Source organism: Massilia sp. P1_C10 (assembly GCF_056406475.1).
Genome location: NZ_JBFUAC010000001.1, coordinates 681,045 through 737,823, shown reverse-complemented (window position 1 = coordinate 737,823; position 56,779 = coordinate 681,045). Strand labels below are relative to the sequence as shown.

General features: G+C 65.5%; 50 protein-coding genes (2 of these 50 only partly in view). 27 read left to right on the top strand and 23 right to left on the bottom strand.

The features are described 5' to 3' along the window. From AC1D02_RS03445 to AC1D02_RS03410, 8 genes are all read left to right on the top strand, one after another. On the top strand, window positions 1-1,037 hold the 3' portion of the coding sequence (locus tag AC1D02_RS03445; protein ID WP_477313704.1) for an argininosuccinate synthase. It extends 196 nt beyond the left edge of the window; only the last 1,037 of its 1,233 coding nucleotides appear in the window; its start codon lies off the left edge, out of view; the stop codon is at window positions 1,035-1,037. Between the two features lie 125 nt (window positions 1,038-1,162). After that, on the top strand, window positions 1,163-2,977 hold the full coding sequence (locus tag AC1D02_RS03440; protein WP_477313702.1) for a methyl-accepting chemotaxis protein: 1,815 nt from the start codon (window positions 1,163-1,165) through the stop codon (window positions 2,975-2,977). 7 nt (window positions 2,978-2,984) lie between these two features. Next, entirely contained in the window at window positions 2,985-3,425 is a 441-nt protein-coding gene (locus AC1D02_RS03435) for a chemotaxis protein CheW (RefSeq protein WP_477313700.1), read from the top strand. Then, a complete protein-coding gene (locus AC1D02_RS03430; RefSeq protein WP_477313698.1) occupies window positions 3,422-4,648 on the top strand; it encodes a CheR family methyltransferase in 1,227 nt (408 codons plus the stop codon). Before AC1D02_RS03435 ends, AC1D02_RS03430 begins: the two co-directional genes overlap by 4 nt. Beyond that, a complete protein-coding gene (locus tag AC1D02_RS03425; RefSeq protein ID WP_477313696.1) occupies window positions 4,645-5,310 on the top strand; it encodes a chemotaxis protein CheW in 666 nt (221 codons plus the stop codon). Before AC1D02_RS03430 ends, AC1D02_RS03425 begins: the two co-directional genes overlap by 4 nt. After that, window positions 5,307-7,520 (top strand): hybrid sensor histidine kinase/response regulator, encoded by a 2,214-nt coding sequence (locus AC1D02_RS03420; protein ID WP_477313694.1) that lies wholly within the window; start codon window positions 5,307-5,309, stop codon window positions 7,518-7,520. The genes AC1D02_RS03425 and AC1D02_RS03420 overlap by 4 nt, the downstream gene beginning before the upstream one ends. Then, on the top strand, window positions 7,517-8,524 hold the full coding sequence (gene cheB, locus AC1D02_RS03415) for a chemotaxis-specific protein-glutamate methyltransferase CheB (RefSeq protein WP_477313692.1): 1,008 nt from the start codon (window positions 7,517-7,519) through the stop codon (window positions 8,522-8,524). Before AC1D02_RS03420 ends, cheB begins: the two co-directional genes overlap by 4 nt. 29 nt (window positions 8,525-8,553) lie before the next feature. After that, window positions 8,554-9,570, top strand: coding sequence for a diguanylate cyclase (locus AC1D02_RS03410; protein WP_477313690.1), 1,017 nt, complete (start codon window positions 8,554-8,556; stop codon window positions 9,568-9,570). Here AC1D02_RS03410 and murB read toward each other — a convergent pair. Next, window positions 9,567-10,595 carry a UDP-N-acetylmuramate dehydrogenase gene (gene murB, locus AC1D02_RS03405; RefSeq protein WP_477313688.1) on the bottom strand — a complete coding sequence of 343 codons (1,029 nt, stop codon included), beginning with the start codon at window positions 10,593-10,595 and terminating at the stop codon, window positions 9,567-9,569. The genes AC1D02_RS03410 and murB overlap by 4 nt on opposite strands. 108 nt (window positions 10,596-10,703) lie before the next feature. Between murB and AC1D02_RS03400 the strand changes: the two genes are divergently transcribed. From AC1D02_RS03400 to AC1D02_RS03365, 8 genes are all read left to right on the top strand, one after another. Beyond that, a complete protein-coding gene (locus tag AC1D02_RS03400) occupies window positions 10,704-11,189 on the top strand; it encodes a YajQ family cyclic di-GMP-binding protein (RefSeq protein WP_477313686.1) in 486 nt (161 codons plus the stop codon). 142 nt (window positions 11,190-11,331) lie between these two features. Continuing rightward, window positions 11,332-12,597 (top strand): nitronate monooxygenase, encoded by a 1,266-nt coding sequence (locus tag AC1D02_RS03395; RefSeq protein ID WP_477313684.1) that lies wholly within the window; start codon window positions 11,332-11,334, stop codon window positions 12,595-12,597. Window positions 12,598-12,749: 152 nt separating this feature from the next. Next, on the top strand, window positions 12,750-15,143 hold the full coding sequence (locus AC1D02_RS03390; protein ID WP_477313682.1) for a sensor domain-containing protein: 2,394 nt from the start codon (window positions 12,750-12,752) through the stop codon (window positions 15,141-15,143). A gap of 279 nt (window positions 15,144-15,422) precedes the next feature. Continuing rightward, complete coding sequence (locus AC1D02_RS03385; protein WP_477313680.1) at window positions 15,423-16,661, top strand: sensor histidine kinase; 1,239 nt, start codon at window positions 15,423-15,425, stop codon at window positions 16,659-16,661. Between the two features lie 74 nt (window positions 16,662-16,735). Beyond that, on the top strand, window positions 16,736-17,497 hold the full coding sequence (locus AC1D02_RS03380; protein WP_477313678.1) for a LytR/AlgR family response regulator transcription factor: 762 nt from the start codon (window positions 16,736-16,738) through the stop codon (window positions 17,495-17,497). Window positions 17,498-17,646: 149 nt separating this feature from the next. Next, window positions 17,647-18,297, top strand: a complete 651-nt coding sequence (locus AC1D02_RS03375) for a hypothetical protein (RefSeq protein WP_477313676.1) — start codon at window positions 17,647-17,649, stop codon at window positions 18,295-18,297. A 31-nt stretch (window positions 18,298-18,328) separates the two neighbouring features. Next, window positions 18,329-18,559 (top strand): RES domain-containing protein, encoded by a 231-nt coding sequence (locus tag AC1D02_RS03370; RefSeq protein ID WP_477314001.1) that lies wholly within the window; start codon window positions 18,329-18,331, stop codon window positions 18,557-18,559. A 110-nt stretch (window positions 18,560-18,669) separates the two neighbouring features. After that, complete coding sequence (locus AC1D02_RS03365; RefSeq protein WP_477313674.1) at window positions 18,670-19,824, top strand: PAS domain-containing sensor histidine kinase; 1,155 nt, start codon at window positions 18,670-18,672, stop codon at window positions 19,822-19,824. A gap of 3 nt (window positions 19,825-19,827) precedes the next feature. Here the strand turns inward: AC1D02_RS03365 and AC1D02_RS03360 are convergent, their stop codons facing one another. From AC1D02_RS03360 to AC1D02_RS03350, 3 genes are all read right to left on the bottom strand, one after another. Next, entirely contained in the window at window positions 19,828-20,853 is a 1,026-nt protein-coding gene (locus AC1D02_RS03360; RefSeq protein WP_477313672.1) for a porin, read from the bottom strand. Window positions 20,854-20,956: 103 nt separating this feature from the next. Then, window positions 20,957-21,607 carry a class I SAM-dependent methyltransferase gene (locus AC1D02_RS03355; RefSeq protein WP_477313670.1) on the bottom strand — a complete coding sequence of 217 codons (651 nt, stop codon included), beginning with the start codon at window positions 21,605-21,607 and terminating at the stop codon, window positions 20,957-20,959. Window positions 21,608-21,623: 16 nt separating this feature from the next. Beyond that, window positions 21,624-22,565 carry a CysB family HTH-type transcriptional regulator gene (locus tag AC1D02_RS03350; protein WP_477313668.1) on the bottom strand — a complete coding sequence of 314 codons (942 nt, stop codon included), beginning with the start codon at window positions 22,563-22,565 and terminating at the stop codon, window positions 21,624-21,626. Window positions 22,566-22,739: 174 nt separating this feature from the next. On the opposite strand from AC1D02_RS03350, the gene AC1D02_RS03345 reads away from it, so the two are divergent. From AC1D02_RS03345 to cobA, 6 genes are read left to right on the top strand one after another with little or no spacing between them, the layout of a single operon-like run. Beyond that, window positions 22,740-24,428, top strand: coding sequence for a nitrite/sulfite reductase (locus tag AC1D02_RS03345; protein WP_477313666.1), 1,689 nt, complete (start codon window positions 22,740-22,742; stop codon window positions 24,426-24,428). Then, a complete protein-coding gene (locus tag AC1D02_RS03340) occupies window positions 24,421-24,978 on the top strand; it encodes a DUF934 domain-containing protein (RefSeq protein ID WP_477313664.1) in 558 nt (185 codons plus the stop codon). The genes AC1D02_RS03345 and AC1D02_RS03340 overlap by 8 nt, the downstream gene beginning before the upstream one ends. 9 nt (window positions 24,979-24,987) lie before the next feature. Then, complete coding sequence (locus tag AC1D02_RS03335; protein ID WP_477313662.1) at window positions 24,988-25,704, top strand: phosphoadenylyl-sulfate reductase; 717 nt, start codon at window positions 24,988-24,990, stop codon at window positions 25,702-25,704. Window positions 25,705-25,726: 22 nt separating this feature from the next. After that, window positions 25,727-26,665, top strand: coding sequence for a sulfate adenylyltransferase subunit CysD (gene cysD / locus AC1D02_RS03330; RefSeq protein WP_477313660.1), 939 nt, complete (start codon window positions 25,727-25,729; stop codon window positions 26,663-26,665). Continuing rightward, window positions 26,665-27,972, top strand: a complete 1,308-nt coding sequence (locus tag AC1D02_RS03325) for a sulfate adenylyltransferase subunit 1 (protein WP_477313658.1) — start codon at window positions 26,665-26,667, stop codon at window positions 27,970-27,972. The genes cysD and AC1D02_RS03325 overlap by 1 nt, the downstream gene beginning before the upstream one ends. Before the next feature lie 12 nt (window positions 27,973-27,984). Then, window positions 27,985-28,743, top strand: a complete 759-nt coding sequence (gene cobA / locus AC1D02_RS03320; RefSeq protein WP_477313656.1) for a uroporphyrinogen-III C-methyltransferase — start codon at window positions 27,985-27,987, stop codon at window positions 28,741-28,743. Here cobA and AC1D02_RS03315 read toward each other — a convergent pair. Then, on the bottom strand, window positions 28,740-29,210 hold the full coding sequence (locus tag AC1D02_RS03315; protein ID WP_477313654.1) for a hypothetical protein: 471 nt from the start codon (window positions 29,208-29,210) through the stop codon (window positions 28,740-28,742). The genes cobA and AC1D02_RS03315 overlap by 4 nt on opposite strands. Before the next feature lie 109 nt (window positions 29,211-29,319). Then, on the bottom strand, window positions 29,320-29,676 hold the full coding sequence (locus AC1D02_RS03310) for a winged helix-turn-helix domain-containing protein (protein WP_477313652.1): 357 nt from the start codon (window positions 29,674-29,676) through the stop codon (window positions 29,320-29,322). Window positions 29,677-29,737: 61 nt separating this feature from the next. On the opposite strand from AC1D02_RS03310, the gene AC1D02_RS03305 reads away from it, so the two are divergent. Continuing rightward, window positions 29,738-30,301 carry a hypothetical protein gene (locus AC1D02_RS03305; RefSeq protein ID WP_477313999.1) on the top strand — a complete coding sequence of 188 codons (564 nt, stop codon included), beginning with the start codon at window positions 29,738-29,740 and terminating at the stop codon, window positions 30,299-30,301. Here the strand turns inward: AC1D02_RS03305 and AC1D02_RS03300 are convergent. Genes AC1D02_RS03300 through lptF form a run of 3 tightly spaced genes read right to left on the bottom strand, consistent with a single transcriptional unit; the run spans window position 30,277 to window position 32,962 of the window. Then, window positions 30,277-30,648, bottom strand: coding sequence for a sirohydrochlorin chelatase (locus tag AC1D02_RS03300; protein ID WP_477313650.1), 372 nt, complete (start codon window positions 30,646-30,648; stop codon window positions 30,277-30,279). The genes AC1D02_RS03305 and AC1D02_RS03300 overlap by 25 nt on opposite strands. Next, window positions 30,648-31,832 carry an LPS export ABC transporter permease LptG gene (gene lptG / locus AC1D02_RS03295; RefSeq protein ID WP_477313648.1) on the bottom strand — a complete coding sequence of 395 codons (1,185 nt, stop codon included), beginning with the start codon at window positions 31,830-31,832 and terminating at the stop codon, window positions 30,648-30,650. The genes AC1D02_RS03300 and lptG overlap by 1 nt, the downstream gene beginning before the upstream one ends. Further along, window positions 31,829-32,962 (bottom strand): LPS export ABC transporter permease LptF, encoded by a 1,134-nt coding sequence (gene lptF, locus AC1D02_RS03290; RefSeq protein WP_477313646.1) that lies wholly within the window; start codon window positions 32,960-32,962, stop codon window positions 31,829-31,831. The genes lptG and lptF overlap by 4 nt, the downstream gene beginning before the upstream one ends. Before the next feature lie 56 nt (window positions 32,963-33,018). Between lptF and AC1D02_RS03285 the strand changes: the two genes are divergently transcribed. Continuing rightward, complete coding sequence (locus AC1D02_RS03285; RefSeq protein WP_477313644.1) at window positions 33,019-34,515, top strand: leucyl aminopeptidase; 1,497 nt, start codon at window positions 33,019-33,021, stop codon at window positions 34,513-34,515. A gap of 55 nt (window positions 34,516-34,570) precedes the next feature. Here AC1D02_RS03285 and AC1D02_RS03280 read toward each other — a convergent pair whose 3' ends face one another. The 7 genes from AC1D02_RS03280 to ftsH all read right to left on the bottom strand — a co-directional run bounded on the left by AC1D02_RS03280 (window position 34,571) and on the right by ftsH (window position 40,394). Further along, window positions 34,571-35,023 (bottom strand): hypothetical protein, encoded by a 453-nt coding sequence (locus AC1D02_RS03280; protein WP_477313642.1) that lies wholly within the window; start codon window positions 35,021-35,023, stop codon window positions 34,571-34,573. Between the two features lie 67 nt (window positions 35,024-35,090). Continuing rightward, on the bottom strand, window positions 35,091-35,564 hold the full coding sequence (locus tag AC1D02_RS03275; RefSeq protein WP_477313640.1) for a CreA family protein: 474 nt from the start codon (window positions 35,562-35,564) through the stop codon (window positions 35,091-35,093). 26 nt (window positions 35,565-35,590) lie between these two features. Further along, window positions 35,591-35,779: a DUF1653 domain-containing protein gene (locus AC1D02_RS03270; protein ID WP_477313638.1), complete on the bottom strand. Its 189-nt coding sequence runs from the start codon at window positions 35,777-35,779 to the stop codon at window positions 35,591-35,593. Next, window positions 35,779-36,165, bottom strand: coding sequence for a phiTE_015 family protein (locus tag AC1D02_RS03265; protein WP_477313636.1), 387 nt, complete (start codon window positions 36,163-36,165; stop codon window positions 35,779-35,781). The genes AC1D02_RS03270 and AC1D02_RS03265 overlap by 1 nt, the downstream gene beginning before the upstream one ends. A 339-nt stretch (window positions 36,166-36,504) precedes the next feature. Next, entirely contained in the window at window positions 36,505-37,503 is a 999-nt protein-coding gene (locus AC1D02_RS03260) for a CapA family protein (protein WP_477313634.1), read from the bottom strand. A gap of 9 nt (window positions 37,504-37,512) precedes the next feature. Then, window positions 37,513-38,511: a ribose-phosphate diphosphokinase gene (locus AC1D02_RS03255; RefSeq protein ID WP_477313632.1), complete on the bottom strand. Its 999-nt coding sequence runs from the start codon at window positions 38,509-38,511 to the stop codon at window positions 37,513-37,515. After that, on the bottom strand, window positions 38,508-40,394 hold the full coding sequence (gene ftsH, locus AC1D02_RS03250) for an ATP-dependent zinc metalloprotease FtsH (RefSeq protein ID WP_477313630.1): 1,887 nt from the start codon (window positions 40,392-40,394) through the stop codon (window positions 38,508-38,510). Before ftsH ends, AC1D02_RS03255 begins: the two co-directional genes overlap by 4 nt. Before the next feature lie 156 nt (window positions 40,395-40,550). Between ftsH and xth the strand changes: the two genes are divergently transcribed. Continuing rightward, window positions 40,551-41,315: an exodeoxyribonuclease III gene (xth, locus tag AC1D02_RS03245; RefSeq protein WP_477313628.1), complete on the top strand. Its 765-nt coding sequence runs from the start codon at window positions 40,551-40,553 to the stop codon at window positions 41,313-41,315. Here xth and AC1D02_RS03240 read toward each other — a convergent pair. From AC1D02_RS03240 to AC1D02_RS03210, 7 genes are all read right to left on the bottom strand, one after another. Further along, the gene (locus AC1D02_RS03240; protein ID WP_477313626.1) at window positions 41,307-44,198 is read right to left on the bottom strand and encodes a sensor domain-containing protein; all 2,892 of its coding nucleotides are present in this window, start codon (window positions 44,196-44,198) and stop codon (window positions 41,307-41,309) included. The genes xth and AC1D02_RS03240 overlap by 9 nt on opposite strands. Before the next feature lie 120 nt (window positions 44,199-44,318). After that, window positions 44,319-45,761, bottom strand: coding sequence for a bifunctional 2-methylcitrate dehydratase/aconitate hydratase (locus tag AC1D02_RS03235; protein ID WP_477313624.1), 1,443 nt, complete (start codon window positions 45,759-45,761; stop codon window positions 44,319-44,321). A gap of 80 nt (window positions 45,762-45,841) precedes the next feature. Continuing rightward, on the bottom strand, window positions 45,842-47,032 hold the full coding sequence (gene prpF, locus AC1D02_RS03230) for a 2-methylaconitate cis-trans isomerase PrpF (protein WP_477313997.1): 1,191 nt from the start codon (window positions 47,030-47,032) through the stop codon (window positions 45,842-45,844). 2 nt (window positions 47,033-47,034) lie between these two features. Then, window positions 47,035-49,629 carry a Fe/S-dependent 2-methylisocitrate dehydratase AcnD gene (acnD, locus tag AC1D02_RS03225; protein ID WP_477313995.1) on the bottom strand — a complete coding sequence of 865 codons (2,595 nt, stop codon included), beginning with the start codon at window positions 49,627-49,629 and terminating at the stop codon, window positions 47,035-47,037. Between the two features lie 17 nt (window positions 49,630-49,646). Beyond that, window positions 49,647-50,810 carry a bifunctional 2-methylcitrate synthase/citrate synthase gene (prpC, locus tag AC1D02_RS03220; protein WP_477313622.1) on the bottom strand — a complete coding sequence of 388 codons (1,164 nt, stop codon included), beginning with the start codon at window positions 50,808-50,810 and terminating at the stop codon, window positions 49,647-49,649. A gap of 20 nt (window positions 50,811-50,830) precedes the next feature. Further along, on the bottom strand, window positions 50,831-51,715 hold the full coding sequence (gene prpB, locus AC1D02_RS03215; RefSeq protein WP_477313620.1) for a methylisocitrate lyase: 885 nt from the start codon (window positions 51,713-51,715) through the stop codon (window positions 50,831-50,833). Between the two features lie 221 nt (window positions 51,716-51,936). After that, complete coding sequence (locus tag AC1D02_RS03210; RefSeq protein WP_477313618.1) at window positions 51,937-53,700, bottom strand: patatin-like phospholipase family protein; 1,764 nt, start codon at window positions 53,698-53,700, stop codon at window positions 51,937-51,939. 153 nt (window positions 53,701-53,853) lie between these two features. Between AC1D02_RS03210 and prpR the strand changes: the two genes are divergently transcribed. Beyond that, a complete protein-coding gene (gene prpR / locus AC1D02_RS03205) occupies window positions 53,854-55,449 on the top strand; it encodes a propionate catabolism operon regulatory protein PrpR (protein WP_477313616.1) in 1,596 nt (531 codons plus the stop codon). Window positions 55,450-55,615: 166 nt separating this feature from the next. Then, window positions 55,616-56,779, top strand: partial view of a pyridoxal-phosphate dependent enzyme gene (locus AC1D02_RS03200; protein ID WP_477313614.1) — the 5' portion only. Its footprint extends 213 nt past the window's final position; the window shows 1,164 of its 1,377 coding nt (coding positions 1-1,164); it begins with the start codon at window positions 55,616-55,618; its stop codon lies off the right edge, out of view.

Here is a 56,779-nt window from a genome sequence, read left to right as displayed (position 1 = left end):
ACGTGCGCGAAGAGTTCGTGCGCGACTTCGTGTTCCCGATGTTCCGCGCGAATACCGTCTATGAAGGCGAGTACCTGCTCGGCACCTCGATCGCCCGTCCGCTGATCGCCAAGCGCCTGATCGAGATCGCCAACCTGACCGGCGCCGACGCCATCTCGCACGGCGCCACCGGCAAGGGCAACGACCAGGTGCGCTTCGAGCTGGGCGCCTACGCCCTCAAACCGGACGTCAAGATCATCGCGCCGTGGCGCGAGTGGGACCTGCTGTCGCGCGAGAAGCTGCTGAAGTACGCGGAAGACGCCGGCATCGACATCGACATGAAGCACAAGCAAGGCGGCGCGCCGTACTCGATGGACGCCAACCTGCTGCACATCTCGTTCGAAGGCCGCCACCTCGAAAACCCGAGCGCCGAAGCCGAAGAGAGCATGTGGCGCTGGTCGGTCAGCCCGGAGAACGCGCCGGACCAGGCCGAATACCTCGACCTCGAATACGAGCGCGGCGACATCGTCGCCGTCAACGGCGTGCGCATGTCGCCGGCCACGGTGCTGGCCGAACTCAATCGCCTCGGCGGCAAGCACGGCATCGGCCGGCTCGACCTGGTCGAGAACCGCTACGTCGGCATGAAGTCGCGCGGCTGCTACGAAACCCCGGGCGGCACCATCATGCTCAAGGGCCACCGCGCGATCGAGTCGATCACGCTGGACCGCGAAGTGGCGCACCTGAAGGACGACCTGATGCCGCGCTACGCGTCGATGATCTACAACGGCTACTGGTGGGCGCCCGAGCGCGTCGCGCTGCAGACCCTGATCGACCACACCCAGGCCACCGTCAACGGCTGGGTGCGCATCAAGCTGTACAAGGGGAACGTGATTGTCGTGTCGCGCGATTCGAAGACCGACTCGCTGTTCGACATGAACATCGCCACCTTCGACGAAGACGGCGGCGCCTACAACCAGGCCGACGCCGGCGGCTTCATCAAGCTCAACGCCCTGCGCATGCGCATCGCCGCCAAGGCGCGCGCCAAGCGCGGCCAGTAAGCCCGCCTGCCGTCGCCAAGGCCGCCTCCGGGCGGCCTTTTTTGCATCCGCCGCCGTTAATCGCGCCGCGCCCTTCGGCAAAATGGTACATTGTCGGCGATCAATATATGTACCCCGGAGAAACCATGTTTAAAGACCTGAGCATCAAGAACAAGCTGATTATCGGCCTGGGCGCGATCGTGGCCATCATGCTGTTGCTGCTTGCCCTCGCCTACAACAACTTCTCCCGCCTGTCCGACGCGAACCGCTGGGACCGCCACACCCTGGAAGTGCTGCTCGAGACCAATCACATCACCACCTCGCTGCTGCAGGTGCAGACCGCCACGCGCGGCTTCATGTTGACCGGGAACGAGTCGCTGGTGACGCCGATCGAAAAGGAAGAGGCCGAGGCGCGCGCCCACCTGGCCAAGTCGCGCGCCCTGACCGTGGACAATCCGAATCAGCAGGAGCGCCTTCGCCGTCTCGAGCCGATGATCGACAACTGGATCAACAACGTCATCTCGCCGCTGATCGAGAAGCGCCGCGAATTGAACAAGACCGCCGGCGTGTCCCAGCAGGTCGCCAGCGCCGCCGATGTGCTCAATGGCGCCCGCACCATCGCCGATATCCGCAAACTGATCGACGACATCGCCGACGAAGAGAACCGCCTGCTCGCCGCGCGCAGCACGGAGTCGGCCGCGCTGCAGCAAAACCAGTTCCTGCTCCTGAGCGCCGGCGGCGCGTTCTGCCTTGTGCTCGCGGCGAGCATCGCGTGGCTGCTGACCAACGCGCTGCTTAACCCGCTCAACAGCCTGACCGGCGTGGTCGGCCGGATCGCCGCCGGCGACCAGGACGCGCGCGTGGCCATCACCTCGAACGACGAGCTGGGCAAGGTCGCGGTCGAATTCAACCGCATGGCGCAGTCGATCCAGGACAGCCAGGCCAAGGAGCTCGCCGCCACCAACGAACTGCGCGCCAAGGTCGATGCTCTGCTCGACACCGTGTCGAAGGCGGCGTCGGGCGACCTGACCGGCGCCATCACGATCGGCGGCAGCGACGCCATCGGCCGCCTCGGCGAAGGCCTCAAGACCATGTTCGACAACCTGCGCAGCCTGCTCAACAACGTGCAGAAGGCCGGCATCCAGGTCACCACCTCGGCCACCGAAATCGCCGCCTCGGCCAAGCAGCAGGAAGCCACCGGCATCGAGCAGGCCCAGACCAGCGTCGAGATCCTGTCGACCACCAAGGAAATCTCGGCCAACACCACCCAGCTGCTGCGCACCATGGAAGACGCCACCGCGGTGGCCGACTTCACCACCAGCGCCACCGCCGAAGCCCAGGGCAACCTGAAGCGCATGGACCTGACCATGCAGCGCATGGTGGCGGCGACCGATTCGATCAACGCCAAGCTGGCCGCGCTGTCGGAAAAGGCCAGCAACATCAACAGCGTGCTGATCACGATCACCAAGGTGGCCGACCAGACCAACATCCTGTCGCTGAACGCCGCGATCGAAGCGGAGAAGGCGGGCGACGCCGGCCGCGGCTTCTCGGTGGTGGCCACCGAAATCCGCCGCCTCGCCGACCAGACTTCGGTCTCGACCTGGGACATCGACCAGATGCTCAAGGAGATGCAGTCGGCGGTGTCGGCCAGCRTGATGGGCATGGACAAATTCTCGGAAGAGATCCGCCGCAGCGTCGGCGAAGTGCGCCAGGTCGCCGAGCAGCTGTCGTCGGTGATGGACCAGGTGCAGAAACTGGCGCCGCAGTTCGACCTGGTGCTGCAGGGGATGCAGTCGCAGGCCGTCGGCGCCTCGCAGATTTCCGACACCATGATGCAGCTGAACGACGCCACCCAGCAGACGGTGGAATCGCTGAAAGCCACCAGCGAAGCGGTGCACCAGCTGCAGTACGCGGCCAGCGACCTGCAATCGTCGGTCGCCACCTTCGCCGTGAACGCCTGAGACTTCGATGAAAGTGCTGGCGTTCTCGATCGGCCCTGACCGCTATGGCTTGCGGCTGCGGGCGATTGCGCGCGTGCTGCCGGTGGTCGAGCTCAAGCAGGTTCCGCTCGCGCCGCCCTACGTCGCCGGCCTGATGGACCTGCATGGCGCGCCGGTGCCGGTGATCGACCTGTCGCGCCTGGCCGGCTTCACCCCCGACGCGGTGTGGTTCGACACCCGCATCGTGCTGGTCGACTACGGACCGCACCAACTGGGCCTGCTGGCCGAGCACGTGATCGGCATCGAAACCATCGACGATGGCGCGCTGGCCGACAGCGGCGTCGATGGCGCGCCCTTCCTCGGACAGGTGGCGTCGAGCGCCGCCGGCATGCTGCAGCTGGTCGAGGTCGACGACCTGCTGGCGCCGGACGTGCGCGCGCTGCTGTTCCCCGCGGGAGCGCCGGCATGACAGCGCGCGCGATGCTGCAGCGCGCGACCGGGCTCGAAGTGAGCCAGCAGGCGGTCGACCGCGCGCTGCGAGAGCGCATGGCCATTTGCGGCGTCGACGACAGCGCCCGCTATTTGAAGGCGATCACGCCGGAAGAATTGGCGGCGCTGGTCGAACTGGTGGTGGTGCCGGAGTCGTGGATGTTCCGCGATCCCGAAGCGTTCAACACCGCTACCGCTTTCGTGCTGCGCCGCCTGGCCGAGCGGCCTGACCGCATCGTGCGCATCCTGTCGCTACCCTGCGCCGGCGGCGAAGAACCGTACACGATCGCGATGGCGCTGGCCGACGCCGGCGTCGCGCCCTCCTCGTTCCGCATCGACGGCATGGACCTGTCGTCGGTGGCGCTGGCGCGCGCGGTGGCCGGCCGCTACACCCGCAACGCTTTCCGCGGCCGCGACGTGGCGTTCCGCGAGCGCCATTTCACGCGGGTCGGCGACGAATACCAGATCAGCGACGTGCTGCGCGGCCAGGTCAGCTTCGCGCAGGGCAACCTGCTCGCGCTCGACGTCAGCGCCGCCGCCGGCCGCTACGACGTGGTCTTCTGCCGAAACCTGCTGATCTACTTCGACGAGCCCACCACCGCTGCGGCCATCGCAACCCTGAATACCCTGCTGGCCGATGACGGCATTCTGTTCGCCGGCTATGCCGAAGTGCCTTGGTTTGTGCGCCACGGCTTCGCGCCGCTGCGCGTGCCGGGCGCGTTTGCGCTGCAGAAGGCGTCGGCAGTACCGGCGCCTCCGCCAAAACCCGTTGCACGCGCCGCCGCCAAACATGGGGTCAGGTCCGCCGGACCTGACCCCGTCGTTGTCGCGAAGGCCACTTCCAAGAAGGCGCCAGTTCCCGCCCCCGCCGCACCAGTCGACCTGCTGGCCCAGGCAAAAGGCCAGGCCGACCGCGGTGACTACAAAGGCGCCGCCGCCTCCTGCCACGCGCTGCTGGCAAAAGACCCAAACGCCGCCGAGGCCTACTACATCCTCGGCCTGGTCAGCGAAATCGAACGCAAGCCCGGTGCCGCCGACGACTACTGGCGCCGCTGCGTCTACCTGCAGCCCGACCATTACGAAGCGCTGTGCCACTTGGCCCTGCTGGCCGACCAGGCCGGCGACACGCGCCAGGCCGAGACTTTCCGCAAGCGCGCCGCCCGCATCTACGGCCGCCGCCAGCCCGAAGGAGGCGCGGCATGATCCCGATCCGCATCGAAGACTGCTGGAACCACATCGGCGTCAGCGGAGACCAAAGCTGCGAGAAGCTGGAGCAGAACATCCACTGCCGCAATTGCGACGTGTACTCCGATGCCGCCCAGCGCAACCTGCAACGACCGGTCGGCGACGGCTACCGCGCCGAGTGGGCCGAGCATTTCCGCCAGCCCGCCGCGCGCGACGCCGCCAGCGACCAGTCGGCGCTGGTATTCCGCATCGGCCGCGAATGGCTGGCGCTGCCGACCGCCACTATCGGCTCGGTCGCGCCGCTGGCGCCCAGCCACAAGCTGCCGCACCGGCCCAGCCGCGCCCTGCTCGGCATCGTCAGCGTCGGCGGCAAGCTCACGCCGTCGATGTCGCTGGGCGCCCTGCTCGGCCTCGACGAGCATGACGCGCCGTCCACGGTCGGACGCCACGTGTTCGCGCGCCTGCTGGTGATGCAATGGGAGGGACTGTCCTTTGCGCTGCCGGTGGCCGACCTGCGCGGCATCGCGCGCTATCCGCAGGCGAGCCTCGCGGCGCCGGCCGCCACCATCAACAAGGGCCTCGACCGCTTCCTCACCGGCGTGCTGCCGCTGGGCGATCTGCGCGTCGGCGTGCTCGACGCCGCGCTGGTCGGCCACCAACTGACAAGGTTACTGCGATGAGCCAGGAAGACCTGAGCCAGTTTTCGATGCTGGACCTGTTCCGCATGGAGGCGGAGGGCCAGACCCGCACGCTGACCGACGGCCTGCTGGCGCTCGAGCGCGGCGCCGGCGACGCCGGCACGATCGACTCGATGATGCGCGCGGCGCACTCGATCAAGGGCGCCGCCGCCATCGTCGGCCTCGACGTCGTGGTGCAGCTTGCGCACGGCATGGAAGACGCCTTCGTCGCCGCGCAGCAGGGCGCGCTCCAGCTCACGCCCGGCCGCATCGACGTGCTGCTGGTCGGGGTCGACCTGATCGTGCAGGTGTCGGCCCTCGACGAGGACGCCCTGCCGGCCTGGTTCGCGCAGAACGCCGACCGCATCGCGCTCGCCATGCAATCGATCGCACAAGTCGCATACATCGAGGACGCGCCGGCGCCGCCTGCCGCACTCCCCCCGGAGCCGGAACCTGAGCCAGTGGCGCAGCCCGCGCATGCGCCGCGCGCGGTGCAGCAGAACTACGACCAGCTGCTCGCGCTGGCCAGCGAGACGCGCATCAATGCGCACCAGCTGGTGCCGGTGGTCGAGTCGCTGCAGCGCTTCAAGCGCCACCAGGCCAGCCTGTTCAAGGCCATCGAACAGCTGCACGAGGCGCTGGTGCGCACGGCGGACCCGAGCCTGATCGAGCAGTCCGCGCTGGCCCTGCAAAAGACCCATCCGCTCAAGCAGATCCTGCACGATCACATGGCGGACCTCGACAGCTACGAGCGGCGCGTGCTGACGGTGTCGAACAACCTGGTCGACGAAGTGCTGGAACTGCGCATGCGCCCGTTCCGCGACGGCGTGCACGCGTTCGGCCGCATGGTGCGCGACTTGGCCCGCAGCCTCGGCAAGGAAGCCCAGCTGACCATCAGCGGCGAGGACACGCTGGTCGACCGCGACATCCTGGCCAACATCGAAAATCCGCTGAACCACATGCTGCGCAACGCCGTCGACCACGGCATCGAAACGCCGGCGCAGCGCCTCGCCGCGGGCAAGCCGGCGGCCGGCGCGATCCGGCTCGAAGCGAATCACCGCAACGGCATGCTGTCGATCGTCATCAGCGACGACGGCGCCGGCGTCGATCTCGAACGGATCCGCGAGGCGGTGGTCAAGCGCAAGCTGGCCAGCAGCGCGATGGCCGAGGCGATGTCGGCGGCCGAACTGATGGAATTCCTGTTCCTGCCGGCGTTCAGCCTGAAGGAGACCACCAGCGCGATTTCCGGCCGCGGCGTCGGCCTCGACATCGTGCAGCAGGCGATCCGCGCCCAGAACGGCAGCGTGCGCATCGAGTCCGAGCCGGGCCGCGGCACCCGCACCTTCATCACCCTGCCGCTGACCCAGTCGATCGTGCGCGCGCTGGTGGTCGACGTGCAGGGCGAGGCTTACGCGATCCCGATCGTCAAGGTCGAACGGGTGCTCATGCTGCCGCAGTCGGCCCTGCATACGTTGGAGAGCAAGCAGTTCTTCGACATCGGCGGCGAGCACCTCGGGCTGGTGTCGGCGGCCCAGGTGCTCGAACTGGGCCAGATGGAGCCATCCGCCGGCGACTTGCCGGTGGTCGTGATCGGCTCCGGCGCGCGTCGCTACGCGCTGGTGGTTGACGCCATCCGCGGGGAGCAAAGCCTGGCGGTGCAGCCGATCGACGCGACCTTCGGCAAGCTGCGCGACATCGCCTCGGCGGCCCTGCTCGACGATGGCGCGCCTGTGCTGATCCTCGACGTGGCCGACCTGCTGCTGTCGATCGACAAGCTGCTGCACGAAGGCGGCCTGCACCAGCTGGCGCACTCGGGCGAGCACGAACAGAAGAAGGTCAAGCGCGTGCTGGTGGTCGACGATTCGCTGACGGTGCGCGAAATGGAGCGCAAGCTGCTGCAGGGCCGCGGCTACCAGGTCGACATCGCGGTCGACGGCGTGGACGGCTGGAACGTGGTGCGCAGCGCCGATTACGACCTTGTGCTCACCGACGTCGACATGCCGCGCATGGACGGGGTGGAACTGGTCGGCCTGATCCGCAAGGACCTGCGCCTGCACAAGATGCCGGTGATGATCGTGTCGTACAAGGACCGGCCGGAAGACCGCGCGCGCGGCATGGCGGCTGGCGCCGACTACTACCTGACCAAGGGCAGCTTCCACGACGAGACCCTGCTCGAAGCGGTGCTCGACCTGATCGGGGAGCCGGTGGCATGAGGATCGGCATCGTCAACGACGTCGCGATGGCCGCCGAGGCGCTGCGCCGGGTGGTCGCCGCCAGCCGCGAGCACGAGGTGCTGTGGGTCGCCCGCAGCGGCGACGAAGCGGTGCGCATGTGCGCCGCCCAGCGCCCCGACCTGGTGCTGATGGACCTTGTCATGCCGGGCATGGACGGCGTCGAGGCGACGCAGCAGATCATGCAGGCCTCGCCGTGCGCGATCCTGATCGTCACCGCGCAGCCGCAGGACAACGTCGGCCAGGTATTCCGCGCCCTCGGCGCCGGCGCGCTCGACGTCACCGCCACCCCGCTGCTGATGAACGGCAGCGGCGGCGACGCCGCCCACCTGCTGGCCAAGATCAAGACCATCGGCAAGCTGATTCGGGTCAGCCTCGAAAAGCCGGCCGGCGCGCCCCGCCCGGCCGCCGGCCCGGTGAGCCACCTGCTTGCGGTCGGCGCCTCGACCGGCGGCCCCGGCGCGATCGCCAAAATATTCGGCGGCTGGACGCCGGCGCCCACCACCGCGATCGTGGTGGTGCAGCACATCGACGCCAACTTCGCCGGCCATTTCGCAAAATGGCTGAACGACCAGCTGACGATCCCGGTGCGCGTCATCGAGGAAGGCGACTCGCTCCAGCCGGGCGTCATGCACATCGCCCGGACCAACGACCACCTGGTGCTCGACGCCGGCCACCGCATGCACTACGACGCCGATCCGCGCGACTACGCCTACCGGCCGTCGGTCGACGTGTTCTTCCGCTGCGTCGCGGCGCACTGGGAAGGCGACGCCACCGGCGTGCTGCTGACCGGCATGGGGCGCGACGGCGCCGCCGGCCTGCTGGCGATGCGCCAGGCCGGCAAGGACACCATCGCCCAGGACCAGGCCAGCAGCGCGGTCTACGGCATGCCGCGCGCGGCCGCCGAGATCGACGCCGCCCAGCGCATCCTTTCACTGGACAACATCGCCGGCGCTTTACGCAGTAAAATCGGCATTCGCCTGTAAATACGCACCTACCACGAGAACCACGATTCATGTCAGCAGTCACTGCAACTACAGGCGCCGCCGAGCCATCAGTCACACAGTTCAAGGTTCGCGTGCTGCTGGTCGACGACCAGACCATCATCGTCGAAGCGGTGCGCCGCATGCTCGCCGAGCAGGCCGACATCGAGTTCCATTACGTGACCGATGCAGCGACCGCGCTGGCCACCGCGCGCCAGCTCCAGCCGACCGTGATCCTGCAGGACCTGGTGATGCCCGAAGTCGACGGTTTCACGCTGATCCGCGACTACCGCGAGGACGACGCGCTCAAGCACATCCCGGTGATCGTGCTGTCGGCAAAGGAAGATCCGAAGCTGAAGGCGCACAGCTTTGCGGTCGGCGCCAACGACTATGTGGTCAAGCTGCCGGATCGCCTCGAACTGCTGGCGCGCATCCGCTACCACTCGACCGGCTACACCGCGCGCCTGCAGCGCGACGAGGCCTTCGCCTTCCTGCGCGCGAGCCAGCGCAACCTGGCCGACGCCAACATCGAATTGCAGAAGCTCGCCGCGCTCGACAGCCTGACCGGCATCGCCAACCGGCGCCGTTTCGACGAAGTGATCCGGGCCGAATGGCAGCGCGGCCAGCGCGACAAAAAGCCGCTGTCGCTGGTGATGTGCGACATCGACTGCTTCAAGATATACAACGACACCTTCGGCCACCTGGCCGGAGACCTGTGCCTGAAGAAGGCCGCGGCGGTGCTGACCGAACACCTGAAACGCCCGGCCGACGTGGTGGCGCGCTTCGGCGGCGAGGAGTTCGCCATCGTGCTGCCCGATACCGGCGCGGATGGCGCGCTGCTGATCGCCAATGCCTGCCGCGAGCACCTGGAACGGCTCGCGATCGACAATCCGCAGGCCCCAAGCGGCCGTGTCACGATGTCGCTCGGCGTCGCAACCGTCCTGCCGTCGAAATCAAGCTCGCCCGAAGCCCTGATCGAAATGGCCGACAAGGCGCTGTACGTGGCCAAGAACGACGGCCGCAACCGCGTCGTCGCCGCGCCGGACTAGACGAACACCGGCTCCGGCTCCAGCACCACGCCGTAGCGCGCCGCGACGTCGGCCTCGATCGCGCGCGCCAGCGCCAGCACGTCTTCGCCGCGCGCGCCGCCGTTATTCACCAGCACCAGCGCCTGCTTCGGATACACGCCGGCCGCGCCCAGGGTCCTGCCCTTCCAGCCGCACTGGTCGATCAGCCATCCTGCGGCCAGCTTCTCGCTGCCGTCGGCCTGGGCGTGATGCACCAGCGCCGGAAACTGCGCCAGCAATTCGGCGCAGCGCGCGCCCGACACCACCGGATTCTTGAAGAAGCTGCCGGCGTTGCCGATCACCGCGGGGTCGGGCAGCTTGCGGCGGCGGATCGCCACCACCAGGTCGCTGACCTGCTGCGCGCTCGGAGCAATCAGGCCGGCCTGCTGCGCCGCCTGCGCCAGTTCGGCGTAGCGCAGGTTGGCCTGCCACGTAGCGGGCAGCGCGAAGGTCACGTCGACGATCACCAGGCCGGCGCCGGCGGCGTGCTTGAACACGCTGTCGCGGTAGGCGAAGCGGCATTCGTCCGCGCCCATGCGGCGCAATTCGCCGCTCGCGATGTCGTACACCGTCACCGAATCGAACACGTCCTTCAATTCGACGCCGTAGGCGCCGATGTTCTGGATCGGCGCCGCGCCCACGGTGCCGGGAATGAGCGACATGTTCTCCAGCCCTCCCAGGCCCTGCGCCAGCGTCCACTGGACGAATTCGTGCCAGTTTTCGCCGGCCGCCGCGCGCACCAGCGTGTGAGCGCCGCGCTCGCCCAGCACCTCGCGCCCCTTGATCGCCATGTGCAGCACCACCCCGTCAAAGTCGCCGGTCAGCACGATGTTGCTGCCCCCGCCCAGCACCAGGCGCCGCATGCCGGCAAGCGCCGGATCGGCCAGCGCCGCGGCCAGTTCGGCCACCGCGCCGATTTTCACGTAGCAGCGCGCGCGCGCATCGATGCCGAAGGTATTGCAGGACTGGAGGGAGAAATCGTGGGCGATGGCGAGGTCTGGAAGCATGGCGGGCAATTCGTGGTTTCGAAGATTATAAGTGGAAACTATCAGCCAGTCCGGCCGTTGTCCGTTAAAATATCGCCATTCATAATCAGCAATACAAAGGAATTCATCATGCCCTCGTTTGATGTCGTCTGCGAAGCGGACATGGTCGAAGTGAAAAATGCGGTCGAACAGTCCAACAAGGAAATCACGACCCGCTTCGACTTCAAGGGAAGTTCCGCCAAGGTGGAACAGAAGGAAAACGAACTGACCGCCTTCGCCGACGCCGATTTCCAGCTCGACCAGGTGCGCGACGTGCTGACCAACAAACTGGCCAAGCGCAAGGTCGACGTGCGCTTCCTCGACCCGGGCAAGGTCGAGAAAATCGGCGGCGACAAGGTCAAGCAGGTCATCAAGATCAAGAACGGCATCGAATCCGACGACGCCAAGAAAATCGTGCGCGTCATCAAGGACAGCAAGATGAAGGTCCAGGCCAGCATCCAGGGCGACGCCGTGCGCGTTACCGGCGCCAAGCGCGACGACCTGCAGGCCGCCATGGCGATGCTGCGCAAGGACGTGGCCGACCTGCCGCTGGAATTCAACAACTTCCGCGACTAAGCGCCGATTTAACAAAGTTGCTTCGTATAACACCTCGTGAAACCCTATCCTGCTTAGGGTAGAATTGAGGATGTGCAAACACGCCCACGCGAGCCTGTGTTAGCGCGCCAAGAAAAACTCGGTTAGTAGTTTAAGGATTGCAATGAAACGTGTTGATGATTTCCGCCTGCGTCTGGGCAACAAGGATTACGTGCCCATCATGATCGGCGGCATGGGCGTCGACATTTCGACCTCCGAGCTGGCACTCGAAGTGTGCCGGCTGGGCGGTATCGGCCATATCTCCGACGCAATGGTTCAAGACGTTTCAGACCGCAAATTCGACACGAGCTTTGTCAAGGAAAAAACCAGGACCTACAAGTTCAACATCAACAACATGGACAAGGCGGTGGTCCAGTTCGACCTGGCGCGCCTGGCCGAAGCGACCATGCTGCACGTCGGCAAAACCATGGAAGCGAAGCGCGGCGATGGCCTGATCTTCGTGAACTGCATGGAAAAGCTGACGATGAATTCGCCGAAGGAAACGTTGCGCACCCGCCTGTCGGCCGCGCTCGACGCCGGCATCGACGGCATCACCATGTCCGCCGGCCTGCACCTGGGCTCGTTCGCGCTGATCGCCGACCATCCGCGTTTCCGCGACGCCAAGCTGGGCATTATCGTCTCGTCGGTGCGCGCGCTGCAGCTGTTCCTGCGCAAGGTCTCCAAGCTCGACCGCCTGCCCGACTACATCATCGTCGAAGGCCCGCTGGCCGGCGGCCACCTCGGCTTCGGCCTCGACTGGAAAGATTTCGACCTGCACACCATCATGGACGAGGTCCATGCGTTCATGCGCGCCGAGCAGCTGAACATCCCGATCATCGCGGCCGGCGGCGTGTTCACCGGTTCCGATGCGGTCGGCTTCCTCGAAAAGGGCGCCGGCGGCGTCCAGGTAGCGACCCGTTTCACCGTCACCCACGAGTGCGGCCTGCCCGACGACGTCAAGCAGGAGTACTTCAAGGCCACCGAAGACGACATCGAAGTCAACGGCATCTCGCCGACCGGCTATCCGATGCGCATGCTGAAAAACACGCCGGCGATCGGCTCGGGCATCCGCCCGGGCTGCGAGTCCTACGGCTACCTGCTCGACGCGACCGGCAACTGCTCCTACATCAACTCGTACAACCGCGAAGTGCTGGCCAACCCGGACACCAAGAACATCGTGGTCATGGACAAGACCTGCCTGTGCACGCACATGCGCAACTTCAAGTGCTGGACTTGCGGCCATTACACCTACCGCCTGAAAGACACCACGCACAAGCTCGCCAACGGCCAGTACCAGCTGCTGTCGGCCGAACACGTGTTCAAGGACTATCAGTTCAGCACCGACAACCAGATCGCCCTTCCCCCGAAGGAAGAAGTCGCCGCCGCGTAAATCGCGCCGCGCGCCGGGCGCCGCGCGCCGCGCCCCGAACCAGCCACGGCGTGCCGTGGCTTTTTTTCGTCCCGATTTCTGTAATTGTCGGGAACCCCCGGTGGCCAAGTTTGTCCAACTGTTAATACGCACCAATCATCGGCAAGGACACCATGGCTACCAGCGAATCGACGGTCGATGCAGCCTTCATCGTCAACGATTCCTGCGCCATCGTCACCTGGAACGCCGGCTGTGAGCACCTGTTCGGCCTGCGCGGCGGCAGCGCACTGAGCCGGCCGCTGGCGACCTTGCTGGTCGACGCCAGCGCGGCCAAGGTGGCGCGCCAATGGCCCAGGCTGCGGTACCAGCACGAGCCCTTGCGCTTCGACGTGCAGATCGCCAGGCTCGACGGCAGCAACCCGGCCGCGGAACTGGTGCTCACGCCCCAGGCCAACGTCACCGGCACCCCGGCCGGCTGCGTCGCCCAGTTTTGGGCCAAGACCGACAGTTCCGAGCACGCTCTCATCGGCGGCATTCCGCTGCGCAACATCATCGACGTGCTGCCGGGCACCTTCTACGTCTTGCGCCGCGACGGCACCTTCGCGCTGTGGAACAAGACAGTCGAAGCGGCCACCGGGCTGAACAGCGAAGAAATGCGCACCGTGCAGGCGCTCGAGATGTTCGACGTCACCGAGAAAAACAAGATCAACGAAAAGATCCAGCAGGTGTTCGAGCGCGGCGACCAGGTATTCGTCGAAGCGAACCTGCTCGACAGGGATGGCCACGGCACGCCCTACCTGCTGACCGGCGCGCGCATCGAATGCCGCGACAAGTTCTACCTGTGCGGCATGGGGCTCGACATTTCGGTGCGCCACCAGCAGGAAGAACAGCTGCGCCTGCGCGAGCGCGCGCTGCACGCGGCCAGCAACGGGCTGGTCATCACTTGCTGCCGCGGCAAGGACAACCCGATCGAATACGTCAATCCGGCCTTCGAGCGCATCACCGGCTACAGCGCCGACGAAGTGATCGGACGCGATTCCCGCTTCATCGCCGCCCCGGGCCTGGACGCCGACGCGCGCGCGCAATTGCGCCGCGCGATCGACTTGCGCCAGGAGGTCAACGTCACTTTGCGCAACCAGCGCAAGAATGGCGAACTGTTCTGGAACGACCTGACCATTACCCCGGTAGCCGACGAGAAAGGCCATGTCACCCATTTCATCGGCGTCATCAACGACGTCACCGAGCACAAGCAGCGCACTGCCCACCTTGAACACGAAGTCAACCACGATCCGCTCACCGGCCTGGCCAACCGCACCCTGCTGTGGGACCGGCTCGAGCAAGCGATCCACATGGCCCAGCGCAACAAGGCGCTGGTCGCCACCGTGCTGCTGGACCTGGACGGCTTCAAGCAGATCAATGACACGCTTGGCCACGAGGCCGGCGACGAAGTGCTGACCGTGGTGGCCAACCGGCTGGTGGCGGCGGTGCGTGACAGCGATACGGTGGCGCGCCTGTCGGGCGACGAATTCGTGCTGGTGCTGGTCAACCAGCCGTCGCTGCGCTTCACGCTGCGCATGGTCGACCGCCTGCGCCAGGGCATCAACAAGCCCGTCGTCTTCAACGGCGCCGAAATCGACGTGCGCGCCAGCATCGGCGTCAGCGTCTATCCGCATGACGGCGACACCGCCTTCGACCTGGTGCGCGCGGCCGACGTGGCGATGTACCATGCCAAGGGCGCGCGCAAGAACGGCGTTCATTTCTTCTCGGCGGAAATGAAAACCACCAGCGAGGCCAAGCAGCGGCTGGAAGACAGCATGCGCGTCGCGGTCGAGCAGGACCAGTTGTTCGTGCAGTTCCAGCCCAAGGTGTGCATGCACAGCGGGCGCATTCGCGGTTTCGAAGCGCTGCTGCGCTGGAACCATCCCGAACAGGGCCTGCTGCTGCCGGCCGCCTTCCTGGCGGAGGCGGAGGAAAACGGCGCCATCATCGCGTTCGGCGACCTCGTGCTCGAGCGCGCCTGCGCCCTGCTGCAACGGCTCGGCGCTGCCGGCTTCGGCGACATGCCGGTGTCGATCAATGTGTCGCAGCGCGAATACGTGCGGCCCCACTACGTCGAGCACGTGGCCGCGGTGCTCGCGCGTTTCCGGCTGCCGCCCGCCAACCTGGACATCGAAGTGCGCGAAGAGGGCCTGGCGCGCAACCATCACCTGGGCGCCGAGCTGATAACGCAACTGAGCGAGCTGGGCGTGCTGCGCAGCGTCGACGCGTTCGGCGATGGCGTGTCCGACCTGAACTACCTGCAAAAGCTGCCGCTGTCGCACGTCAAGCTGGCCAAGGCGGCGGTGCACCAGATCTCGCCGGAAACCCGGCGCGGACCGATCGCCAAGAGCCTGATCGACATCGGCCACAACATGAACCTGACCGTCATCGCCGAATGCGTCGAAACGCGCGCCCAGGTCGACTTCCTCAAGTCCAACCTGTGCGACCAGATGCAGGGGCTGTATTACAAGGAGCCCTTATCCGCGGAAGCCGCCGAACAACTGCTGGGCGCCACCGTCAGCGCCTGAGTTCAAGCGGCGCTGACCAACATCCGGGTCTGGTCCGGCGGAGCGACGGGGACGCCGAGTCCCCGACCGTGACGCCGCCGCATGCGTATCCGCGCCGAGCGCGCAGCCCACTCCCCGAATCGTGCAGCCTGTCGCAAGCCACTGGCGGCGCCCCGCCCCCGCCGATACAGTTGCATCATCCCAACAGTGCTTGCACCAACGATGCCTTTTATGCAGCACGCCGCGGTGGGAGCAGTTACACTCGCCGCTTGCACAGAATTTTGACTGACACGGAACACCATGGAAGCTCGGCGCAACAATTCGCACCAACTGACCGCCATCCTCGGATGGCTGCACCGCTTTTTCGACGCGGTCGCCACCTGGGTCAGCCAGCTGTCGTGGTGGAAGTTTTTCCTGTTCGCCTCCCTCGCCCTGATCGCCGGCAAGATCCTGCAGGACGAACTGTTCTCCGGCGGCGGCGAGGAAGTCGTCGTCCGCAACGACAAGCGGGCGCACAAGAAGGCGCCCGAGAGCAACATCCTGATCGACGACAGCGGCATCCGCTTCAACCCGCGGCCCAATGCCAAGCGCGGCGCCGCCGTGGTGCCGGAGCCGCCGGTGCCGGGCGAGACGCCCGAGGCGCCGGCCGCGCCGGTCCCGCCCAAAGGCTCGGCCGCCAGCGGCGAGGAAGTCCACATCGCGCTGCCGCCGCAGATCGGCGAGGAGCTGTCGAATGCGATCGAGGCGGCGGTGGACGACGCCGCCGAAGCGAAGGTCTCGCGCTATCACAAGCAGGCCTCGACCTGGTTCAAGAGTTTCGTGTCGCTGCTGGTGATCGCCCTGTTCGCCACCAAGGCGCTGGTCGGCGGCAAGAAACGCGCCGAAGCGCAGACCCAGAGCGCCAACGCCGCGGTCGAGCGCGAATCGATGCAGCGCCAGCTGTCCGAAGCGAAGATGCAGATGATGCAGGCGCAGGTCGAGCCGCACTTCCTGTTCAACACCCTTGCTTCGGTCGAATACCTGATCCAGACCGATCCGCCGCGCGCCTCGGCGATGCAGCGCAGCCTGATCCAGTACCTGCGCGCGGTGCTGCCGCAGATGCGCGACAACGCCGTCGTCACCAACCTCGGGCGCGAAGTCGACATGGTCAAGGCTTACCTGAACCTGCTCAAGATGCGGATGGAAGAACGGCTGACGGTCGACATGCAGATCCCCGAGCAACTGCGCAGCGCGGCCTTCCCGCCGATGATGCTGCAGTCGATGGTGGAAAACGCCATCAAACACGGACTCGAATGCAAGGCCGAAGGCGGCACCCTGAAGATCGTCGCCGAAGTCGCCGGCAACAAGCTGCGCGTGATCGTCACCGATGACGGCGTCGGCTTCGGCGTGGTGCCGAGCGACGGCACCGGCCTGGGCCTGCCGACCATCCGCGAACGCCTGAAGCTGCTGCACGGCGACGCCGGCCAGCTGCACATCGCCGCCAATTCGCCTTCCGGCGTGATCGCCACCGTCGAAGTGCCCTACCAGGTGTCCAGGTAGCCCCCACGCAGCGATTGATTAACGCGCCAATTCATTGAATAATTGGCATTCCATTCCCTTTGCCCGAACCGACTATGCCAACAGCAATCATTGCCGACGACGAAAGACTGATGCGCGACCAACTGAGGATGCGCCTGGGCCAGGTATGGCCCGAACTCGACATCGTCGGCGAAGCAAAGAATGGCGAGGAAGCGGTCGAGCTGGTCCGGCAGCTCAAGCCGGACCTGACCTTCCTCGACATCCGCATGCCGGGCACGACGGGAATGGAAGCGGCGCGCCAGATCGGCGGCCAGAGCAACATCGTGTTCGTCACCGCCTACGACCAATACGCGGTCGAAGCGTTCGAGCGCGGCGCGGTCGATTACGTGCTGAAACCGCCCGAGCCTGAGCGCCTGCAGGTCACGGTCGATCGGCTGAAGGAGCGGCTGAACAAGCCCAAGGAAGCGGTCAACGAGAGCGTCACCCAGATGCTGTCCCAGCTGGCCGAAAAGATGGCGGCGCCGAAGCCAACCTACCTGCAATGGATCCAGGCCAGCATCGGCCAGGACCTGCGCATGATCCCGGTCGAGGACATCCTGTTCTTCCGTTCCGACGAAAAATACACCTGCGTGCAGACCGAGAAATTCGAGGCACTGATCCGCAAGCCGGTGCGCGACCTGGCCGAAGAGCTCGATCCATCGCTGTTCTGGCAGATCCACCGCGCCACGCTGGTCAACGTCAACGCGATCGAAGGCGTCACGCGCGACATCCGCGGACGGCACCTCGTGCTGATCAAGGGCAAGCCGGACAAGCTGGAAGTGAGCCGCAGCTTCCTGCACCTCTTCAAGCAGATGTAATCGCCGGGGCAAGGTTCAATGGACCTGCCCCATTTTCCTTTTTCGTTTGCGCCAGATCACACTCCGGACGTTTGCTTTGGTTGCTCCAGTTGCTCTGGTTGCGTCACGCGCGTAGAATTGGCGCGTACACTTCCTCGAACGAGAACGCCATGAGCAACGCGATCACCGTCCGGCCCCAATCGGCGCAAGATGAGCTCATTTTAGGCCGCGATAGCTCCGAACTGAGCTCATTCATCCTGCAGGTGCACGACGAGATGTCGCCACGCTTGCTCCAACGGCTGCATCAGGCGCTTGACGATCTCGGCATCGCCTCCAATCTGGTCGCGGTCGAACCGCTTGGCGAATTTTTGGCTGCCGACGTTGTTTCCCCCAACGACGCAAACGACGAGGACACGCCGGCCGCGATCCTCGAAGCCAACCAGCAAGCCACGCGCGAAGCGAAATCCCGCGGCGAGGCACGCTTGGTGCAGTGGACCAAGGACGGTACGCTGGTCGAAGGAAAGCGTCTATACGAGGCTTGGGGTATCACGCGCCAAGCCCTGGACAAAGCGCGCGAGCGCGGCGACATTTTTTCCATACGGGTCAGCGGCCAGCACTTCTATCCGATCGAGGCCGAACAATTTAGCCGCGCCGACCTGGCGCAGGTCACGCGGGCGCTCGGCGATATCAGTTCTGGCAGCAAGCTTATTTTCCTCAAGCGCAAGCACGGTGCGCTGGGCGACCGCACTCCCGCCGAGGCAATAGAACACAGCATGCTCGCCGACGTATTGCGGATCGCCGCAAACTGGATACGTATCTGAACCCGATGGTGCCGGATTTCGCCGCAACGACATCTGCGCGACCAGCGAATACGCTTTCACTCAGGCCTTGAGTCGTGCGGTGCACGAGCAGCTTCCAGGCGTCGATGGAATCTATTACATCAGCCGCCAATTGAACAACCGGTGTGCCGCAGCATTTTTCGAACGCTCCTGCATGCGCTGCAGCCCGATGCGCGTCAGACTCTGCCGGCATCCACATTACCCGCGCACGCTGCGACTGTTCAATGTGGAAATCGTTGACTGATACGCGAACAACGCGTTTGTCCACTGCTTGAGTCCCCTCAAGCTCCGCTTCCCGCCACGCTCTAATGTAGACGACGGGCTTGCGTTCGCGGGCCATCCACGGCGCGCGCGATGAACCGACTCTTCAAGTCCCTGCTATCCGGTTCGGCCTTGCTGGCGATCGGCATGGCCGCCGGCCGCGCGCTGACGCCGCGTCCGCGCATGGCGCACGAGCATGGCGACGACATCATCGAGCACGCCAGCGAAGCGATCATCTCCACCGACGACAGTAACACCATCACGATGGTCAATCCCTCAGCCGCGGCGATGTTCGCCACCACGATCGACAAGATGCTCGGACGACCGTTGGGCAATTTCCTGACGCCGGCGCCGACCACTCATGACGGCCCGGCCGCGTACTTCGGCGACAGCAGCCGGGTCGGCCGGCGCGCCACCGACTACGCCGTCAGCGGCATCCGCGCCGGCGGCGAAACCTTCCCGCTCGAAGGATCGGTGTCCACCGTGCGCGAAGACGACGTGCCGATCCACACCATCATCCTGCGCGATGTCAGCGGCCGCCACCGGGTGCAAGAGAAGCTGTCGCGCTCGCACGCCCAGTTGCGCCAGTTGTCGGCGGCGCTGCAAACGATCCGCGAAGAAGAACGCACCCACATCGCGCGTGAACTGCACGACGATCTCGGCCAGCTGCTCGCCACGCTGCGCATGGACCTGGCGCTGCTGCAGCAGCACGGGGCCGGCGCCGACGGCAAGCGCCTGATCAAGGGCATGGAGCAGAACCTGCTGACCGCGATCACATCGCTGCGCCGCATCGCCACCAACCTGCGTCCCCGTTCGCTCGACGAGGGCGGCCTGTTCTTCGCGCTGCAGGGCTTGCGCGACGACTTCGTCGAACGCTACGGCATCGCCTGCGCGCTGTTCGCCGACGAAGCCGAACTGCGCCTCGACGACACCGCCAGCACGGCGATCTTCCGCATCGTGCAGGAAGCGCTGACCAACATCGCGCGCCACGCCAAAGCTAACAACGTCACCATCACGCTGTACCGCATCAACGGCGAAGTGCTGCTCACCATTCGCGACGACGGCCGCGGCATCGCCGCTTCAGACATGGAAAAGGCCCAATCGCTGGGCCTTGTGGGAATGCGCGAACGCGTGTGGGCGATGGACGGCGACATCACCATCAGCTCGGACGAGCCGCCCGGCACGCGCATCGACATCGTGCTGCCGCTGCCGCACGGCGACGAATCCGGCGAGCGGCGGCCGCACTAGCGCCTAGAAGTTGTGGTGCACGCCGACGCCGTAGTACTTCACGTCGGTCGCGGCCTTCTTGTCCGAAATGTCGGCGTAGAGGAAGGTGCGCTTGGACAGGTTGTACTCGTAGCCCAGCGAAGCCTGCTTGGTCTTGACCGCGCCGTCCGGAGTCTTCTGGCCGTAGCCGATCAGGAATCGGCCCGGACCCATGGTGTAGTTCGCGCCGACCAGCCAGCCCTTGGTGTCGGGGTTGACCGCCTTTGTGTGGCCCTGGTCCTGGCGCGCGTAGGTCGCCATCAGCTTCAGTTCCGGCATCGGGTTGACCGAGACGCCCGCCTGCAGCAGCCTGGTTTCGACGGCGTTGCGCTCGTAGCCGAGCATCGCGCCTAACATGCCAGCCTTGTAAGAGGCAGCGACCGAGAACGGGTTGGCCGAGGCTTCGCCGTTGGCTGGATACTGAGGCGCGGCAGCGGTGCCGCGGCCGACGAGAACCGGGCCGCCATTGGCTTCCTGGGTGCCGACCGTGACGTTCAGCGTGATGCCGCCCATGACCGGGCTGGTGTACCAGACGGCGTTGTTGAAGCGGTCATTCGAACTGCCGGAGGCATCGAGCGGCTGGCTGGTGTAGCCGGCCACTTCGACGTCGCCCTTGAAGCCAGGGGTGCCGGAGATGCCGTTGAACGGATCGAACGCATCCTTGGCTTCCTGCACGGCGGTAACGCCGCGGCCGATGCGGACCATGCCGAAGGCGCCTTGCAGGCCCACGCGGGACTGACCCTGGAACAGCGGACGGCTGCCCGACTCCACGGTGCCGGTGTCCGGCTCGTAGCGCATCTCGATCTGGAACAGTGCTTTCAGGCCGTTGCCCAGGTCTTCCGTACCGCGGAAGCCGAGCTTGTTGGCGTCGCGCTTGGTGACGGCCAGGGTCTTGTCGGTGACTTTGACGATGCCGGCGTCGATCGCGCCGTACACGGCGACGTTGGTTTGCGCGCTGGCGGAAGTGGCGAAGGCGGCGAGCACGATGGCTGCAAATGGAATTGTTTTCACTTGTCTTTTCAGGTTGAAGTTAAAGGATCTACCGGGATCGAATAATGCCCGGCAAATACTTCAACATCATGACAAGATGAAACCAGCTGTTGCCGAATGTGTCTTATTTGAGACGCGCCGTCAGCATCCAGTAATACTCGAGACGCACGATTTTCAGTTCGCGCACCGACGACGCCAGCTTCTTGCGCAGCGAACTGTCCGACGGATACGTCTTCGGAATCTCGTAGCGCTCGCCGTCCGGCGCCGCCAGGATCTGATAGGTGTTGCCTTCCAGGTCGGTGCGCGCGACGGTCGGGCTGCTGCCTTCGACATACGCGTCGTCGGCCAGCACGATCACCACGTCCTTGCCGACCTTGCTGCGCACGTGCGCCAGGAATTTTTCCTGCAGCTCGCGCTTGACGTGCGACCACCAGAAGCCGATGAACACGGCGGTGAAGCTGCCCAGGTCGTCCGGCAGGTTCCACGCGTCGGCGACGCGGAATTTCACCTTGCCGGCAGGCAGGCCGCGCGAGACGGCCAGCGCCAGCATCTCCGGATTGATGTCGACGGCCACCACCGAGTCGGCGCTGGCGGCGATGATGCTGGTCCAGTAGCCGGTGCCGCAGGCCAGTTCCAGCACCACGTGGCCGCGCAGCGCGTTGGCCACATGCGTGCGCAGTTGGGCCAGGTCGTGCTGGCGTTCGGGCTTGTCGTACACCTTGTCGTGTTCTTGGGCGCTCTTGGCGTAAAACTGTGCGGATTGTTCGGTGATCATGGATTTCTAAATAAAGTTAAAGCTCGTAGGTTTCCTTGGCGCCGTTCATGGCCGACTCGACCATCTTGCGGTTCAAGGTCGGCGCCAGCAGTTCGATGAATGTATAGACATAGCTGCGCAGGTAGGCGCCCTGCTTGACCGCCACCCGCGACACGTTCATGCCGAACAGGTGGCCGACCGGGATCGCGCGCAGGTTCTTGTCGCGCTCGGCGTCGAACGCCATGCCCGCTATGATACCAATCCCCATGCCCAGCTCGACATAAGTCTTGATGACGTCGGCGTCGATCGCCTCCAGCAGCACGTCCGGTTTCAGCCCGCGCAGCCCGAACGCGTGGTCGATCTTGTTGCGGCCGGCGAACGCCGTATCGTAGGTAATGATCGGATACGTCGCGATTTCCTCCAGCGACACCGCCTTCGAATACAGCAAGGGATGGTCGGGCGCCACCACGACGACGTGTTCCCACTGGTAACACGGCAAGGTGATCAAGCCGTCGATGCTGGCGATCGACTCGGTGGCGATGGCCATGTCGGCCTGGTCGCTCTTGACCATGTCGGCAATCTGCTTCGGATTGCCTTGCAAAAGAGACAAGCGTACCTTCGGATATTTCGCCATGAAGCCCTGCACCACCTTGGGCAGGATGTAGCGTGCCTGCGTATGCGTGGTGGCGATGGTGAAACTGCCGCTGTCCTGCGCCGCGTATTCCTTGCCGATGCGCTTGAGGCTGTCGATCTCCTGCATGATCAGCTCGACCGACTCGAGCACCAGCCGGCCCGGCTCGGTCAGCCCGCGGATCCGTTTGCCGTGCCTTGTAAAAATATCAACGCCGAGTTCTTCTTCGAGCTCGATAATTGCCTTGGACACACCCGGTTGCGACGTAAACAGCGCCTTGGCCGCGTCGGTGAGGTTGAAATTCTGGCGCACGGCCTCGCGGACGAAGCGCAGTTGGTGAAGATTCATCGATGTTTTCTGGAAAGTCGCCGCATGCCGAGCGCATGCCAATAACGCATTTTATAAGAATGCTTATGCCCGATACGAATATAAGCAAATAAATACTCGGTCGTTTGGAATAAAGGCAGAGTTTATTACCATTGAGGCTAGTTTGGGGCTCCAAGCGCCTTTTAGGACCGACTTATGTACCGTTACGACCAGTATGACCACCTCATCGTGCGCGAGCGCATCGCCCAGTACCGCGACCAGGTGCGGCGCCGCCTCTCCGACGAGCTGACCGAAGCAGAATTCCTGCCGCTGCGCCTGCAAAATGGCCTGTACATGCAGCGCCACGCCTACATGCTGCGCATCGCTGTGCCGTACGGCCTGCTTTCCTCGGCACAGATGCGCATGTTCGCCCACATCGCCCGCAAGTACGACCGCGGCTACGGCCATTTCACGACGCGCCAGAACATCCAGTTCAACTGGATCGAACTGGAACAGACGCCCGAGATCCTCTCCGACTTCGCCTCCGTCGAGATGCACGCGATCCAGACCTCGGGCAACTGCATCCGCAATACGACTTCCGATCCGTTTGCCGGCGTGGCCGCCGACGAGATCATCGACCCGCGTCCGTTCGCCGAGATCCTGCGCCAGTGGAGCACCTTCCACCCCGAGTTCATCGCCCTGCCGCGCAAGTTCAAGGTCGCCATCAACGGCGCCGAAGAAGACCGCGCCGCGATCGCCGTGCACGACATCGGCCTGACCATGGTGCGCAATTCGGCCGGCGAAGTCGGCTTCAAGTTCATGGCCGGCGGCGGCATGGGCCGCACCCCGATCCTGGGCAGCGTGATCCGCGAGTTCCTGCCGTGGCAGCACATGCTGACGTACACCGAGGCCGTCATGCGCGTGTATAACCAGTACGGCCGCCGCGACAACAAGTACAAGGCGCGCATCAAGATCCTGCTCAAGGCGCTGGGCGTCGAGGAATTCACGCGCCAGGTGGAAGCCGAATGGGCCGACCTGAAGGACAACGCCGAAACCCTGACGGCCGAAGAACTGGCGCGCGTATCGGCCTACTTCACCGCGCCGGCCTACGCCGACCTCCCGAACGTCGATCCGGCCGCCGGCCACGAGGACAACAAGGCCTTCGCCAACTGGATGAAGCGCAATCTCCATCCGCACAAGGTCCCGGGCTACACGGCCGTCGTGCTGTCACTGAAGAAGACCGGCGTGCCGCCGGGCGACGCGACCGCCGCGCAGATGGACTTCATGGCCGACCTGTCGGACCGCTACAGCTTCGGCGAACTGCGCGTCACCCACGAGCAGAACATCGTGCTGGCCGACGTCGAGCAGCAGCGCCTGTTCGAGCTGTGGACCGAGATCAGGGCCAAGGGCTTGGCCACGCCGAACATCGGCCTGCTGACCGACATCATCTGCTGCCCGGGCGGTGACTTCTGCTCGCTGGCCAACGCCAAGTCGCTGCCGATCGCCGCGGCCATCGCCGAGCGCTTCGACAACCTCGACTTCCAGCACGACATCGGCGAGATTGAACTGAACATCTCGGGCTGCATCAACGCCTGCGGCCACCATCACGTCGGCTCGATCGGCGTGCTGGGCGTCGACAAGGACGGCACCGAGTGGTACCAGGTGTCGATCGGCGGCGCGCAAGGCAATGCGCCGGCCATCGGCAAGATCATCGGCCCGTCGTTCTCGGCGCTGCAAATGCCCGAAGTAATCGACCGCCTGCTGCAGGTGTACGTGCGCGAGCGCTACGAAGACGAGCGCTTCGTCGACACCGCGCAGCGCCTCGGCATCGCGCCGTTCAAAGACCACGTGTACGCCACGCCGATCAATTCCAGCGGCACCGTCGGGGAAGACCACTATGCTTGAATCGAACACCCGCATCATCAAGGGCCGTGAAGTCGTCGCCGACGACTGGAGCGTGCTGCGCCTGGACGAGACCGACGCGCCGGACAGCGCCGTCGTCCCCGAAGGCAAAGTTATCGTGCCGCTCGCGGTCTGGGAATCGCAGCGCGCCGCGCTGGCCGGCCGCGCCGACCTGGGCGTCTGGATCGGCGCCGACGAGCGTCCCGAAACGCTGAAGGGTGAGCTGGATAAATTCGCCGTCGTCGCCGTCGACTTCCCCAAGTTCACCGATGGCCGCGGCTACTCGATCGCCTACAACCTGCGCAAGCGCCTCGGCTACACGGGCGAACTGCGCGCGATCGGCGACGTGCTGCGCGACCAGCTGTTCTCGATGCACCGCGTCGGCTTCGACGCCTTCGCCACCCGCCCCGACCGCAGCATCGACGATGCGCTCAAGGGCCTGACCGACTTTTCCGAAACCTATCAGGCGTCGGTGGACCAGGACCTGCCGCTGTACCGTCGCCACGTGCGCGACGTGCGGGTCGAGTCCAGCGACGTCGGCTACGGGATCTGAGGAGCGCGCATGACCGACCTGAACGCCCTCGTCGCAGCCACCAGCGGCACGCTCGATCGCATCGCGCGCGATTTCACGCCGGCGGTGTGCGCATCGAGCCTGGCCGCCGAAGACATGGTGCTGACCGACCTGATCCTGAAAGCCGGCCTGCCGATCGGGATCTTCTCGCTCGACACCGGCCGCCTGCATCCGGAAACGCTGGCCGTGCTGGGCGCCGTCAAGGCGCGCTACGGCTACGACATCGAGCTGTACCACCCGAACGCGCAGGCAGTCGACAACTACGTCGCCGTGAACGGCCTGAACGCCTTCTACGACAGCGTCGACATGCGCCGCGAATGCTGCCGCATCCGCAAGGTGGAGCCGCTTGGCCGCGCGCTGGCGGGCAAGAAGGCCTGGATTACCGGCCAGCGCCGCGCGCAATCGAGCACACGCGCGGACCTGTCGGTCGAAGAAGACGATCCGGCGCATGGCATGACCAAGTTCAATCCGCTGGCCGACTGGTCGGAGCAGGATGTGTGGGACTACATCCGCGCCAACGACGTGCCGTACAACGCGCTGCACGACCAGGGTTTCCCGTCGATCGGCTGCGCACCGTGCACGCGCGCCGTGCAGCCGGGCGAGGACGTCCGCGCCGGCCGCTGGTGGTGGGAGAACCCGGACTCGAAGGAATGCGGCCTGCACATGGTCGACGGCAAACTGATTCGCATTAAATCCGTGGCTGCATAAGCCGCACGAGAAAGCACCGCCAATGAACACTATCACCGACACCCCGAGCGTACTCACCGCCGTGAATGCGCGCCACCTCGATGCGCTGGAGTCCGAAGCTATCCACATCATGCGCGAAGTCGCTGCCGAATGCGCCAACCCCGCCCTGCTGTTCTCAGGCGGCAAAGACTCGGTGGTGCTGCTGCGCCTGGCCGAAAAGGCCTTCCGCCCCGGTAAATTCCCGTTCCCGCTGGTGCACATCGACACCGGTCACAACTTCGCCGAGGTGATCGAGTTCCGCGACGCCCGCGTGGCCGAACTGGGCGAACGCCTGATCGTCGGTTCGGTCGAAGACTCGATCAAGCGCGGCACCGTGCGGCTGCGAAATCCGGCCACCGACTCGCGCAACGCGGCACAGGCCGTGACGCTGCTCGAGACGATCGCCGAACACGGCTTCGACGCCTGCATCGGCGGCGCCCGCCGCGACGAGGAAAAGGCGCGCGCGAAGGAACGCATCTTCTCCTTCCGCGACGAATTCGGCCAGTGGGATCCGAAGGCCCAGCGCCCCGAACTCTGGGACCTGTACAACACCCGCGTGCATCCGGGCGAGAACATGCGCGTGTTCCCAATCTCGAACTGGACCGAGCTCGATGTCTGGCTCTACATCCAGCGCGAAAAGCTGGCGCTGCCGCCGATCTACTTCGCCCACGAGCGCCAGGTCATTCCGCGCAATGGCCTCTTGGTGCCGCTGACCGACCTGACGCCGCCGCGCGAAGGCGAGAGCGTCGAGACCCAGGTCGTGCGCTTCCGCACCGTCGGCGACATCTCCTGCACCTGCCCGGTGTCCTCGAACGCATCGACGGTCGAGGCGATCATCGCCGAGACCGCGATCACCCAGATCACCGAACGCGGCGCCACCCGGATGGACGACCAGACGTCCGAAGCCTCGATGGAAAAACGCAAGAAAGCAGGATACTTCTAATGAACGCCATGAATGAAAAACTGACCGAAAGAGGACTGCTGCGTTTCATCACCGCCGGTTCGGTCGACGACGGCAAGAGCACCCTGATCGGCCGCCTGCTGTTCGACAGCAAAGGCATCTTCGCCGACCAGCTCGATGCGATGTCGCGCTCGAAGCACAAGCGCACCGTCGGCGACGCGGTCGACCTGTCGCTGCTGACCGACGGCCTGGAAGCCGAGCGCGAGCAGGGCATCACGATCGACGTGGCCTACCGCTACTTCGCCACGCCGAAGCGCAAGTTCATCATCGCCGACACCCCGGGCCACGAGCAGTACACCCGCAACATGGTGACCGGCGCCTCGACGGCCGACGCGGTGATCATCCTGATCGACGTGTCGAAGGTGAAGCTGCGCGAAGACGGCGGCGTCGACCTGCTGATCCAGACCAAGCGCCACTCGACCATCGCGCACCTGCTGAAAATCGAGCATGTCGTCGTCGCGGTCAACAAGATGGACCTGGCCGGCTACGATCAGACGGTGTACGACCGCATCGTCAAGGCCTACCGCGAGTTCGCCGCGTCGCTGGGCCTGAACGACATTACGCCGATTCCGCTGTCGGCGCTCACCGGCGACAACGTGGTCGAGAAAAGCGAGAACATGCCGTGGTACCAGGGCCCCACCCTGATCGAGCTGCTCGAATCGCTGTCGGTGTACGACGAATCGCACCACGCGCCGTTTCGCTTCCCGGTGCAGCTGGTGGCGCGCCACAACGGCCACGAGGCCAACGACTTCCGCGGCTACATGGGCCGCATCGAAGCGGGCAAGGTCAGCGTCGGCGACAAGCTGGTGGTGCAGCCGTCGGGTCAGAGCGCGACGGTGAAGGACATCGTTACGCTGGAAGGCTCGCATGCGTCCGCGGTGGTTGGACAGTCGATTACCCTGCTGCTGAACGAACACCTCGACATCTCGCGCGGCGACCTGCTGGCCGGCGCCGAGCAGCCGGCGACCTTGCTGAAGAACGTGGTAGCCGACGTCTGCTGGATGTCGGACGAGCCGCTCGACGTGCGCCGCAAGTATTGGATCAAGCACGGCACGCGCCAGACCGCGGCCAAAGTGAAGACGGTCGATTCCATCCTCGACATCAACACCCAGCAGCGCCATCCGGCCGAAGGCCTGAAGCTGAACGACATCGCGCGCATCGGCCTGACCGTGCAGCAGCCGCTGGCGGCCGACGCCTACGACGACATCCGCGCCACCGGCGCCTTCATCCTGATCGATGAAGTCACCCACCAGACAGTCGCCGCGGGCATGATCCGCCTCGACGCTTAACCGGAGCCCGTCATGGCCCAACGCGGAAAAGTGTATTTGATCGGGGCCGGCCCCGGCGCCCAGGACCTGATCACCTTGCGCGGCGCGCGCCTGCTGGCGCAGGCCGACGTCGTGCTGCACGACGCGCTGGTCACGCCGGAGATGCTGGAACTGTGCCCGCAGGCGCTGCTCGTCCCGGTCGGGAAACGCTGCGGCCAGCTGTCGACCGCGCAGGCTTTCATCAACAAGCAGATGCTTGACTACTCAAGTAAATTTGCCTTGGTGGTGCGCCTCAAGGGCGGCGACCCGATGATGTTCGGCCGCGCCGACGAGGAATTGCGCGCGCTTGAAGCGGCGGGCGTCGAAGTCGAAGTCGTCCCCGGCATCACCACCGCGCTGGCCGCGGCGGCTGCGACCAAACAGCCGCTGACCAAGCGCGGCGTGTCGCGCAGCGTCGCCTTCTTCACCTCGAGCACGGCGCCGGAGCATGCCGACCAGCCCGCCGTGCCGGACACCGACACCCTGGTGCAGTACATGGGCGGACGCGAAGCGATCGCCACGGCGCAGCGCATGCTCGATGCGGGCCGGCGCGCCGCCACGCCGGTGGTGGTGGTGGAAAACTGCAGCCGTCCCGACCAGCGCATCCTGCGCCTGACCCTGGCCACGCTCGCGCGCGGCCTCGATGCGGCGCACGGCCCTGTGCTGGTGATGATGGGCGACGCGCTGAAACTGCGCGAGCACCAGGCGCCGGACAGCGACAGCGCGGGCGGCGAACTAAGACTGTCGGCCTAAGCCGGCACGCCGCGCACGCGGTCGCGCTCCGCCAGGTCCCACAACAACTGGTCGGACAAGGTGAAAATGCGTTCGCTGATGGCCGCGATTGCAGCCAGCGCCTGCTGCAATCGCGCGCTGCCGAGCGCCGCCGAATCGGATTGCCAGCCCGCGACTTCGCAGCGCAACGCGCGCATATCCTGTTTCAGTTCGGTCAGCATCACGCGAAAGCCCGCGTCCGAATCCATCGCATCGGGATAGCTGGCCGATCGCACGTGCACCTGCAGCGACTCGATCTTGCTGCCCATGCGCGTCAGGCGCCGCCCCAGCGCTTCCACGCGGCGCGCGCAGCGGGCGTCGGCGCACATGGCCGGCAGCCACCAGGCGCGGATCGGCAGGCGCGGCGCAGAAACGCGCTGCGCGGCATTTCGCCGGCGCAGCCACTCGCGCGCGGTGAGAAACAGCAATTTGCAGAATTCGAGGAACATGGCGGCGCCCCAGCTGGCATGCCTTCCAGTGTGGGCGAGTCGCGAAGTGGAGTCAAACGTGTGGCGGCGCGCACGTCTGATGCAGCGCAAGCTTACTAAGAGTCGACGCTCAGCCCTTGGCCGCGCTGACCAGGCAGTTCGAGAGCTTGTCGTAATGGAGCAGCGCCGCCTGGGTCAGCTCGACCTGCTTGCGCCGCGTATCGTCGGTATCGGACAGCATCAGCCAGCCTTTTTCGCGCATCGACTTGAGCCGGCTGTGCACCGTGGCGGGCGATCCGAACTCCGCCTTGGCCATCATGTCGCGTACCGAAAGTCGATCTTTTGCTTGCGCCCGCAGCGCCACAAATGCCAGAATGCGTTCTTCCAGCGGATCGAGCGAGGGCAACGTGGGCAAGCCACGCAGCGCTTCCGCGAGCTGCAGGAAGCGCAAATAGATGTCGGCGGGCCGGACGGGCGGTGTTGTCATCGAACTCCAATAAGACCAATGGCGAATGGCGTCATTGTATACTACAAGAAGCGGTGACTTGATGACGCATTGGCGGTTACAGGCAGCGATGGTCGCAACGACCATGATCGCATTCGTCGCCATGCTGGCCGCGAACGAATGGCTGTTCACGCAGATCGAATACGTTCCCGGTATCGCCTGGATCTACCTGCCCGCGGGCATGCGATTGCTGTGCGTGCTGCTGTTCGCCGACGCCGGCGCGATCGGCCTGCTGCTGGTGTCCTGGCTGGTGTGCTTCTTCCACTTCTTCCCGAATGACTTCCTGCGCTCCTTCATGGGCGGCATATTGGCGGCGGCCGCGCCCTGGCTGGCGAACCTCGTCGCGCACCACGCGTTCGGGCTGCGCGCCTCGCTGACCAACCTGTCCCCGCAGCGCCTGCTCGCCTGCATCGTGCTGTATTCGCTGGCCAGCCCGCTGCTGCACCACATCTGGTTCTACGTGCACGGCGACGGAGGCAATCTGCTGCACGGATTTTTCGTCATGTTCATCGGCGACCTGAATGGCACGCTGATCGTCGTCTACACCATGAAGGCGCTGCTGTCGCTGGCGCCGCGCAGGCCTCAGCCGAGGGACCTGACGCAGTAAGCGGTCATCGCATCGAGCACCGCCGGGTCTTCGCCGACGGCGCCGACGACCTTGACCTCGATTGCGGGATGGTCGATCTTCAGCTGGTCCACCAGCAGCGGCAGGTCGCGCAGCAGGTGACCACCCTGCCCGAGGAATACCGGCACCACCGTGACCTGCGTGACGCCGTCAAAGGCCAGGCGCGCCACTTCAGCCGGCAGCCGCGGCTCCATCAATTCGAGGAAGGCGAGCGACACCCGCACGTCCGGCAGGCGCGCCTGGGTCAGGTCGCGCAGGCGCTCGAAGGGCGCCGCCCACGACGCGGCGCGGGCGCCATGCGCGAACAGCACGAGCGCGCGCTTGTCCATCAGTGCCGCTCCACGCGCCACAGCGCGCCCAATGCCAGCAGCAGGTACAGCAGGCTCGGTGCGATCGCCGTGAAGAACGGCGGCCAGGTGCTGAGCAGGCCGAGGTGCGAGAACAGCGTGTTCACCAGCAGGAAGCTCACGCCGATCATGATGCCGATGAAGATCTTCAGGCTCACACCCCCGCTGCGCATCTGCAGGTAGGCGAACGGCAGCGCCAGCGCCATCAGCACGAAGATGGCCAGCGGGTCGATCAGCTTTTTCCAGAACGCGATCTTGAAGCGGTCGTTCTCCTGCTTGTTCTCGGCCAGGTGGCGGGTGTACACGGCCAGCTCGTTGGCGGACATGCGCTCGGGGTCGGCGGACGACACCGACAGGATCTTGGGCGTCACTTCCGACACCAGCTGCATGGTCGGCAGCCTGCGCGTGGAGACCGCGCTGGTGTCCTGGCCGAACATGCTCTGTACGCTCGCTCCCGCGGGCGCTGCCTGGCCCGGCGCCGGCAGCGCGCGGGTATTCGAAAACAGCGTCTCGGTCACATCGGTGAGGCGCCAGGTGTTGTTCCCTTCGAACACGGCATTGGCCGCGGTCAGCAGGGAGCGCAGCCGGAATCCGGTATCGAACTCGTACAGCTTCACGCCCACCAGCTGGCCGTCGGGCCTGAACTGGTTGACGTTGAAGAAGCGCGATCCGGTGACCGGACCGCCCACGCCGTCGCGGTGCACCACGTCCTTGGCCCACATCCCCGAGCGGAACTGCTGCGACACGGTGGAGCCTTTGGCCGACAGCTTGAGGCGCTCGGCCAGCGGCGCCGTGCGCGGCGTGATCAATTCGCCGAACAGGAAGGTGATCACCACGAACACCAGGCCGATCTTGAAAAGCATCCCGGCGGCCATCGCGGTGGACATGCTCGAGGCGCGCATGATGGTGAACTCCGAGCTGGCGGCAAACTGGGACATCGCGTAGATCGTGCCGATCAGCGCCGCCACCGGCATCACCTCGTACACGTGGCCGGGCATCAGCATCAGCACATACAGGAAGGCGTGCTGGATCATGTAGCCGCCCTGGCCCACCGCAGGCAATTCGGCGGTCAGGTCGTTGAATGCGGTCAGCGCGAGCAAGGCGACCAGCACGAATGCGACGCCCTGCATGATGTTAACGGCGAAGTAGCGTTGCAGGATCTTCATTTGGCGCTCGCTTTCCCGAGGATGCGCGAGCGCTTCCAGGCGTTCAGCAGCACCAGCGGGTGATAGCGGTGGTTGACGTTCAGGCGCCATGCGAACAAGGCCATCACCAGCAGCCCCACCAGCAGGTGCAGCGGCCACCACGCGGTGCCGAACGCCACCTTGCCGGCCTTGACGCTGCCTTCGCCGACCTTGACCAGGTTAAGGTAGGTGAAGAAGATCAGCAGCGCGAGGATCAGGTTGACCGAGCTGCCGGCGCGCGGATTGACGAAGCCGAGCGGAATGGCCAGCAGCATCAGCACCGCGCACATGATCGGCGACGCCAGCCTCCATAGCAGTTCGGCCATCGTGTAGCGGTTCGGCGCGGCGATCAGCGCCATCGTCGACAGCGTATCGACCGGCATGTCGGCGCCCAGCACCGGCACTTTGGTCGCCACACGCATGCTGTAGCGTTCGAACTCCATCGACTGGAAATCGGCCTGGCCCGGCACACCCTGGTAGCGCCGGCCATTCTTCAGCACCAGCAGCTGGCCGCCCTTGCCGTCGCCTTCGATCACGCCCTCTTTCGCCACGACGACCGTGTTGCCGTTGTTTTCGACGGTATTGACGAACACGTTCTGCACCGCGTTCGTGCCGGCGGCGGCGCCTTCGACGAAGAACACGCGATTGGCGCTGGTCGATTCCTTGAACTGGCCGGGCGAGACCTTCTTCAGGTCCTCGCGCTTCTCGAAGCGCTGAATGAACTCGGTGCTTTTGAGCTTGGCCCAGGGCGTGGCGACCAGGCTGAGGGACGCCGTGGCCAGCACGATCGGCAGTCCGAAGGTCATCACCGGAGCGATCCAGCGCAGCAGCGACTGGCCCGACGCGAACCAGACCACCATCTCCGAGTCGCGGTAGCTGCGCGTCACGGCCATCAAAACAGAAATAAAGCTGGTGAGGATCAGGATAGTTGGCAGATAATTCAGCACTGCGAAGAAAATCAACGCGACGACGTCGCCGGAAGCGATCTTGCCGCCGGCGGCTCTGCCCAGGAGCGTGATCAGGGTCCAGGTGACATAGATCGAAAACAGCACGGTGAAAGTGGCGCCGGCGGCACTGGCAAGTTCACGTCGAAGTGCGCGTTGAAAAATCATTCGAAAGTTATAATCACAGGTTAGGCAGTGCGCGTCATATACATACGGAGAATCAAATGGACTTTAGCATAAAAGCATTCGACACAAAAAACACCATCGGATCGGCCAAGACCGGCTGCGTCGCGGTCGCGGTGTTCGAAAACAAAAAACTGTCGCTCGCCGCTCGCGCCTTCGATCAGGGTGGTGAAATCACGGCTGCGCTGAAGTCCGGAGACATCACTGGCAAAGCCGGTTCGACCCTGCTGCTGCGCGGCGTGACCGGCGCGAAAGCCGAACGCGTGCTGCTGGTGGGCCTGGGCGCCGACGAAGACGTCAGCGAAAAGAGCTTCACCACTGCCGTCGGCGCAACCCTCAAGGCCTTCAGCCAGCTCGGCTCCTCGGACGCCATTATCGCACTACCGATGATGGAAGTGAAAGGCCGCGACCTGGCTTGGGCCGTGCGCACGATCGTCTGCGCCGCCCACGAGAGCGTGTTCCGCACCGACGGCCAGAAGAGCAAGAAGGATCCGGTTGCAAGCGGCGTGCGCAAGATCACGCTGGCCGCCGACTTCGTGGACTCCAAGAACAAGGCCGCACTGGCCCAGGCCGAGGCGATCGCGAACGGCATGGACCTGACCAAGGAACTGGGCAACCTGTCGGCCAACGTCTGCACCCCCACCTACCTGGCCAACACCGCCAAGAAGCTGGGCAAGGACTACGGCTTCGACATCGAAGTCCTCGAGCGCAAGCAGCTCGAAGCGCTGAAGATGGGCAGCTTCCTGTCGGTCACCAACGGCAGCGAAGAGCCGCCGAAGTTCATCGTCCTGAAGCACATGGGCGCCAAGAAGGGCGACGCGCCGGTGGTCCTGGTCGGCAAGGGCATCACCTTCGACACCGGCGGCATCTCGATCAAGCCTGGTCCTGCCATGGACGAAATGAAGTACGACATGTGCGGCGCAGCTTCCGTGCTGGGCACCTTCCGCGCGATCGGCGAGATGAACCTGAAGCTGAACGTGGTCGGCATTATCGCCGCCTGCGAGAACATGCCGTCGGGCCGCGCCACCAAGCCGGGCGACATCGTCACCTCGATGAACGGCCTGACCATCGAAGTGCTCAACACCGACGCCGAAGGCCGCCTGGTGCTGTGCGACGCCCTGACCTACGCCGAGCGCTTCAAGCCGGCGGCGGTGGTGGACATCGCCACCCTGACGGGCGCCTGCATCGTCGCGCTGGGCCACCACAACAGCGGCCTGTTCACGCGCAGCGACGACGCGCACGAAGCGCTGGCGGCAGAACTGATGACGGCCGGTAAAGAGGCGTCGGACACCGCATGGCGCCTGCCGATCGAAGAAGCCTACAACGAGCAGCTCAAGTCGAACTTCGCGGACCTGGGCAACATCGGCACGCCGGGCGGCGCCAGCGTCACCGCTGCCTGCTTCCTCGAGAACTTCACCCGCAACTACACCTGGGCGCACCTGGATATCGCGGGCACGGCGTGGAAATCGGGCGGAGCCAAGGGCGCGACGGGCCGTCCGGTGCCCCTGCTGACGACCTTCCTGATCAACCGCACATAATCTCACGCGCGGCGACAGAACCGGAGTCAGGCCCATCGGACCTGACTCCATTTTTTTAGTAGACGGTATTCGCTGGGGTGGTGGTCTGCGCCGACTCAGTAGACGGAATCGTCTGCATCAGGACGGTGATCGTCGACTGGTAATCGAACCCCGCGCCCGAATGGCGATCGACGTATTCACCCAGTCCCGCCGTAAGCAGCGCATTGCCGATGATCTTGTCGGTGCCGTAATGCGGATGCCACAGCTCCGTCCCCACTGCCACGCCATCCTTCTTGCACGACACGCGCAGGTCGGAATCGTTCTTCTGCACAGTCACCCGTCCCGGCGCCGTGACGAACCAGCGCCCTGCTTTGTTCGACAGCACGCAGCCGACGCCCGCCAGCTCCCGATGGTCGAGAACCGCGCGCACGGTCACTTCCTGCTGGTTCGACTCCGAGAAGGTCGCGCAGCCCGGCAGCGCGCCGCAGACGAGCGCCAGGAGCGCCGCGCCGATTCGATTGAAACTCATGATGTGGCTCCCTTGATTCATCCAATGCTGTTTACGGCAGGCGCCGCGCATTCATGAATCGATATGCTTACTGCATCGGGATAGGCTGATTCGCCGGCACCGGCACCGCGGTGACGCTGTTTTTCGGGCTGCCGTCGATCAGGCGGTCGGAGTACACCAGGTAGACCAGCGCGTTGCGCTTCGGGTCGACCATGCGCACCACGCGCACGTGCTTGAAGAAGATCGAGGCGCGTTCGGAAAACACTTCTTCCTGGCGCGGCACCTTGCCGGGGAAGGACAGCGCGCCGACCTGGCGGCAAGCCACCGACGATTCGGCCTTGTCCTCGGCGATACCGATGGCGCCCTTGATGCCGCCCGTCTTCGCCCGCGACAGGTAGCAGCTCACCCCCGCCACCTTCGGATCGTCGAACACTTCGACCACTACCTTGTGATCGGGGCCGATCAGCTTGAACGCGGTGTCGACCGATCCGACCGTCTCGGCCGAAGCGCACAATGCGGCGCCCGACAATGCCGCGCACAACGCTGCCTTGGTCCACTGCATAGATACTCCGGGAAGGGAAAGGAAATTCAGGAGACCGGCGCGAAGCGCGGCACCATCAGGCCGTCGACCTCGACCAGCTGGAAAAATACGTCTTTGGGCCGGGTCCAGATCGAACCGTCGGCCGCCCGGTAGACAACCATTTCGGACAGGTCCGATTCGAGCGTGGCCATGCAGACCAGCTCGTACAGACCGCCCTTGTAGTGCCGGTACTGCATTAGCCCTCGGCTTTTTGCTCGGCCAGCGCCTTCTGCTTTTTCTTCAGGTTCTGGATCACCCGCAGCGCGCCTTCGATGCCGGCCGCGTCGTCCAGGTCGCTGAACGCGTCGAGCACTTCATTGAGCACCCGGTTGCGCATCGCCGCTTCATCCGCTCCGCCCTGCAGCGCTTGCGGCGCGCCGGCGCGTGCCGGTTCGGCTTCCTTGGCGGCAGGCTTGGCGGAAGGCTTCGGCGTTGCCGCCGCGGTCTTTCCATGTGCCAAAGCCGCCTGCCAGATCACCCAGCGGCGCTGCGTTTCGAACACGAGATATTCCTCAGGCTTGTCTTCACGGCGGCGAACGATATGTCCGTCGCGTTGGGCCCATGCCTCAAATGCATTGCGCATTTTTATCCTTTACAAATGCTGTGGTCGCATTTCACGAAATTGAAACTGCAACATTTCAAAAATGAATCACCTGTTGGCGCAATTTCAGCTTGAAACTGCTCCGCGAGGGCCAGTTGCTGTTGCGGAGATAAAAAAAGCCACTGCGATATTTCTAGTGCAAACGTTCAATATATTCGATATTACACCGAGCGTTATAATTATGCAATTTTAAATTCCCTGTCAGTAACAATAGGCTAGTTTTTTGCTTTTGTCTTCTTTTTGTTACACTTTGCTACAGTTATAGCCCCGGTGGGTCAGATTGACAACACTTTTGTGGAACATACATTTAGCTGCAACAAGTTACTTGGGGATTATGCACGTTTCTCCCCTTCCTTGTCCGATTCGGGTGCCCAACTCCGCGCATAACAAGCGCATGCGCTCGATGATCGCTTGCGCCATCGCCGGCGCGGCCAGCCTGGCCTGGCATTCATGGATCCAGACCGGGTGCAGGCAAATCTTGCGCAACGCGCCGCGCGTCAGTTCCATCTCGAACAGCAGCTGGCGATCGTTGCGCATTTCGGAATCGACCGCGTAATCGTCGACCAGGTTGCCGGCCGCGTACACGATCGGGCAGCCCCGATCGATTTCGATGCCCTGATAAACATGGGCGCTGTGGCCGAACAGGATTTTCCAGCCCAAGCCGATGGCGCCGTGCGCGAGGCGGCGAAACCGCGCCAACGGCCGCAGCACCATGTTCGGCCCCCAGTGCAGCGACAGGATCGGCCAGTCGACGCCCTGCTCGCGCAGCGCCGCTAGGCGCATCTCGAATACCGACAGCGACGCGCATTCGTCCGTCAGGTCGAGGTAGGCCATGCCGGGGCGGGCGCGCTGCGCGGAAAAGTCGGCCTGGTGGTCGCACAACGCGACCATGCCGAAGCGGATCCCCTTGCGCTCGACGATGGCCGGCGCGGCTGCTTCGGCGATGGTGTCGCCGGCGCCAGCGGCCGCGATGCCATGCTGGCGCAGCGCGCGGCGCGTGTCGCGCAGGCCCTCCACGCCGAAATCGAGCACGTGGTTGTTGGCCAGGCTGACCAGGTCGACGCCGGCGCCCGTCAATACATCGATCGCCGCCGGCGGCGCGCCGAAGTAGAAAGCCTTGGGCGCGCCGGTCCATTTCGTCCTGGACGCGGTAATCGCACATTCCAGGTTGACCAACGCCAGGTCGGCGTCGCGCAGCAGATGGGCGACCGGGCCAAGCGGATAGGCCGGTCCGTGGCGCGCGATCGCATGGCCCACCTGGCGCCCGAGCATGACGTCGCCGCCCAAGACCAGCCTGACCGCCTGTTCGTTCTGCGCCATGCTTCACCTTCAAGGCGCCATCAGGGCGCTCACCGATTCGCCATCGTGCATGCGCTCCATCGCCCTGGCGAACAGTGCGCTGCAACTGAGCACGCTCACTTTCGCCTGCGCCGCGCTGTGCTCCAAGCGGAACGGCGGCACCGTGTCCGTTACCACCAGCTGGCGCAGGCCGCTGTCGGCCAGCATCGCGGGCGCATCGCCCATGAACAGCCCGTGCGTCGCCGCCGCCATCACGCCGGCGGCGCCGTGCTCGATGCAGGCGCGCGCCGCGCGCGTGATCGTCGTGCCGCTGCTCACCAGGTCGTCGATGATGATCGCTTGCTTGCCCGCCACTTCGCCGACCAGCAGGTCGCCGCTGACGACGCCACTGCTGCGGTGTTTCTCCGCGAAGGCCATGCCCACCGGCCTGCCCAGCGCTTCGGCCAGCGCCATCCGAAAATGTTCGGCGCGCTTGATGCCGCCGGCGTCCGGCGACAGCACCACCGCATCCTGCTCCTGCAGCAGCGGCGCGAACCACGCAACGAACATGCGGTTCGCCTCCAGGTGCTCGGTGCGGCAGCGGAAGGCGTTCTGGAACGCCGACAGGTTGTGCACGTCGAGCGTGACCACGGCGTCGGCGCCGACCGCCTCGAACATCGCCGCGATGTAGCGCGTGATCACCGGGTCGCGCGGCTTGGTCTTCTGGTCCTTGCGCGCGTAGGCCAGGTAAGGCGCCACCGCCGTCACGCGCGCCGCGCCGGCATCCTTCAGCGCGCCGACGAAGAACAGCAGCCGGCACAGTTTGTCGTTGCCGCTTTGCGCCGCGTCGGCATACAGCGAGTGGATCACATACACGTCGCGCCCGCGCACGCTTTCCACGGCACGCGCCTTGTGCTCGCCGTCCTCGTAGTCGCGCTCTTCATGCGCGGCCAGCGGCACGCCGAGATGCTGCGCGACCAGCTCGCCGAACGGCCGGCTGCCGTTCAGCGCGAACAGCATCAAGCCGTCGTCGTTCAACAGGGATGTCATGGCGCCGCTCCTTTCATCAGGTGGACCTGCGCCTGGTGCCGTTCGACCAGGGCGTCGAGCGCGGCGCGCTCCACCGTTTCCTGCGCCAGCAGCATCCGGGCCAGCGCATCGAGCAGGTCGCGCTTCGCCGCCAGCGTCTCGCGCACGCGCAGGTGCGCCTGGTCGAGCAAGGCGGCGATTTCGTCGTCGATTGCGCGCGCCGTGCTTTCGCTGTAGGCGCCTCGCTGGGCCGGGCCGGCCGGCGGATAGGCGAGGAACGCAGGCGGCGCCGCTTCGAAGGTGCCCAGGCCGATGCGCTCGCTCATGCCGTACTGGGTGACCATGTGACGCGCCAGGTCGCTGGCCTGCTGCAGGTCGTTGGTGGCGCCGGTCGACACGTCGCCGAACGCAATCTCTTCGGCCACGCGCCCGCCCAGCATCACGTCGAGGCGGTCGAGCAGCTCGGCCTTCTTGAGCAGGTAGCGGTCTTCGGTCGGCTGCTGCTGGGTGTAGCCGAGCGCCGCGATGCCGCGCGGGATGATCGATATCTTCGATACCCGGTCGGCGTGGCGGCGGAATTCGGCCACCAGCGCGTGCCCCGCCTCGTGCCAGGCGACGGTTTCCTTTTCCAGCTTGTTCATCACCCGCGTAGTTTTTTTCAGGCCGGCGACGATGCGGTCGATGGCCTCGTCGACGTCGCCCATGTCCACCTGGTCCTTGCCGAGCCGTCCGGCCAGCAGCGCCGCCTCGTTGATCAGGTTGGCCAGGTCGGCGCCGGCGAATCCCGCGGTGCGCGCGGCGATCGCGCCCAGGTCGACGGTGCGCGCCAGCTTGACCTCGCGCGCATGCACCGCGAGGATTTTCTCGCGCCCCTTCAGGTCCGGGCGGTCGAGCGCGACGTGGCGGTCGAAGCGGCCGGGCCGCAGCAGCGCCGGGTCGAGGATCTCGGGCCGGTTGGTCGCGGCCAAGATGATCACGCCCTTGTTGGTGTCGAAGCCGTCCATCTCGACCAGCAGCTGGTTCAGCGTCTGTTCGTGCTCGTTGTAGCCGCCGCCGGCGATGCCGGCCACGCCGCGCGCGCGGCCCAGCGCATCGAGTTCGTCGATGAAGATGATGCATGGCGCTTTCTCCTGCGCTTCCTTGAACAGGTCGCGCACGCGCGCCGCGCCGACGCCGACGAACATCTCGACGAACTCGGAGCCGCTGATCGAGAAGAACGGCACGTTGGCCTCGCCGGCCACGGCTTTCGCCAGCAGCGTCTTGCCGGTGCCGGGCGCGCCGACGATCAGCACGCCCTTCGGGATTCGGCCGCCGAGGCGGCGGTAACGTTCGGGGTCCTTGAGGAAGGCCACCACCTCCATCAGTTCTTCCTTGGCCTCGTCGATGCCGGCGACGTCGTTGAACGTCACGCCGGTATTGCTGGCGACGTAGACGCGCGCCTTGCTCTTGCCGATGTCGAGCAGGAAGCCGGAGCCCATGCCGGTGCGCTGCGCCATCGCGCTCATCAGCCAGAGGAAGATCAGGAACGGCAGCAGCCAGGACAGCAGGGTCGACAGCCAGGTGCCGGCCGGTATGCCGACGTAGCGCACGCCGGCGTGCTCCAGCTCTTCGACCAGCTTCGGATCGGCTACCCGCACGGTCGAGAAGCGGCACGGCTTGTCGCCCGCGCATTTGACGCTGTCGAGTTTGGTCTTGTCGACCACCTGGTCGAGGCCGGCGGCGGTGACCGTGCCGCTGATCGATTGCTCGCCAACCGTTGCTTCGATGACCTTGCCCGCATGCACCAGCTTCTTGAAGTCGCTGTAGGGCAGCGCCAGCACATTGGCCGAGCCGGCCAGGGTCTGGAACAGCAGGAACACGGCCGGGATGAACAGCCACATCCACAGCGGAACCTTCGGCGGCATCGGGAGTTGCGGCCCGGCTTTCACGCGCCCTCCAACATCACAAGAATCCTGATGTCGATGCTATAACAATGGCGCGGCGACAGTCGCACCCTTGCGCATTGCGCGCGCCGCCTCAGCCGTATATGCTGCCGACATCGCAATTACGAGGCTGTCCGCATGAAAATAGCAACCTGGAACGTCAACTCCCTCAAAGTCCGGCTGGCGCACCTGCTGCAGTGGCTCGAAGAAAATCCGGTCGACGTGCTGTGCCTGCAGGAGACCAAGCTGACCGACGACAAATTCCCGGTGGCCGAGATCAACGCCGCCGGCTACCACGTCGTGTTCAGCGGCCAGAAGACCTACAACGGCGTGGCGATCCTGTCGAAGCTGCCGATCACCGACGTGGTCAAGAACAATCCGCGCTACGAAGACGCGCAGCAGCGCATCCTGGCCGCCACCATCGCCGGCATGCGCATCGTCTGCGCCTACGTGCCGAACGGGCAGGCGGTCGACTCGGACAAATACATTTACAAGCTGGCCTGGCTGGAATCGCTGCGCGAGTGGCTGGACGAAGAGATGCGCACCCACGAGCACCTGGCGATCCTGGGCGACTACAACATCGCGCCGGACGACCGCGACGTGCACGACCCGGCCGAGTGGGCCGGCCAGGTGCTGTGCTCCGACAAGGAGCGCGCGGCGCTGCTGGCGCTGAACGAGCTGGGACTGACCGACTCGTTCCGCATGTTCGAGCAGGCCGACAAATCATTCAGCTGGTGGGATTACCGCATGCTGGGATTCCGCCGCAACCGCGGGCTGCGCATCGACCACATCCTGCTGTCGAAAACGCTGGCCGCGCGCTGCACCGCGTGCGCGATCGACCGCGTGCCGCGCAAGTGGGAGCAGCCGTCCGACCACGCGCCGGTGATCGCGACCCTAGACTGATTCCGGCGCCAGCATCGCCTGCGCTTCGGCGGCGTCGCGCGCCGGCGAAAACAGGAAGCCCTGCGCGTACTGGCAGCCGCTCGCCTGCAGCAGCGAATACTGCCCTTCGGTCTCCACCCCTTCGGCCACCACCGACAGCTGCAGGCTGTCCGACAGCGCGATGATGGCGCCGACGATGGCGCGGTCTTCCGCGCTGTTCTCCAGGTCCTTGATGAAGGCGCGGTCGATCTTGACCTTCTTCACCGGGAAGCGCTTCAGGTAGGCCAGGCTCGAATAGCCGGTGCCGAAGTCGTCGATCGACATCCGGATGCCCATGCTGTTGATCTGGCCGAGGATTTCCAGCGTCTGCTCGCCGTGCTGCATCAGCGCCGTTTCGGTGATCTCGAATTCGATCAGCGCGGGATCGACCCCGGTCTCGTCGAGGATGCGCCGGATGGAGTCGGTCAACCCGCGGTGCATGAACTGGCGCGGCGACAGGTTCACCGCCAGCGGCACCGGCCGCAGGCCCATGTTCGACCACGCGACGCTCTGCTCGCAGGCGCGCCGCATCACCCATTCGCCCACCGGGACGATCAGGCCGTTTTCTTCGAGCACCGGAATGAAGTGGTCCGGCAGGATCACGCCCTGCCCCGGCCGGCGCCAGCGCAGCAGCACTTCCATCGCATGCACGCGGCGCGTGGCGATGTCGATGATCGGCTGGTACAGCAGCTCGAACTCTTCGTTGGCCAGCGCCTGGCGCAAGCTGCTCTCGATCTCGAAGTGCTGCGCCGCCGCCTGGTTCATGCGCTCGGTGAAGAACTGGTAGTTGTTACGCCCGCTCGCCTTGGCATGGTACATCGCCGCATCGGCGTGGCGCATCAGCGTTTCGACGTCGGCGCCGTCGTCGGGATACACGCAGATGCCGATCGACGGCGTGATGTGCAGCACCCTCCCCTCGAACGGGAACGGCGCATCGAGCGCCTCGATCATTTTCTGGGCCACGCCACGGCATTCGTCGGCGTTGCGGATGCCAGGCATCAGCACCACGAACTCGTCGCCGCCCAGGCGCGCCACCGTGTCGCTGGCGCGCACCGCTCGGCACAGCCGGCTCGCCACTTCCTTGAGAAGGTGGTCGCCGGTCAGGTGGCCGAGCGAATCGTTGATGGTCTTGAAGCGGTCCAGGTCGATGAACATCACCGCCAGCTTGCGGTCGGTGCGCTGCGCCGTCAGCATGGCGCGGTCGAGACGGTCCGACAGCAGCGCGCGATTCGGCAGCCCGGTCAGGCCGTCGTGGTAGGCCATGTGGTGCACCCGCGCCTCGGCCTGGCGCCGTTCGACGATCTCGCCCTGCAGCAGCGCGTTGGCGCCGGCCAGTTCGGCGGTGCGCTCGACCACCCGCTGTTCGAGTTCGTCGCGCGCGCGCCGCACGGCTTCAGCCGCCTCGCGCCGCGCGGTGACGTCGTCGACCAGCCACACCGAGCGGCCGGTGTGGCGCGACAGGTCGAACGGGCGGCCCGACAGGCGCGCCCAGAACAGGCTGCCGTCCTTGCGCACCAGCTGATGCTCGGACATGCTGACGCGGCCGGCGTGGAAGTCGCGCGAGGTTTCGATGCGCGCCGCTTCCCAGCTGGCCAGGTCCGGATACAGCGCCTGCACCGACATGCCTTCCATTTCGCCCGGCCCGTAGCCGAACAGTTCTTCCATCTTGCGGTTGCAGCGCAGGTTGAAGCCGCGTTCGGCCACACTGATGCCCAGCACCGCGCTGTCGAGGATGGCCTGGTTCTCCATCAGCGTGTTGCGCAGCGACTCCTCGGCGCGTTTATGCTCGGTGCGGTCCTCGATGATCCAGATCGTGCCCTGCGCCGGCTCGTCCGGATTGACGACGTAGGCGATCAGTTGCCCCCACATCGTGCTGCCGTCCTTGCGCGCCATCTCGACTTCGGTCTGGAACGGTTTGCCGACCGAGAGCAGCGGGAAGGCGGCGGCGCCGACGTCGGCGTAGACCTCGTCGCTCGGGTACAGCGCGCGGCCGGGCAGGCCAAGGGCTTCGTCGCCTTCGTAGCCGAACATTTCGGCGAAGCCGCGGTTGTAGCGCGTGATCAGGCGATTCTTGGTGAACAGGATCGAGACCGAGGCGTTGGTCATGATCGCCTGCACCTCGACCAAAGTCTGGCGCGACTCGGTCACGTCTTCGAGAATCCAGATGGTGCCCGCTTCGCTGCGTTCGGCGTCGAGCGCCTTGGCGCGCACGCGGCACCAGAACAGCGAGCCGTCGCGGCGGCGGAACTGCGACTCGGCGCGCTCGAACGGCAGCCCCACGCCCAGCAGCGGGCCGGCCTCGAGGCCGAAGCGGCGGTACATCTCCAGCGAGGGGAAGACGTCGGCCGCCGGCAGGCCGGTCATCTCTTCGCGCGTGTAGCCGAACATCTCGGCCATGCGCGGATTACACGACATCATCACGCCGCCCTTGCTGAACAGGATGCCGACCGAGGCGTTGTCGAGGATGGCTTTCTGCTCGAGCAGGGTCTGGCGCAGTTCGGACTGGTGGCGATCGAAGGGGCGCAGGTCGGTGAAGACGATGGTGGCGCCCGGCCCGCCTGCGTGGGCCGGCAGCGGCTTGGCGCGCAACTGGACCGCGACGTCGGCGCCGCCGGCCAGCAGCACCGCGTCCCAGTGCCGCGCACCGGCGAACGCATCGCGCAGCGCCCTGGCGCCGGCCGCGATGCTGGGCGGCGCGAAAAAATCGAGCAGCGCGCGGCCGACGATGCCGGCGCCCAGCAGCGCGCCCAGCTCGCGGTTGGCCGCGATGATGATGCCGGCGCCATCGCAGGCGCAGGCCGGCGCGCCGATCAGCTCCAGTGCTGATGCGGCGACGGCAGGCTGCTTGTTAAGTGGTCGATCCATGTCTCCGCTACTGCGATGTATAAATAGTCATGCAGCCTCTGCGCGGGCCGCTTTCGAGCACGATCATAAACCAGAACATCGCCAAAACGCGAAAAACATTGCTTCACGACAGCGCGTTACTCAGATCGCAAACATGTCCATAAATTCATCGACGGGCATGGCGTCCAACGTGGCGGGGTCGAGCGAGGCGGCGAGGATCGCGGCCTGCTGCTTTTCGGGGAAACGGCGCGCCAGGTTGGTCCGGAATTTATCGAGCAGCAGCGGCATGCCTTCGGCGCGCCGGCGCGCGTGGCCGACCGGGTATTCGACCACCACTTCGTCGAAGCTGCTGCCGTCCGTGAATTCGACGGCGAGCGCGTTGGCGATCGAGCGCCTGGCGGGATCGAAGTAATCGGCGGTGAATCGGGGATCCTCGACGCAGGCGATCTTGGCCCGCAGGATGTCGATGCGCGGGTCGGCGGCGACGCCGTCCTCGTAATCGGCGGCTGTCAGCCGGCCGTGGATCAGCGGCACGGCGACCATGTACTGAATGCAGTGGTCGCGGTCGGCCGGATTGGCCAACGCGCCCTGCTTGTCGATGATGCGCAGGCACGCCGCCTGCGTGCGGATGGTCACGCGTGCGATATCGTCGGCGCGCTTGCCGACCTTCGCCATCGCCGAATTGACGATCATCGCCGCCTCCACCGCTGTCTGCGCGTGGAATTCGGCCGGGAAGGATATCTTGAAGAGGACGTTTTCCATCACGTAGGAGCCGTAAGGACGCTGGAAACGGAACGGTTGGCCCTTGAACAGGACGTCGTAGAAGCCCCAGGTTTTTGCGCTGAGCGCAGACGGGTAACCCATCTCGCCGGTGCTGGCGATCAGCGCCAGGCGCACCGCGCGCGAGGTGGCGTCGCCGGCTGCCCACGATTTGCGCGAGCCGGTATTGGGCGCGTGGCGGTAGGTGCGCAGCGCCTGGCCGTCGACCCAGGCCAGCGAGACGGCGGCGAGCATCTCGTCGCGGGACAGGCCAAGCAGGTGTGAAACCACCGCGGTGGACGCGACCTTGACCAGCACGACGTGGTCCAGGCCGACCTGGTTGAAGGAGTTTTCAAGCGCGATGCAGCCCTGGATTTCGTGGGCCTTGATCATTGCGGTGAGAACGTCGCGCATGTGCAGCGGCGGCTTGCCGGCGGCGCGCGCGATGCGCGACAGCCAGTCGGCCGTGGCGAGGATGCCGCCCACGTTGTCGGAGGGGTGGCCCCACTCCGCGGCCAGCCAGGTATCGTTGAAGTCGAGCCAGCGGATCATGGCGCCGATGTTGAAGGCGGCCTGCACGGGGTCGAGCTGGAACCGGGTGCCGGGCACGCGGGCTCCGTTCGGGACCACCGTTCCGGGTACGATGGGGCCGAGCAGTTTTGTGCAGGCGGGATAGGACAGCGCTTCGAGGCCGCAGCCGAGGGTGTCGAGCAGGCAGTAGCGCGCGGTGTCGTAGGCGAGGCTGGAATCGAGCGGGTAATCGCGGACGTAGTCGACGATGTCGATCAGTTCGCGGTCCCAGTCGGGGCGGTTGGCGGAGTCCATATTGGTTCACCTCCTGCTGACGGCGGCGCCAAACCCGGGGTCAGGTCCGCCGGACCTGACCCCAGATCTTGGGCCGCGGCTTAAAACGCGTCGCCGGGCACGCGGACCCACCCTTCCATCAGGACCCGCGCGCTGCGGCTCATGATGGCTTTGCCGACGCTCCACTGGCCGTCGGTTTCGGTCGCTTCGGCGCCGACGCGCAAGGTGCCCGACGGATGGCCGAAGCGCACCGCGGTGCGGGCGCCGCCGCCGGCCGCCAGGTTGACCAGCGTGCCGGGGATCGCCGCGGCGGTGCCGATGGCGACTGCCGCCGTGCCCATCATCGCGTGGTGCAGCTTGCCCATCGACATGGCGCGCACCAGCAGGTCGACATCGCCCGCCGCCACCGGCTTGCCGCTCGACGAAACGTAATCGGCCGGCTTGGCGACGAAGGCGACCTTCGGCGTGTGCTGGCGCTTCGCGGCGTCGTCGATGTGGCTGATGAGGCCCATGCGCAGCGCGCCGTGGGCGCGGATCGCTTCGAATCGGGCCAGCGCGTCCGGGTCGCCGTTGATGGCGTCCTGCAGCTCGGCGCCGGTGTAGCCGATGTCTTCGGCGTTGACGAAAATGGTCGGGATGCCGGCGTTGATCATCGTGGCCTTGAAGGTGCCGACGCCCGGCACCGCCAGTTCGTCGACCAGGCTGCCGGTCGGGAACATGGCGCCGCCGGCGCCCTCTTCTTCCGCCGCGGGATCGAGGAACTCGAGCTGAACCTCGGCCGCCGGGAAGGTGACGCCATCGAGTTCGAAGTCGCCGGTTTCCTGCACCGCGCCGCCGGCGATCGGCACGTGCGCGATGATGGTCTTGCCGATGTTGGCCTGCCAGATGCGCACGGTGGCCATGCCGTCCTGCGGGATGCGGTCCGGCGCGACCAGGCCGGCGCTGATGGCGAACGAGCCCACCGCGGCCGACAGATTGCCGCAGTTGCCGCTCCAGTCGACGAAGGCGGTGTCGATCGACACCTGGCCGAACAGGTAGTCGACGTCGTGATCGGGCTTCGAGCTGGCCGACAGGATCACCGTCTTGCTGGTGCTCGAGGTGGCGCCGCCCATGCCGTCGATCTGCTTGCCGTACGGGTCGGGGCTGCCGATCACGCGCAGCAGCAAGGCGTCGCGCGCCTTTCCGGGAACCTGCGCCGCTTCCGGCAAGTCCTGCAGGCGGAAGAACACGCCCTTGCTGGTGCCGCCGCGCATATACGTAGCGGGGATCTTGATTTGCGGTGCGTGTGCCATGGTCATGCCGCCTTCGTCGATTCGAGGAAGTCCTGGGCGAAGCGCTGCAGCACGCCGCCCGCTTCGTAGATCGACACTTCTTCGGCGGTGTCGAGGCGGCAGGTGACCTGCACTTCTTCGGTGTCGCCGTTGTGGCGGGTGATCACCAGGGTCAGGTCGGCGCGCGGCATGCGCTCGCCGATCACGTCGAAGGTCTCGGTGCCGTCCAGGCCCAGCGTGATGCGGTTGACGCCGAGCTTGAACTCGAGCGGCAGCACGCCCATGCCGACCAGGTTGGTGCGGTGAATGCGCTCGAAGCCTTCGGCGACGATCGCCTCGACGCCGGCCAGGCGCACGCCCTTGGCGGCCCAGTCGCGCGACGAACCCTGGCCGTAGTCGGCGCCGGCGATGATGATCAGCGGCTGCTTGCGCTCCATGTAGGTTTCGATGGCTTCCCACATGCGGGCGACCTGGCCTTCCGGCTCGATGCGGGCCAGCGAACCGGCTTTTACTTTGCCGTCTTCCTTGACCATTTCGTTCTTCAGGGTCGGATTGGCGAAGGTGGCGCGCTGCGCGGTCAGGTGGTCGCCGCGGTGCGTCGCGTAGGAGTTGAAGTCCTCTTCCGGCAGGCCCATTTTGGCCAGGTACTCGCCGGCCGCGCTGTCGAGCATGATGGCGTTCGACGGCGACAGGTGGTCGGTGGTGATGTTATCGCCCAGGATCGCCAGCGGACGCATGCCCTTGAGCGTGCGCGCGCCGGCCAGCGCGCCTTCCCAGTACGGCGGACGGCGGATGTAGGTGGTCTGCGGGCGCCAGTCGTACAGCGGGCTGACCTTCAGGCCGTCGTCGTGCTGCTTGGCGAACATCGGGATGTAGACCTTGCGGAACTGCTCCGGCTTGACGCTGGAGGCGACGACGGCGTCGATCTCTTCGTCGGACGGCCAGATGTCGGCCAGGCGCACCGCCTTGCCGTCGGCGCCGTAGCCAAGGATGTCCTTCTCGATGTCGAAGCGGATCGTGCCGGCGATCGCGTAGGCCACCACCAGCGGCGGCGAAGCCAGGAAGGCCTGCTTGGCGTACGGATGGATGCGGCCGTCGAAGTTGCGGTTGCCCGACAGGACGGCGGTCGCGTACAGGTCGCGGTCGATGATCTCCTGCTGGATCACCGGATCGAGCGCGCCGGACATGCCGTTGCAGGTGGTGCAGGCAAAGGCGACGACGCCGAAGCCCAGCGACTCCAGTTCCGGCATCAGGCCGGCTTCTTCGAGGTACAGCGCGACGGTCTTGGAGCCTGGCGCCAGCGAGGACTTGACCCACGGCTTGCGCTGCAGGCCGAGGCGGTTGGCGTTGCGCGCGATCAGGCCGGCGGCGATCATGTTGCGCGGGTTGTTGGTGTTGGTGCAGCTGGTGATGGCGGCGATGATGACGGCGCCGTCGGGCATCAGGCCCGGCTCGTTCTCGACCACGCCGCTGATGCCGCGCGCGGCCAGCTCGGAGGTCGGCACGCGCTTGTGCGGATTCGACGGGCCGGCGATGTTGCGCACCACGGACGACAGGTCGAAGCTGATCACGCGCTCGTATTCGGCGCTCTTCAGGCTGTCGGCCCACAGGCCGGTTTCCTTGGCGTAGGTCTCGACCAGCTTGACCAGTTCGTCGTCGCGGCCGGTCAGCTTGAGGTACTTGATGGTCTGCTCGTCGATGTAGAACATCGCGGCGGTGGAGCCGAATTCGGGCGCCATATTGGAAATGGTCGCGCGGTCGCCCAAGGTCAGGTTGGCGGCGCCTTCGCCGAAGAACTCGAGGTAGGACGAGACGACCTTCTGGTTGCGCAGGAATTCGGTCAGCGCCAGCACGATGTCGGTGGCGGTGATGCCGGGCTGCGGCTTGCCGGTCAGCTCGACGCCGATGATATCGGGCAGTCGCATCCACGAGGCGCGGCCGAGCATGACGCTTTCCGCTTCCAGGCCGCCGACGCCGATGGCGATCACGCCCAGCGCATCGACCATCGGCGTGTGCGAGTCGGTGCCGACCAGCGTGTCCGGGAAGGCCACGTTGTCCTTCACCTGCACGACCGGCGACATGCGCTCGAGATTAATCTGGTGCAGGATGCCGTTCCCCGGCGGGATCACGTCGACGTTCTTGAACGCCTTCTTGGTCCAGTCGATGAAGTGGAAACGGTCTTCGTTGCGGCGGTCTTCGATGGCGCGGTTCTTGTCGAAGGCGTCGGGGTCGAAGCCGCCGCATTCGACGGCCAGCGAATGGTCGACCACGAGCTGGGTCGGCACCACCGGATTGACCAGGGTCGGATCGCCGCCCTGCAAGGCGATGGCGTCGCGCAGGCCGGCCAGGTCGACCAGCGCGGTCTGGCCGAGGATGTCATGACAAACAACCCGAGCCGGAAACCACGGGAAGTCGAGGTCGCGGCGGCGTTCGATCAGCTGGCGCAGCGAGGCGTTCAGCGTGTCGGGATCGCAGCGGCGGACCAGGTTCTCGGCCAGCACGCGCGAAGTGTACGGCAGCTTGTCCCAGGATCCGGGCGTGATCGCGTCGACCGCGGCGCGGGCGTCGAAGTAGTCCAGCGACGTGCCGGGCAGTGGTTTGCGGTTCAGGGTGTTCATCATGTTCTATTACCAGGTTACTTGCGTTCCGAGATCGGCACGAATTTCAGGTCTTCCGGACCGACGTAGTTCGCGCTCGGGCGGATGATCTTGTTGTCGATGCGCTGCTCCATCACGTGCGCCGACCAGCCGGAGGTGCGCGAGATGACAAACAGCGGCGTGAACATCGAGGTCGGCACGCCCATCATGTGGTACGAGACGGCGGAGAACCAGTCGAGGTTCGGGAACATCTTCTTGATGTCCCACATGACGGTTTCGAGACGCTCGGCGATGTCGAACATCTTGGTCGAACCGGCTTCCTGCGACAGCTTGCGCGCCAGTTCCTTGATCACCTTGTTGCGCGGGTCGGAGATGGTGTAGACCGGATGGCCGAAGCCGATCACGACTTCCTTGTTCTCGACGCGGCGGCGGATGTCGGCTTCGGCTTCGTCGGCGTTCTCGTAGCGCTCCTGCACTTCCAGCGCGGCTTCGTTGGCGCCGCCGTGCTTCGGACCGCGCAGCGCGCCGATCGCGCCGGTGATGGCCGAGTGGATGTCGGAACCCGTGCCGGCGATGACGCGCGCGGTGAAGGTCGAGGCGTTGAACTCATGTTCCGCGTACAGGATCAGCGAGGTGTGCATCGCCTTGACCCACGACTCGGACGGCTTCTCGCCGTGCAGCAGGTGCAGGAAGTGGCCGCCGATCGAATCGTCGTCGGTCTCGACTTCGATGCGTTTGCCGTTGTGGCTGAAGTGGTACCAGTACAGCAGCATCGAGCCGAACGACGCCATCAGGCGGTCGGCGATGTCGCGCGCGCCCGGCATGTCGTGGCTGTCCTTTTCCGGCAGCGCGCAACCGAGCGCGGAGCAGCCGGTGCGCATCACGTCCATCGGGTGGGCGGCGGCAGGCAGCGCTTCGAGTGCCGACTTGACTACCTGCGGCAGGCCGCGCAGCGCTTTCAGCTTGGTCTTGTAGGCTTTCAGTTCGGCGGCGTTCGGCAGTTTGCCGTGCACCAGCAGGTAGGCGATTTCTTCGAACTCGCTGTTGTCGGCAACGTCGAGGATATCGTAGCCGCGATAGTGCAGGTCGTTGCCGGTCTTGCCGACCGAGCAGAGGGCCGTGTTACCGGCGGCGACGCCGGACAGGGCGACGGATTTTTTTGGTTTGAATGCGACGGCTTCGGTTGGTGCTTTATCAGTCATCTTGAAAATCTCCGGTGTGATTATTTTTCTTTACCCTGGGCGAACAGCGAGTCGAGCTTCTTCTCGTAGTCGTGGTAGCCGAGGTAGTCGTACATTTCCATCCGCGGCTGCATGGCTGGCACGACGTTTTTCTGGGTGCCTTCGGCGCGCAGCGTCTTGTAGAAGTTCAGCGCGGCCGCGTTCATCGCGCGGTAGGCGCCGCAGCAGTACAGCGCGATGTCGACCTTGTTGGCGCGCAGTTCGTCGAGCGTGAACAGCGGCGTGGCGCCGAATTCGGTGAGGTTTGCGAGGATGGGCACGCCGACCGCGTCGCGCACCTGGCCGTACATTTCGAGCTTGGTAATCGCTTCCGGGAAGATCATGTCGGCGCCCGCTTCGACGTAGGCGCAGGCGCGGTCGATGGCGGCGTTCAGGCCTTCGACGGCCAGCGCGTCGGTGCGCGCCATGATGACGAAGTTCTCGTCGTGGCGGGCGTCGACGGCGGCCTTGATGCGGTCGACCATCTCTTCCTTGCTGACGATTTCCTTGCCCGGGCGGTGGCCGCAGCGCTTGGCCGAGACCTGGTCTTCCATGTGGACCGCGGCGACGTCGGCGCGGATCATGTGGCGGATGGTGCGGGCGATGTTGAAGGCGCCGCCCCAGCCGGTGTCGATGTCGACCATCAGCGGCAGGCCGCAGGTGTCGGTGATGCGCTGGGCGTCGGTGATGACGTCGTCCATGGTGCTGATGCCGAGGTCCGGCATGCCGAGCGAGTTGGCCGCGACGCCGCCGCCGGACAGGTAGATCGCCTTGTAGCCGGTTTGTTCGGCCATGCGCGCGGTGTACGCGGTAATCGTGCCGACCACCTGCAACGGCGATTCTTCGGCGACTGCGCGGCGGAACAACGCGCCTCGGGATTCTCTCATCGTATTCTCCTGGTATGTTTCATCGAACTGCATCAGGGCTTACATTGCAAGCGGCGTGCCAGCGGCCAGCGTGCTCTCGCCGCAGCGGCCCGGCTGAAGAAGTCCTTTGAAATCAAGATTATGCAAAATATTGCATAATCATCATGTCGGCCCGAGTGTTTCAAGCGGCGTTTCAATGTGAAACAAACGAAACGCCGTGAATTGCCGTCGGACGCGCCATTCTACATCCGGCGTCCCTTCGATGGCGGACGGTCGCCGCGGGGCGGGACGGCGGGCAAGTCGGCGCGGGGCGCGCCCTTCTCCATTTTCACTTCGGTGATGCGCATCTCCAGCACGTCGATCGGATCGCTGAAGTCGTCGATCAGGAAATCGATCGCGCCCTCCAGTTGGACGCCTGCGGCTTCGTCGACAATGCCGCGCGCGTGCCACAGCGCCGTCGCCCGCAAGGTCGAATTATCGACAATGGCCGACGTGGGCAGGATCGTCTGATCGAAGTTCAGGCGCAGCGCCGCGTCGCCGGATTGATCCTTCACATTGCGCAGGACCGCGAATGCGTCGGTGCGGGAGTGGCCGTCGAGGTGGCCGCCGGCGAGTTTCAAGGCGTCGCGCATGCGGAAGAAGCGCTGCGCCTGCGTCTCGCCATGCGCCATCAGCGCGTCCTTCAGGATCGGGCTGCGGTCGGACTTGGACAAGGCATTGAGTTTGACCGGGGCGGTTTTCTCGATCGCGCAACGGTCCAGGATGACGCGGTGGACCTGCACCGGCTGGTGCTTGCGGTCGTCGCCGCGCGTGATGCGCTTGTTGACCGCTTCGATGAACGCGATCTCCTGGTTCAGCGACAGGTTTCCGGACAACTCGTTGCGGCGATCGACGATATCGAATTTCAGCTGCTCGACGTCGAAATCGCGCGGATTGATTTGCAAGACCCACAGCTCGGCGGGCACGCGCGTGTCCTCGACGCCGGCGAGGAAGTTCTTGACCGGCGGGTTTTGCGAGAGCAGGCCGTCCCAGAAGCTGCGCCTGGTTGTGGCCCCGTCCGGGCCAATGAATGGAACCTCAACCGCTTCGAACATCCACGGCAGCGCGGCCGAGGCCAGCACCGCCTGCAGCGAAATGCCACCGTCGGAGGCTGCGCGCTCGGAACTGAAGGCGACGAATTCGCCGTCCCTGACGTCGACGGCGCCGATCAGCAAGTGCGGAATCTGCGCCATCAGCGTCGTGCCGGCGGCGTCCAGCGTGTCGAACGAGGTCGGGTCGGTCGCCACGTCGTGCGACCATCGGTTCAGCGCGACGTCGAGCGGACACCCGTGGGGAAAACCGGCGGGGCTCATCCGGCGTCTGATTTCGGCCGGCTGTTTGGCGACATTCTCGCGGATTCGCGCTGCGAGCTGCTGCTTGAGAATTTCGTTGTCCTCCGGAGCGAGCGGGGGCTTCATGCGCGACTGGACGTCGGCCTCGCGCCAGCGCGCGATATCCTTCGACACGCCGAGCAGCGCGCCGAGCGCGGCGACCAGGTCGAAATCGACCTGCTGTGAAATCAGGCGATCGAGCTGGAAGTAGTCGCCGCGCCCCCAAGCGTTGAAGGGGCCGAGCGTGTCGGCCCATTGCGGCCAGGTGGAGGTCAGCAGCTTCACGCCGTCGCGCAAAGGCGAGGCGTAAGGGCTGAACGCGAGCTCGAATGGCAGCGCGCCGGTGGCGGCGATGGCCGCGCCGTTCCACAGCGTTTCGCCGAGCGATTGTGCGCAGTTGGAATCCCAGAACGCTTCCAGTTTGCGGCAGGCCTGGTCGGCGCCGCCCTGCAGCAAGCCATACCAGGCCAGCAAAGCGCACAGGCCACCGCCGGAAGTGCCGCTGATGCCGACCAGTTTCATCGGATCGCGATCGCTTTTCTCGATGAGCGGAAGCCACCGCTTGAGTGCGCCGGCGGCGTAGGCGGCGTGGCTGCCGCCGCCCTGGCAGGCAATGACGATTTTCCGGGTTTCCATAGAGCCCTCCATTGTGTTGGATAAGCTTATTAGACTCGCTTCGCCCGGATTGGTGCGTGGTATTTTTGGCACTATTGATATATTCAATGGGTTCGGGACTGCCGCACAAGGCCGCGTTGCAACACGTTTCACGCTGAAACGTATAATTGGAACATGAGCTATCCAAACCAAGAAGCCGAGGCCCGGCCAGTTATCTGGACCGTTTCCGTCTCGCGCCTGTCAGACCTGTTCCGCGACATCACGCTCGAATACGACCACCTCGCGTCGATCGAGCCGGTCAATCTCGGCTTCGACGAGGCCGCGCGCGCCATCCGCGAGCGCATGGCCGGCGAGCGCTGCGACGTGATCATCGCGGCCGGATCGAACGCGGCCTACCTGAAGGGGCGGGTGTCGGCGCCGGTGGTCATCGCCAAGGCCAGCGGCTTCGACATGATGCAGGCGCTGGCGCGCGCGCGCCGGGTGTCGGACCGCATCGGCGTGATCACTTACCAGGAAGCGCTGCCGCAGCTGGCCGAGTTCAGCGCGACCTTCGGCGTGCCGATCGCGCAGCGCACCTACGTGACCGAGGAAGACGCGCGGGCGCAGATCAACGAGCTGAAAGCGGCTGGTATCGAGGCGATCGTCGGCGCGGGGCTGATCACCGACCTGGCCGAGGAAGCTGGTCTGACCGGAGTGTTCGTGTATTCGGCCGCGTCGATCCGGCAGGCGTTCGACGACGCGCTGGAGATGGCGCGACAGACGCAGCGCGAAGCCAATCGCAGCCGACGCACGGTGGTGGCGGACACGCTGCGCGCGCGGCACGGACTGGCGGACCTGCGCGGCGAGTCGGCGTCCATGGAGAAGCTGCGCCAGGGCGTCGTGCTGTTTGCGAAATCGCCGGCAACGGTGCTGATCGAAGGCGAAACCGGCACCGGCAAGGAGCTGGCGGCACAGGCGATCCATCGCGAGGGTCCTCGCGGGCTGGGCGCGAACCGGCCGTTCGTCGCGGTGAACTGCGGTGCGGTAGCCGAGTCGCTGCTGGAGTCGGAATTGTTCGGCCATGAGGAAGGCGCCTTCACGGGCGCGCGCCGCGGCGGGCACGCGGGCCTGTTCGAGGCGGCCAACCATGGCACGCTGTTCCTCGACGAGATCGGCGAGATGCCGCTGGCGCTGCAAACGCGCCTGCTGCGGGTGCTGGAGGAGCGCGAAGTGGTGCGGGTTGGCGGAACGCGCCCGGTGCCGGTCAGCGTGCGCGTCATCAGCGCGACGCATTGCGACCTGGAGGCGCGCGTGCGCGAGGGACGCTTCCGCGCCGATTTGTACTACCGGCTGGCGGTGCTGCGCATCGCCCTGCCCCCGCTGCGCGAGCGGCGCGGCGACATCACGGCGCTGGCCGAGTGGTCGCTCAAGAACGCGCTGGCGGCGCTCGGAGCGCGGCCGCATCCGAACCTGCACGCGGAGATCGGCGCCTGCGCGACGCTGCTGGAACGCTACGAGTGGCCCGGCAATGTGCGCGAGCTGCGCAACCTGATGCAGCGCCTTGCGCTGTACCTGGCGGCCGAGCCGCTGCAGGCGCTGACGCCAAGCTTCGTGTCAGGCGTGGCGCCGGAACTGGGACGCCAGACGACGCTGCCTGAACCTCCAGCGCCAGCGCGTACGGAGTCCATCCAGGAGGTGCTGGCGCGCTTTGGCGGCAAGCGCGATGAGGCCGCAGAGTACCTGGGGATCAGCCGCACAACACTGTGGCGGCGCCTCCGAGAAAATTCCTGATCCTGCGAGAAAATTTCGGGTAGCCATTTCTTCGAGAGGAACTATATTACAGCGGTGTCAATGCGCACAAATCGGTTTCGGCGCAGAATCCTAGTTCGTGATTTCACGATGACAATGCCGCTGGCCGCGCTCACGAGGTGCGTCATCGCGGCCACTGGAGGCAACTATGCATCATGCATCGCAAGCGGCACTGTTCTCCCTAATCGGCAACACCCCGGTCATGGAAGTGACCCGCATCGACACCGGCCCCTGCCGGCTGTTCCTCAAGCTCGAATGCCAGAACCCCGGCGGCTCGATCAAGGACCGGATCGGGCTGGCGATGATCACCGCGGCGGAAAACGACGGTAGCCTGAAACCGGGCGGCACCGTGGTCGAAGCGACGGCCGGCAACACCGGCATCGGCCTGGCGCTGGTGGCGCGCATCAAGGGCTACCGCGTGGTACTGGTGGTGCCCGACAAGATGGCGGTCGAAAAAATCCTGCACCTGAAGGCGCTCGGCGCCGAGATCCACCTGACCCGCTCCGACGTCGGCAAGGGGCATCCCGAGTACTACCAGGACGTCGCCGCGCGGCTGGCGAAGGACATCCCGGGCGCATGGTACGCCGACCAGTTCAACAATCCCAACAATCCTCTGGCGCACCAGCACACCACCGGCCCGGAACTGTGGAACCAGGTGAGCCGGAAGCTCGATGCGATCGTCGTCGGCGTCGGCTCGGCGGGCACGCTGACCGGACTGTCGCACTATTTCGCCGAGGTCCATTCGGAGCTCGAATTCGTGCTGGCCGATCCGAAGGGCTCGATCCTGGCGGAGTACATCCGCACCGGCAAGGTGTCGGAAGTGTCGGGATCGTGGGCGGTGGAAGGCATCGGCGAGGATTTCATCCCGTCGATCGCCGACATGACGCGCGTGAGCACGGCCTACACGATCAGCGACGAGGAGAGCTTCCAGACCGCGCGCCTTCTGCTGCGCGAGGAAGGTATTCTCGGCGGCTCTTCGTCCGGCACGCTGCTGGCCGCCGCGCTGCGCTACTGCCGCGCGCAGACCACGCCGAAGCGCGTGGCCACTTTCGTCTGCGACACCGGCACGCGCTACCTGAGCAAGGTGTACAGCGACGGCTGGATGTTCGACCAGGGCCTGCTGACGCGCCCCCTGCTCGGCGACCTGCGCGACCTGATCGGGCGCCGCTACGATGGCGGCGATGTGGTCACTGTGGCGCCGACCGACACCCTGCTCACCGCCTTCAACCGCATGCGCAGCGCCGACCTGGCGCAGCTTCCCGTGATTGACAACGGCAAGCTCGCCGGTATCATCGACGAGTCCGACCTGCTG

What these genes read in the sequence shown, in the direction of transcription:
- AC1D02_RS03435 (WP_477313700.1), top strand. Translation starts at nt 2,985, where the DNA reads ATGAAAGTGCTGGCGTTCTCGATCGGCCCTGACCGCTATGGCTTGCGG.
- AC1D02_RS03430 (WP_477313698.1), top strand. Translation starts at nt 3,422, where the DNA reads ATGACAGCGCGCGCGATGCTGCAGCGCGCGACCGGGCTCGAAGTGAGC.
- AC1D02_RS03425 (WP_477313696.1), top strand. Translation starts at nt 4,645, where the DNA reads ATGATCCCGATCCGCATCGAAGACTGCTGGAACCACATCGGCGTCAGC.
- AC1D02_RS03420 (WP_477313694.1), top strand. Translation starts at nt 5,307, where the DNA reads ATGAGCCAGGAAGACCTGAGCCAGTTTTCGATGCTGGACCTGTTCCGC.
- cheB (WP_477313692.1), top strand. Translation starts at nt 7,517, where the DNA reads ATGAGGATCGGCATCGTCAACGACGTCGCGATGGCCGCCGAGGCGCTG.
- AC1D02_RS03410 (WP_477313690.1), top strand. Translation starts at nt 8,554, where the DNA reads ATGTCAGCAGTCACTGCAACTACAGGCGCCGCCGAGCCATCAGTCACA.
- murB (WP_477313688.1), bottom strand. Translation starts at nt 10,595, where the DNA reads ATGCTTCCAGACCTCGCCATCGCCCACGATTTCTCCCTCCAGTCCTGC.
- AC1D02_RS03400 (WP_477313686.1), top strand. Translation starts at nt 10,704, where the DNA reads ATGCCCTCGTTTGATGTCGTCTGCGAAGCGGACATGGTCGAAGTGAAA.
- AC1D02_RS03395 (WP_477313684.1), top strand. Translation starts at nt 11,332, where the DNA reads ATGAAACGTGTTGATGATTTCCGCCTGCGTCTGGGCAACAAGGATTAC.
- AC1D02_RS03390 (WP_477313682.1), top strand. Translation starts at nt 12,750, where the DNA reads ATGGCTACCAGCGAATCGACGGTCGATGCAGCCTTCATCGTCAACGAT.
- AC1D02_RS03385 (WP_477313680.1), top strand. Translation starts at nt 15,423, where the DNA reads ATGGAAGCTCGGCGCAACAATTCGCACCAACTGACCGCCATCCTCGGA.
- AC1D02_RS03380 (WP_477313678.1), top strand. Translation starts at nt 16,736, where the DNA reads ATGCCAACAGCAATCATTGCCGACGACGAAAGACTGATGCGCGACCAA.
- AC1D02_RS03375 (WP_477313676.1), top strand. Translation starts at nt 17,647, where the DNA reads ATGAGCAACGCGATCACCGTCCGGCCCCAATCGGCGCAAGATGAGCTC.
- AC1D02_RS03365 (WP_477313674.1), top strand. Translation starts at nt 18,670, where the DNA reads ATGAACCGACTCTTCAAGTCCCTGCTATCCGGTTCGGCCTTGCTGGCG.
- AC1D02_RS03355 (WP_477313670.1), bottom strand. Translation starts at nt 21,607, where the DNA reads ATGATCACCGAACAATCCGCACAGTTTTACGCCAAGAGCGCCCAAGAA.
- AC1D02_RS03350 (WP_477313668.1), bottom strand. Translation starts at nt 22,565, where the DNA reads ATGAATCTTCACCAACTGCGCTTCGTCCGCGAGGCCGTGCGCCAGAAT.
- AC1D02_RS03345 (WP_477313666.1), top strand. Translation starts at nt 22,740, where the DNA reads ATGTACCGTTACGACCAGTATGACCACCTCATCGTGCGCGAGCGCATC.
- AC1D02_RS03340 (WP_477313664.1), top strand. Translation starts at nt 24,421, where the DNA reads ATGCTTGAATCGAACACCCGCATCATCAAGGGCCGTGAAGTCGTCGCC.
- AC1D02_RS03335 (WP_477313662.1), top strand. Translation starts at nt 24,988, where the DNA reads ATGACCGACCTGAACGCCCTCGTCGCAGCCACCAGCGGCACGCTCGAT.
- cysD (WP_477313660.1), top strand. Translation starts at nt 25,727, where the DNA reads ATGAACACTATCACCGACACCCCGAGCGTACTCACCGCCGTGAATGCG.
- AC1D02_RS03325 (WP_477313658.1), top strand. Translation starts at nt 26,665, where the DNA reads ATGAACGCCATGAATGAAAAACTGACCGAAAGAGGACTGCTGCGTTTC.
- cobA (WP_477313656.1), top strand. Translation starts at nt 27,985, where the DNA reads ATGGCCCAACGCGGAAAAGTGTATTTGATCGGGGCCGGCCCCGGCGCC.
- AC1D02_RS03315 (WP_477313654.1), bottom strand. Translation starts at nt 29,210, where the DNA reads ATGTTCCTCGAATTCTGCAAATTGCTGTTTCTCACCGCGCGCGAGTGG.
- AC1D02_RS03310 (WP_477313652.1), bottom strand. Translation starts at nt 29,676, where the DNA reads ATGACAACACCGCCCGTCCGGCCCGCCGACATCTATTTGCGCTTCCTG.
- AC1D02_RS03305 (WP_477313999.1), top strand. Translation starts at nt 29,738, where the DNA reads ATGACGCATTGGCGGTTACAGGCAGCGATGGTCGCAACGACCATGATC.
- AC1D02_RS03300 (WP_477313650.1), bottom strand. Translation starts at nt 30,648, where the DNA reads ATGGACAAGCGCGCGCTCGTGCTGTTCGCGCATGGCGCCCGCGCCGCG.
- lptG (WP_477313648.1), bottom strand. Translation starts at nt 31,832, where the DNA reads ATGAAGATCCTGCAACGCTACTTCGCCGTTAACATCATGCAGGGCGTC.
- lptF (WP_477313646.1), bottom strand. Translation starts at nt 32,962, where the DNA reads ATGATTTTTCAACGCGCACTTCGACGTGAACTTGCCAGTGCCGCCGGC.
- AC1D02_RS03285 (WP_477313644.1), top strand. Translation starts at nt 33,019, where the DNA reads ATGGACTTTAGCATAAAAGCATTCGACACAAAAAACACCATCGGATCG.
- AC1D02_RS03280 (WP_477313642.1), bottom strand. Translation starts at nt 35,023, where the DNA reads ATGAGTTTCAATCGAATCGGCGCGGCGCTCCTGGCGCTCGTCTGCGGC.
- AC1D02_RS03275 (WP_477313640.1), bottom strand. Translation starts at nt 35,564, where the DNA reads ATGCAGTGGACCAAGGCAGCGTTGTGCGCGGCATTGTCGGGCGCCGCA.
- AC1D02_RS03270 (WP_477313638.1), bottom strand. Translation starts at nt 35,779, where the DNA reads ATGCAGTACCGGCACTACAAGGGCGGTCTGTACGAGCTGGTCTGCATG.
- AC1D02_RS03265 (WP_477313636.1), bottom strand. Translation starts at nt 36,165, where the DNA reads ATGCGCAATGCATTTGAGGCATGGGCCCAACGCGACGGACATATCGTT.
- AC1D02_RS03260 (WP_477313634.1), bottom strand. Translation starts at nt 37,503, where the DNA reads ATGGCGCAGAACGAACAGGCGGTCAGGCTGGTCTTGGGCGGCGACGTC.
- AC1D02_RS03255 (WP_477313632.1), bottom strand. Translation starts at nt 38,511, where the DNA reads ATGACATCCCTGTTGAACGACGACGGCTTGATGCTGTTCGCGCTGAAC.
- ftsH (WP_477313630.1), bottom strand. Translation starts at nt 40,394, where the DNA reads ATGCCGCCGAAGGTTCCGCTGTGGATGTGGCTGTTCATCCCGGCCGTG.
- xth (WP_477313628.1), top strand. Translation starts at nt 40,551, where the DNA reads ATGAAAATAGCAACCTGGAACGTCAACTCCCTCAAAGTCCGGCTGGCG.
- AC1D02_RS03240 (WP_477313626.1), bottom strand. Translation starts at nt 44,198, where the DNA reads ATGGATCGACCACTTAACAAGCAGCCTGCCGTCGCCGCATCAGCACTG.
- AC1D02_RS03235 (WP_477313624.1), bottom strand. Translation starts at nt 45,761, where the DNA reads ATGGACTCCGCCAACCGCCCCGACTGGGACCGCGAACTGATCGACATC.
- prpF (WP_477313997.1), bottom strand. Translation starts at nt 47,032, where the DNA reads ATGGCACACGCACCGCAAATCAAGATCCCCGCTACGTATATGCGCGGC.
- acnD (WP_477313995.1), bottom strand. Translation starts at nt 49,629, where the DNA reads ATGAACACCCTGAACCGCAAACCACTGCCCGGCACGTCGCTGGACTAC.
- prpC (WP_477313622.1), bottom strand. Translation starts at nt 50,810, where the DNA reads ATGACTGATAAAGCACCAACCGAAGCCGTCGCATTCAAACCAAAAAAA.
- prpB (WP_477313620.1), bottom strand. Translation starts at nt 51,715, where the DNA reads ATGAGAGAATCCCGAGGCGCGTTGTTCCGCCGCGCAGTCGCCGAAGAA.
- AC1D02_RS03210 (WP_477313618.1), bottom strand. Translation starts at nt 53,700, where the DNA reads ATGGAAACCCGGAAAATCGTCATTGCCTGCCAGGGCGGCGGCAGCCAC.
- prpR (WP_477313616.1), top strand. Translation starts at nt 53,854, where the DNA reads ATGAGCTATCCAAACCAAGAAGCCGAGGCCCGGCCAGTTATCTGGACC.